Raw genomic sequence first — 55,352 nt, 5'->3', positions numbered from 1 at the left:
AAGCAGGCCGCGCAGCAGCGCTTCGGCACCCCCACCCGCCCCGACCCGGCGCCCGGCGAGGCCGGCACCCGCGAACGCGAGGTGCTCTCCCCCATCACCTCCCTGGAGGAGATGGCGGTCCTGGCCGACTACGGCCGCCGCGGCTGGCACGTCGTGGACTACGGCACCCTCTTCCACGTCGTCGAGGCCTCCGACACCCAGTGGGAGCACCACCGCCAGCCGTGGACCCCCGGCGCGCGCCGCCGCCTGGAGGCCGAGGGCTGGACGCTGGTCAAGACCATGACGTTCCCCTGGGGCTACTACAAGCGCCCGCTCGACCTGCCCGCGCAACGCTGACCGGTGCGGCAGGGTGCGGGGGTGAGCCTGTCCGTCTGCCGCACCCCCTCCGTCGCCGACTGGATCACCGGGAGCACCCGGCCCTGGCACCAGCTGGTCGCCCTGGGCCCGGCGGGTCTGCCCGCGTACGCCCGGCTGCGGTTCCTGCCCGACCCCACCCACCCCGGGCAGGGCGAGGGCGACGTGGAGTTCGACGAGGGCCCGGACGCGCCCAGCGAGAACGACCGGATGCGTTCCGCCGCAACGATTCTCGCTGCCCACACGAGCACCCCCGACGAGTGCTTCTTCGCCGTCTGGGACGGCTGGGGCCTCGTGCCCACCGACCCGGCGACCACGCGCATCGAGGTCCCGAACCGCGGGTACTCCCTCTTCCGGGGCGCGGTGCCCGACTTCGGCGACGGGCGGGAGTGGAGCCGGGTGTTCAACCCCCCGCCGTACCCGTGGCGCGCCGGGCCCGACCCGGCGTTCACGTGGCCGCGGGACCGCGCGTGGTGCCTGACGAAGGACGTCGACCCGCACTACGCCACCATCGGCGCCTCCCGGGCGGCGGTCCGGGAACTGCTGGACCACCCCGACCTGGACGTCGTGCCCCTGGAGCCCGGCGAGGAACCGCCCCACTACCTGTGACCCGGCCGCACCGGCCCGCGCACCGGCCCGGTCAGTCCCCCAGCTCGGTCCACGACGGCTCGGGGTCCCGCAGCGGCCGCGCCTGCGGCAGCCGGGTCCCGATGACCTGGTCGATGATCCGGTGCGCGATGGACTGCGGGTCCAGGCCCGCGTCGCGCAGGATCTCGGCGCGCGAGGCGTGGTCGAGGAACCGGTCGGGCAGGCCGAGCTCGGTCACGCCGGTGTCGACGTCGGCGGCGCGCAGGTCCTGCCGCAGCCGCGTGCCCACGCCGCCGACCCGCACCCCGTCCTCCAGGGTGACGACGAGCCGGTGCTCGCGGGACAGCTCCACCAGCGAGACCGGGACCGGGACCACCCAGCGGGGGTCGACGACCGTCGCGCCGATGCCCTGGGCCGCCAGCAGGGCGGCGACCTCCAGGGCCGTCGTCGCCAGCGCGCCGACGGCCACCAGCAGCACGTCCCGGCCGTCCTCGGGGGCCTGCGTCAGCACGTCCACGCCGTCGGGCAGCCGGTGCTCGGCGGGGACGTCGTCCCCGACGGACCCCTTCGGCCAGCGCAGCACGGTGGGGGCGTCGTCCACGGCGACCGCCTCGGCCAGCTCCTCGCGCAGCGTCGCGGCGTCGCGGGGCGCCGCGATGCGGATGCCGGGGACGACCTGGAGCAGCGCCAGGTCCCACATCCCGTGGTGGCTGGGCCCGTCCGGGCCCGTGACGCCCGCGCGGTCCAGGACGAACGTGACCCCGGCCCGGTGCAGCGCGACGTCCATCAGGACCTGGTCGAAGGCGCGGTTCAGGAACGTCGCGTAGAGGGCGACGACGGGGTGCAGCCCGCCGTAGGCCAGGCCCGCGGCGCTCGTCACGGCGTGCTGCTCGGCGATCCCCACGTCGAACACCCGGTCGGGGTGGCGCTCGGCGAAGCCGTGCAACCCGGTGGGCCGCAGCATGGCCGCCGTGATCGCCACCAGGCGGGGGTTGCGCTCGGCCAGCTCCACCAGCTCGTCGGAGAACACCGACGTCCACGACCGGCCCGAGCTGGCCTCCAGGGGTTCGCCGGTGGTGGGGTCGATCCGCCCCACGGCGTGGAACTGGTCGGCCTGGTCGCGCAGGGCCGGCTCGAAGCCGTGGCCCTTCTCGGTGATGACGTGGACCAGGACGGGCGTGCCGTAGTCGCGGGCCTGCCGCAGCGCCTGCTCCAGCGCCTCCTGGTCGTGCCCGTCGACGGGCCCGACGTACTTGATGTCGAGGTTGGAGTACAGCGCCTCGTTGTCGGTGAACCGGGCCAGGAACCCGCGCATCCCGCCGCGCAGACCCCGGTATACCGCCCGCCCGGGCCCGCCGAAGCGCGCCGCCACGGCCTGGCTGCCCTCGTGCAGCCTCCGGTACTCCCGGCGCGTGCGGACGGTGCTGAGGAACCGCGCCATGCCGCCGATGGTGGCGCCGTAGGAGCGGCCGTTGTCGTTGACGACGATGATCAGCCGCCGGTCGTTGTCGTGGGAGATGTTGTTCAGCGCCTCCCACGTCATGCCGCCCGTCAGGGCGCCGTCGCCGACCACGGCGACGACCGTGCGGTCGGACTGCCCGCTGAGCCGGAAGGCGCGGGAGATCCCGTCGGCCCACGACAGGGACGCCGAGGCGTGCGAGGACTCCACGATGTCGTGCTCGGACTCGGCGCGCTGCGGGTACCCGGCCAGGCCGCCGCGCTCACGCAACCGCGAGAAGTCCTGCCGGCCGGTGAGCAGCTTGTGCACGTAGGACTGGTGCCCGGTGTCGAAGATGAACGGGTCGCGCGGGGAGTCGAAGACGCGGTGCAGGGCCAGGGTCAGCTCCACCACCCCGAGGTTGGGCCCCAGGTGCCCGCCGGTCTTGGCGACCTCCGCGACGAGGAACCGCCGGATCTCAGCGGCCAGCTCCGTCAGCTGCGCCGGGGTGAGACCCTCGAGGTCGCGGGGGGACCGGATCTGTTCGAGCAGGGTCACGGGTGCTCCTCTCGTCTGCCCAGGCAGCTTAGGTCCCGGGCGGGCGACGGCAAGCCGCGCGGGGGCGCCGCGCCACCCACCGGTGGCAGGAAGTGGACGGGTCCTGACCCTCCCGCCCCTGTCCCCGGGCCGGGCACGCCCACGACCCTGGGACGCGTGACCCAGCCCGCTCCCCCGCCGCGCCGCGTCGGCATCGTCCTGTTCGACGACGTCGAGGTGCTCGACGCCTGCGGCCCCTTCGAGGTGCTCTCGGTGGCCGACCGCGTCGCCGCGCGCGCCGGGCGGCCCGCCCCCTTCGAGGTCGTCCTCCTCGCCACCGGCGACCGCCCGGGGGTCCCGGGGGTGCGGGCGCGCGGCGGCCTGCGGCTGGGCGCGGACCACCGCCTCGCCGACGCCCCCGCCTGCGACGTGGTCCTGGTGCCGGGCGGCGTGGTCGACGCCGCCGCGCGGGACGGGGAGCTGCTGACCTGGCTGGCCGGGGCCCGCGCCCACGCGGAGCTGGTGGCGTCGGTGTGCACGGGCGCGTTCGTCCTGGCCGCCGCCGGGCTCCTGGACGGGCGCCCGGTCACGACCCACTGGGAGGACGTGGCGGACCTGCGGGCCCGCTGGCCGCACCTGCGGGTCGTGGAGGGCGTGCGGTTCGTCGACCACGGGGACGTGGCGACCAGCGCCGGGATCAGCGCCGCGCTGGACCTGGCCCTGCACCTGGTGGAGCGGCTGGCCGGGCGCGACCTGGCGCTCGCCACGGCCCGGCAGATGGACTACGCGTGGCGGGACGAGCCGCACCCGGGTGGGCCCGTCGGTGGACGCGCCGCCGGGGAACCTCACCCCGTGGCCTGACGTGCCGCCCCGGGCCGGTCCGGGACAGTTCCCCCGTGCCGGCGGACGTGGGGATGTGGGGGGCGGTCCTGGGGGCCGCGGGGTGCGTGGGGTTCTCCCTGGGGAGGAGGCGCGCGGCCGCGCGGGTGGCGGCGGTGGTGACCGTGGCCGGGGTGGTGGTCGCGGCGTTCGACGGCGGGTTCCGCTGGCAGCTCCTCCCGCTGCTCGTCGCCGTCGCCGTGGCGCTCGCCGCGACGTCCGCCGGGTCCTCCCGTGCGCGGCGGCTCACGGCGGTGCTGGGCGTCGCGGCGGTGGTGGCGGGCGCGGGGGCGGTGTGGGCGTTCCCCCCGCTGCGGCTGCCCGCACCGTCGGGGCCGCACCCGGTGGGGACCACGGAGCTCTCCTGGCCGGGGCCGCCGGCGGAGTCGGGGCAGGCCGCGGGCTGCCCGTCGTCCGGGGTCGTCGCGCAGGTCTGGTACCCGGCGGCGACCGCCGGGGGTGAACCCGCCCCGTACCTGGGGCGGGACCGGGACGAGGCCCGGCAGGTGGCGGGGGCGCTGGCCGGCACGTTCGGGGTGCCGGGGTTCCTGCTGCACGAGGCCGAGGTCGGGCGGGGGCGCGCGGTCGCGGGGGTCCCGGCGGCGGCGGGCCGGTTCCCGGTGGTGCTGTTCTCCCCGGGCAACCTCGGGGTGCGGCGGCAGGGCTCCGCGTGGGCCACCGACCTCGCCGGCCACGGGCACGTCGTCGTCGCCCTCGACCACCCGTGCGACTCCGCGGTCGTGGTGGGCGCGGACGGCCGGGCGGTCCGGTCCACGGTCGGCGCCACCGGGGACGACGCCCGGGACGAGGCGAACGCCGACGCCCAGGTGACGGCGCGGGCGCGGCAACTCGTCTCGGCGCTGGACGAGCTCACCCGGCGCGACGCCGCGGACCCGGTCCTGGGCGGGCACCTGGACCTGGGGCGCGTCGCCGCGACGGGGCACTCCCTCGGTGGGGCGGCCGCGCTGCGGGCCGCGACGCTGGACGACCGGATCGACGCCGTCGTCGACGTCGACGGGTTCCCGCGCGGGGCCGCGGGGATCGACGTGCCGGTCCTCGTGCTGGTCGCCGGGCGCGGCACCGGGGACGCGGCGAACGACGCCGAGTACGCGCGGGCGGTGCGGGAGGTGACGGCCGCCTCCCCCGACGGGCGGGTCGTGGAGGTCCCCGGCGCCTCGCACCTGACGTTCACCGACGCGCCGCTGTTCCTGCCGCCGGTCCCGGGCCTGGTGGGCTCGCTGGGGCGCGAGGGGGCGGTCGCCGCGACGGCGGGCCCGACGCGGGAGTTCCTGGCGGACGTCCTCACCCCGTCGTGAACTCCCCCGCGTAGACCATCAGCAGTTCCCCGGAACCGTCGCCGGGACGGCCCGCGACCGGCACGAAACCCGCCCGGCGCCACGCGCGGACCGCGCGCAGGTCGTCGGCCGCCGGGTCCACCGTGAGGTCGCGCCAGCCGCGTCGGGTCAGTTCCGCCGCGAGCGCGCGGGCCACCGCCGGTCCCAGGCCCCGGCCCTGGGCGTGGGCGGCGAGGAACATGTCGAGCCCGCACCGGTCGCCGTCGTGCCACGCCTGGACGAGGCCGACCGGCCCGTCCGCGGTCTCGACGAGGTGGACGACGACGTCGGGCAGCCGCGCGCCGGTGTACTTGGCGCGCACGTCCTCGATCGGCACGGGCGCCCCGCCCCACCCGCGGTGCACCCGTTCGTCGTCCAGCCAGCCGGTGATGGTCGCCGCGTCGGCGGGCCCGGACAGGCGCAGGCGCACCCCGGGGCCGACCGCGAGTTCCGCGGGGTAGCTCCAGGCCGCGCGCCGACGGTGGCCCCGTGCGGGCGCGCCGGCACCCCCGGCGCTCACCCGCAGGTCGCGGCGAGCCCGGCGACGACGGCCCCGTTCGCGGGGGTCGTCACGGGGTCGGCGGCGGGGTCGACGGTGGTGCCGGTCCACACCAGGGACGCCTGCCGCTGCCCGTCCGGGGAGGACAGCGCGAGCGCGCGGTACCCGACGCCGTTGCCGCGCTGGCCGAACACGAGCGCGGGGGCCTGGCCCTCCGGCGGCGGGAACGTCCCGCACGGGTCGCCACCGGCGAGCAGGCCGAGGCCGTACCCCTCCACCCCGATCGCCTGCATCTGCGCGACGCCCCCGGGGGAGACGAGCTCCCCGGAGAACAGGGCGCGGAAGAAGGCGTCGAGGTCGGGGGCGGTGGACACGACGGCGGCACCGGCCCCCCACGCGGAGGGTTCCTGGGCGGTGGTGTCGAAACCCCCGGGCCCGGGACCGGTGTCGGGGAACTGGTAGCCGCGCAGGGCGTCGGCGGGCATCGAGGGGTCGTCGGGGTAGGTGGTGCCCGTCATCCCGGCGGGTTCGAACACGCGCTCGCGCAGGACGGTGCCGAGGTCGTCACCGGTGACGTGCTCGACGAGCATCCCGAGGACGTCGTAGTTCTCGTTGGAGTAGGAGAACCCCGCACCGGGTTCGCCGGTCCAGGGCAGGGCGAGGGCGGCCTCGACGCGTTCGGGCGGGGTCCAGGTCCGCTGCACCGACGCGACGAGCGCCTGCGCGGAGGACGTGTCCCACCCCACCGACGGCAGGCCGCTGGTGTGGGAGAGGAGCTGGCGCACGGTGATCCCGCGGTCGGCGGGCAGGACACCGGGCAGCACGGAGTCCACCGGGTCGTCGAGGCCGAACTCGCCGTCCTCGGCGAGCTGCACGACGACGGTCGCGACCATCGACTTCGTGACGCTCGCGACCCGGGTGGGGGCGTCGACGGCGGGGGCCCGGTCGGCGCCGGGGCCGCCCGCGGGGCCGAGGGCCCCCGCGGTCCCGGCCCAGGTGCGGTCGCCGTCGCGGACGTGCAGGACGGCGCCGACGGCCCCGGCGGCGACGACGGCGTCGAGCGCGGAGCGCACCGTCGCGGGCAGCGGTTCAGCGGCTCCAGCGGTGGCGGTGGCGGTGGCGGTGGTCGAGGGGGCGGCGGGGGGTTCGACGCTGGACGCGCTGGAGCACGCGGTCAGGGTCAGGGTGAGGGCGGCGCAGAGGGTCAGGACGCGACGGTCGGCCATGCCCCGATCCTTGATCAACGGCTGTCGGTCCGCACGCCCACCGGTGTCCCCGGGACCGGCCGCATCCGCCCGTCCAGCTGGTGGAACAGGACGAGCAGCAGCACCGACAGCAGGACGACGACGCCGGTGCCGCCCAGCGCCGGCCAGAACCCGAGCTCACCGGCGTCGAGGAACGGGTAGGGGTACCAGCCGGTGACGGCGCCGCGCACGAACGTGTACGCGATCCACGCCAGCGGCCAGACCAGGGCCCACGCCACGACGCGGCCACCGCCGCGCGGGCGCGGCCCGAACAGCAACCACCCGACGACGGCCATCACCGGGGAGACGTAGTGGAAACCGGCGTTGATCCACCAGGCGACCCCCGTGGGATTCAGGTGGGGGGCCAGGACGGCGCCGAACACCAGGCCGGTGACGGTGATGCCGAGCAGCGCGTCGAGCCGCAGGACCCGCCACAGGCGCCCGTCGCGGGCGGGGTCGACCGCGAGGGTGAGGGCAGTGAGCAGGACGAGCAGGTTGCTCTGGACGGTGAAGAAGCTGAGGAACCGCACGAACCGGGCACCCAGCGGCACGGCCCCGGCCTCCCCGGAGTTCGCGTCGGCGCCCCCGTCGAGCAGCAGCACCGTCTGCGCGACGAGGGAGGCCGCGACGACGACGGCGAGGACGGCGTGCCAGGCGCGGGAGGCGGCGGGAGAACTCACCCGGTCATCCTGCCGGGGCGCCCGGTGCGGGGGGAGGGCGTCCCTCAGAGGCCCCGGTCGGTCGTGCGGCGCACCGCCTCGCCCGTCACGGGGTCGACGCCGGTCCGGGTGGTGGTGGACCGGGTGCGGGGCCGGAACAGGGCGAACTCGAGCACGATGCCGAGCACACCGACCACCATGAGGATGACGCCGACGACCGACAGGTCGATGCCGGACAGCGAGACGGTGACGGCGAAGGTGAGGATCGCCCCCACCGCGATCAGGAAGATGCTGGTTCCCAGGCGCATCCCCCCAGACTGCTGGGGACGGGCCGGGTCCGCGCGCTGGAGCCCGCGGCGTCACCCCGTCCGCAGGACCGACCGGGTGAACCCGGTGCTCAGGACCACCGCGCGCACCGCCGGTGATCTAGCTTCGCGGCACCAGCGGCAGAGCCGCCGCACAGATCGCACCGGAGGAACCCACCATGCGCCGCCGCCAGCTCTCCGCCCTCACCGGCGCGACCCTCCTCGCCACCTGCGCCCTGGGCGCGACCGCGGCCCAGGCCGCCGAACCCACCCCCGGCGCTCGGACGGTGGTGCCGAAGGTCGGCACCCCCTTCCCGTACGTCGGCCTCGTCCGCGCCGCCGGGGCGGACCGCTACGAGACCGCCGCCGTCATCGCCCAGGGTTCCTTCGCCCCCTCGGCCGGTTCCACCGTCTTCATCACCAGCGGCGAGGCCCCCGCCGACGCCCTCACCGCCGGCCCCGCCGCCGCCTCCCTCGACGCTCCCCTGCTCCTCACCCGCGCCGACGCCCTGCCCGAGGCCACCGCCGACCAGCTGGCGCGCCTGACCCCCGGCACCGTCTACGTCGTGGGCGGCAGCGACCGCGTCTCCGCCACCACCCTCGCCGCGATCGCCGCCGCCGCACCCGGCGCCACCGTGCAGCGCATCGCCGGCACCGACCGCTACGACACCGCCGTGCAGATCGCGGACAGGTTCTTCCCCGGGGCCGACGGCGTCGTCCTCACCCGCGGCGACACCTTTCCCGACGCCCTGTCCGGCGGTGCCGCCGCCGCGGCGGCCGGCGTCCCGCTGATGATCACCGAGCCCGGGCGACTGCCCGCCCCGGTCAGCACCTGGCTCGCGGGCCGGACCTTCGAGGCCAGCGTCGTCGTCGGCAGCCCCGCCTCCGTCAGCGAACCCGTCGCCGCCGCCCTCGCCACCCGCACCACCGACCCCGCCGCCGCGACCCGCGTCGCCGGCGCCGACCGCTACGACACCGCCGCCGCCGTCGCCGCCGAGCTCTTCCCCGACGCCGTCACCGCCGTCATCGCCACCGGCGACGACTTCCCCGACGCCCTCGCCGGGGTTCCCGCCGCGGCCCTCAACGCGGCCCCGGTGCTGCTGCTGCCGCAGCAGTGCACGCCCGTCTCCGTGTACGACTACCTGGCGGGCAGCCAGGTCAGCAGCGAGATCATCCTCGGCGGCCCCACCTCCGTCACCCCCGAGGCCCTCACCACCAACTGCGCCTGACCGCGCACCGGCGGGGCGGGTGGGCGCACGAGCCACCCACCCCGCCCGGCGGTGCGGGGCGAGGACGTGGACCGGCCGCTGTCACCGCTCGTCCCCGGGGGTGGCCCGGTCCGCGTCGAGGAACGCCCGGTCCGCCGCCGGCACCCAGACCCCGGGGCCCGGACGAGGGGCCGGCGCGGTGAAACCCATCCCGGCCAGGACCGCCGAGACGGTGCCGGCGGGCAGGTCGGCGCGCCACAGCAGCGACCAGGGGAACACCGGGGTGGGGTCCACGACGGGGACGGTGCGCATGCGCGGGTCCGGCAGGCGCATGGCCTCGCCGATGAGCGAGGGCGCGCAGACGCCGGTCGTGACGTCCTCGGCCCACTGCTGGAAGCCGAAGGTGGAGCCCGTGGTGTCCAGGTCGATGCCGGCGACCGCGCACAGCTCGGAGGCGTAGCCGCGCCACTCCAGCGGCGCGGCGGCCATCGGGAACCACAGGCGCTGCCCGGCCAGCCGGCGCAGCGGGAGCTGATCGAACCGCGCCCACCGGTGGTCCTCGGGGACGAGGACCGCGAGGGGTTCCAGCAGCACCGGCCGGCGACGGACCCCCGCGGGCCACGGGGACGGGACCGCGCCGCAGCGGCCGAAGGCCAGGTCCGCGCCGCCCGAGCGCACCAGGTGCTCGGCCGTCGTCTCCACCGGTCGGTGCACGACGTCGAGGGGCAGGCCGTGCGCGCGGTCGGCCCGGCGCACCCAGGCCGTCGGGGCGAGGTCGGTGCCCATCACGTCCACGCGGAGCCGCCCGGCGCGGCCCCGGGCGGGGTCGAGGCGCTCCACCGCGGCGAGGACCTCGCGCGCGGCGGGGAGGGCGTCCTGCCCCGCCGCGGTCAGGCGGATCCGGCGCCGGTCGCCGCGGTCCACCAGCAGCACGCCCAGTTCGCCCTCCAGCCGCCGGATGCGCTTGGACAGCGCCTGCTGGGTCAGGCCCAGCCGGGTGGCCGCGCGGCCGAAGTGCGGGTCGTCGGCGAGGACGACCAGCGCGCGCAGGAGCCCGGTGTCGACGTCCACCCCCCGAACGAACCCCGACGACCACCGGTTGTCAACGGTGGCGGGAGTTGTTGGACCCCGCCCTGCCCGCGCCGGTCCACTCGGACGTGCGCCCGGCGAACCCCGTGGGAGCACCGCACCTCGACCGCTGTCCGCCGCGACGCCGCCCGGGAGGCCACCCGATGCACCCGACCCTGATCGCCCTCCACGCCGCCTCCGCCACCGTGGCCCTGGTCGCGGGCCTGGCCGCGTTCCGGCGCCCCGCCTGCCTCGGGGCGCACGCGGTGGGGACCGTGCTGATGAGCCTCACCCTGGCCGGGGCCCTGTGGGTGGGGCGGGGAGGCGGCACGCCCGTCCTGGACGTGGTGTTCCCGGCCCTGCTCGTCCTGGCCCTGGTCATGAGCTACCGCGGCGTCCGGGCCTGGCAGCAGCGCCCACCCGCCGGCGAGGGCGCGTCCGCCGGGTGCGTCGCCGCGGTCGGGTTCAACTGCATCAGCCTGGTCACCGGGCTGCTGGCCGTCGCCGCGGTGCGCACCGGCTGGGGCCCGGTCGCCGTCGTGGTCGCCGGCGTCCTGCCCACCCTCGTCGGCCGCGTCCCCCTCGGCCGCGCCGTGCGCGCCAGGCAGCGGCCGCCGCGGGTGGACGCCCGGACCGCGGTCCCGCCGCACCGCTGACGCCGCTGCCCCGGTCGCACCGCGGTCAGCTCGACACGACCTGCTCGCCGGCGCGGGCGGCGCGGCCGATGGAGACCTCGCCGGCGCCGCTGAACCCGGCCGACACCTGCACCGCCGTGGCGCACGGCGCCCCGCCGGCGGTGACGCACCCCGGCCGCGGGGCGACGGCCTCGATGGTCCCCCGCGCGGGGTCCGAGGCCGTCATCACCACCGTCCCCACCAGCTCCGGTGCCGCCGGGACCAGCGTCACCCGGATGTCCAGGCCCCGCTGGGCGAACGCCGCGCTCATCGCCTCCGCGGACGCCCCCGGGTCGGTGATCTCCGCGAGCAGCGCACCACCGCCCCCGTCGGCGCTGAACGTCACCCCGGCCGCGGCCACCGCGGGACCGGCCGGGGTCCCCGGCTCCCCCGGACCGAGCACGACCGCTGCGGCCACCGCTCCCGCCGCGGCCGCACCCACCGCCAGGCGCCGGACGACCGGCCGGCTCGGCAGCGGGGGCGACCACCGCCGGGCGGGGCCGGTCGCGGCGACCTCGGTCTGCAGCCACCGACGGGTCAGGGCCTCACGCCCGGGATCCACCGGTGGGGTGCGGAAGGGCAGCTGCTCCGTCGGTCGCGTGGTCATCGGGTCTCCTGCGCGGTGTGCGGGGTGCGCCGGTCGGCGGCGCCGGGGACGGGCCCGGGAGCGGGGGCCCCCCTGCCGGGTGGTGCGCTGCGGGTCAGGTGCCGCAGCCGGGCGCGGGCCCGGGACAGCCGGGAGCGGACGGTGCCGATTGGCACGCCCAGCGCGACGGAGGCGGCGGCGTAGTCCAGGCCCTGCCCCGCGCACACGGCCAGCACGTCCTGGTCGTTCGGTGACAGCCGGGCGAAGGCGTGGCGGGCCGCGGCCAGGTCACCGTCCAGGTCCAGGCGCTCGGCGACGAGGTCGGCGTGGTCGGGGCTGGTCAGCTCACGCGGCACGCGGGCCAGGGCGGCGCGGTGGCGGCGGGTGGTGCGCCAGCGGTGGCGGACCGTCCGGCCGGCCACGGCCAGGAACCACGGCAGCAGGCTGGTGCCGTGCAGCTCGACCTCCTCGCGGCGACGCCACGCCTCGAGGAAGACGATGGAGGTCAGGTCCTCGGCGTCGGTCAGGGAGCCGGTGCGCTGGTGGCAGTAGGAGCGCACGGCGTGGTGGTGGCGGGTGAAGAGCTCGCCGAAGCCGTCGACGTCACCGGCGGCGGCGCGTCGCCACAGCTCGTCGTCACCGGTGGCGGTGGTCGTGTCGTCCACGGGGGTCACACCCTCCCATGGCCGCACCGGCGACCTGGTTCCACCTCGTCCCCGGGCTGCGGCCGTCCCGCGCCGGGGCCCTACTCCTCGAAGCGGGCGCGGGCCGCCTCCACCTCGGGCAGGTGCTCGGTGGTCCAGCGCAGCAGCGCGTCGACCGGCTCGCGCAGCGTCTTGCCGAGGGCGGTGATGCGGTACTCCACCGCCACCGGTCGCGAGCTGACGACGGTGCGCTCCACGACACCGTTGCGTTCCAGCCGGCGCAGGGTCGCGGTGAGGGACTTCCCCGTCACCGCCGGGATCGCGCGCCGCAGTTCGCTGAACCGCGACGGCCGTTCGCACAGCTCCTCCAGGACCTGCAGGGACCACCGGTCCAGGACCTGCGCGAGCAGTTCCCGGTGCGGAGGGGCGATGTCGAGGGCCCCGGGGTGGAGGTGGGTGGTTTCCGGCACGACACCTAGTCTCGTTGAAGTTCCCTGCGAACACCAGGTAGCAAGGGGATACCGACCGGACGTGCCGGACCGGCCGTCCAGGACCCCGACACCCGCAGACCCAGGGAGCCCTCCGTGACCGTGCAGCTGTTCAGCCCCGACGGCCTCATGCAGCCCGTCCCGTACCACCACGTCGCCGTCGCCACCGGCACCCGCCACGTCCACGTCGCCGGCCAGATCGCGCGCGACGCGCAGGGACGGCCCGTGGCCCCCGGCGACCTCGCCGGGCAGGTCGCCCACGCCCTGAGGAACACCGGCGCCGCCCTGCGCGCCGCCGGCGCCGGCTTCGACGACGTCGTCCGCCTCACCTTCTACGTCACCGGCTGGAGCCCGGAGAAGATCGGGGAGTTCACGGCCGGCGTCGAGCAGGTCGCCGCGGAACTGGGCCTGCCCCGGCCGCTGCCGCCGGCCTCCCTGATCGGGGTGGACTTCCTGTTCGAGCCAGACGTCCTCGTCGAGGTCGAGGCGACCGCCGTCACCGACTGAGCCGCCCCGCCGGCCGGGCGGGAACCCCGTGGCGGACCGCGGCCCGGACTGCTGGGATCGTCGGGTGCTGATCCGGCCCGAGTCCCCCGCCGACCACGACGCGGTCCGCGCCGTCCACCGCAGCGCGTTCGGCGACGACGGCGACCACGTCGCCGCCCTCGCCGACGCGCTGCGCCCCGGACACCCGGCGTCCCTGGTCGCCGAGGTCGACGGGACCGTCGTCGGGCACGTCATGGTCGGCCGGAACCTGCTGGACGCCCCGCCCCGGCTGGTGGACGTGGGCGTCCTGTCGCCGCTGGGGGTGCTGCCCGGGTTCCAGCGCCGCGGCGCGGGGACGGCGCTGGTCGCCGCCGCGCAGGAGGCGGCGCGCGGACGCGGGTGGCCGGCGCTGTTCGTCGAGGGCGACCCCGCGTACTACTCCCGGCGGGGTTTCCGGCCCGGCGGTGAGCTGGGTTTCCGGCGGCCGTCGCTGCGGATCCCGCCCGCCGCGTTCGGGGTGGTGCTGCTCGACGGGTACGAGGAGTGGATGACCGGCACGCTCGTCCACGACCGGGTGTTCTGGGACCTCGACGCGGTGGGGTTGCGCTGAGCCGCGCGGGAAGACGCGGACCGCGGCCGGGGTTGCGACGGGCGTGACGACCCGAGAGCACCGCGAACCCGGCCCCGACCACCCGATCACGGTCACCCCGACGGACGGCGAGGTGGTCGTGCGCGTCGGTGACGTCGTCGTGGCCCGCACGTCGTCGGCGCTGACCCTGCGGGAGTCGACGTACCCGCCCGTCCAGTACGTCCCGCTCGCCGACGTCGGCGAGGGGTTCCTGCGGCCGACGGGCACGCGCACCTGGTGCCCGTACAAGGGCGAGGCGTCGTACTGGACGCTCACCGCCGGTGGCCGGGAGCTGCCCGACAGCGCGTGGGGTTACCCCGACGCCGCACCGGCCGTGGCGCCCATCGCCGGCCACGTCGCGTTCTACCCCGACCGGGTGGACGTGTCCGTCGGCTGAACCGGCCGGTTCAGCCCTCGTGCGCCTCGACGTCGTCGCTGCGCTCGCCGCCTCCGTCGGTGAGGTGGTGCGCGGCGACGACGAGCGGGAAGTGGCTGAACGCCTGCGGGAAGTTCCCCAGCTGCCTGCGGGACACCGGGTCGTACTCCTCGGCGAGCAGGCCGACGTCGTTGCGCAGCGACAGCAGCCGCTCGAACAGCTCGCGCGCCTGCGCGGTGCGGCCGATGCCGTGCAGGGCGTCGACCAGCCAGAACGAGCAGGCCAGGAACACGCCCTCCGAGCCGGGGAGACCGTCCGCCGATTCCTCGGTGCGGTAGCGCATCACGAGCCCGTCCTGGGTCAGGTCGCGCTGGATCGCCTCCACCGTGGCGACGACCCGCGGGTCGTCGAAGGGCAGGAAACCCACGCGCGGGATGAGCAGCAGGCTCGCGTCGAGGTTGTCCGACCCGTAGGACTGGGTGAACGTCCCGGTGGTGGGCGAGATGCCGTGGGCCAGGACGTCGGCGCGGATCTCGTCGCGCACCCGGCGCCAGCGCTGCACGGGGCCGGGCAGGCCGAACTCCTCGACGCTGCGGACCATGCGGTCGGCCGCGACCCAGGCCATCACCTTGGAGTGGGTGAAGTGCCGGCGGGGCCCGCGCATCTCCCACAACCCGTTGTCGGGTTCCTGCCAGCGGGCCTCCAGGTGGTGCATGAGCGCCTTCTGCAGGTTCCAGGAGTCGTCCTCGCGCTCCAGGCCGGCCTGGCGGGCCAGGAACAGGCTGTCGAGCACCTCCCCCCACACGTCGAGCTGGAGCTGGCCGGCGGCCTCGTTGCCGATGCGCACCGGGGAGGAACCCTCGTACCCCTTGAGCCAGGGCAGTTCCATCTCCGGCAGCCGCCGGGCGCCGTCGAGGCCGTACATGATCTGCAGGTCGCCGGGGTCGCCGGCCACGGTCCGCAGCAGCCAGTCGCGCCAGGCCCCGGCCTCCTCGACGTGGCCCGAGAGCAGCATCGCCTGCAGGGTGTAGGTCGCGTCGCGCAGCCAGCAGTAGCGGTAGTCCCAGTTGCGGGTCCCGCCGAGCTCCTCGGGCAGCGAGGTGGTGACCGCGGCCACTATCCCCCCCGTGGGGGCGTAGGTCATGGCCTTGAGGACGACGAGGGAGCGGGTGACCGCCTCCTCCCACCGGCCCTCGACGGTGTCCGTGCGGTTCCACTCGTCCCAGAACTCGACGGTGTCCTGCAGGGCGTGGAAGGCGTCGGGGCGGTGCGGCATCGCCTCGTGGCTCTTGCCCCAGGTCAGGACGAACGGCACCTTCTCGCCCTCGCGGACGACGAAGTCGGAGACGGAGGTGAGGTCGCGGCCCTGGATGTCCACGGTGCTCCAGAACCACACCGAGTCCGGTCCGGCGACCGCTTCGAGCTCGTCCCCGCGCCGGCGGACCCACGGCACGATCGACCCGTAGTCGAAGCGGAGGGCCAGCTCGGAGCTCATGCGGACCTCGCCCTCGAGGCCCTCGACGATGCGGATGACGTCGGGGTGGTTGCCGCGCGGCGGCATGAAGTCGGTGACCCGGACGGTGCCGTCGGGGGTGTCCCACTCGGTCTCCAGGACGAGCGAGCTGCCGCGGTAGCGGCGGCGGCTGCAGGACGCCCCGCCGCTGGGGCCGAGCCGCCAGTGCCCCGCGTCCGGCGTGTCCAGCAGGGCCGCGAAGCACGCCGGGGAGTCGAACCGGGGGAAGCAGAGCCAGTCGATCGACCCCGTGCGGTCGATCAGCGCAGCGGTGTGCAGATCACCGATGAGCGCGTAGTCCTCGATCCGAGCCATGCCCCCATCGTGCCCCGCTCCGGGCCCCGTTCGCGCCAGGGGGCCGCGGGGCGTGTCAGCGCAGGTGGCCGGCGCTGATCGAGCGGAGGTGACCGGTGCTGACGGAGCGCAGGTGGCCGGTGCTCACGGCGCGCAGGTGGCCGGTGCCGGCCGAGCGCAGGTGGCCGTCGGTCTTGGGGGTGGTGGCGGAGCCCTTGGTGGTGGTGACCTTCACCGCGACCTTGGTGGCGGGCGCGGCGGCCGCCGAGGCGGCCGGGGCGAGCGCGGCGCCGCCGAGGAGCATCGCGCCGGCGAGGACGACGGCGGCGAGCGAACGGGGCTTCGTCACGGTGGGACTCCTTCTCGATCGATCGTCGAGACGGAGCGTCACCGACACATCGAACATCGGCGGTCATTCCAGCACGCTTGAGCAGCAAATAGGTAGTCTAGAAACTACGCTGCGTAATCATCTAGAGATCCGCGAAGGCCTGGTCCGGGGCCGTCAGCCCCCGGGAGCGCGCCGCGCCGACGTCGCCCCCGGACAGCACCGCACCGACCCGCGGCCGGTGCGCAGGCCCCCCGACGGCTCCAGGACGACCTTCAGCACGTCGAACGCCCGCACCACCGCTGTCGGCAGCCCGCCGCCGCCGACAGCACGACGGCCTGCGCGGAGTTCCCCGGGGAGTGCGCCAGGAACTCCGCGGCAGTTCCCCGGCGGGCGACCGCGACACCACGTCGTGCGCGCCGCGGAACGTGAACGCCACGACCCGCTGGAGGTTCCCGGCGTCCGGGAGGTCGCGTCACCGGCCGCGTTCGCCGAACGCCACGCGCATCTCCAGTTCCCGCCGGGTCGGGTCGAGGCCGTAGGGGGTCCGGACGCCGGTGTCGACGAAACCCCGGCGGCGGTAGAACGCCTGCGCGCGGTGGTTGTCCTCGTGGACGTGCAGCGACAACCCGGTCGCGCCGGGACGGCTTGCGGCCCAACGCAGGACGTCCGTCAGCAACCGGTCCGCCAGACCCCCGCCGCGGTGCGCGGGGTCGACGAAGACGGACACCAGGAACAACCCCCGCACGGGGTCGGTGAACACCCCCATCGTCCCCACCCAGCGGTCCGTCGGCACCTCGACCGCGACGACGGTCCGGCTGCCCGGGGCGCGCATCCGCCGGCACCGCTCGCGCCACACCTCCTCGGTGTGGCCGCGGGCGGTCGCGAGGGTCTCGGCGAAGGCGTGCGGGGTGTCGGCGAGCATGCGCAGCCGCAGGTCGCGCCAGCGTTCCCAGTCGGCCTCGGTGGGCGTGCGCAGCACCACGGTCACGCCGTCACCCTACGTCTGGCGATCACCCGGACCCCGTGCGACGCTCCTCGGGACGGGGCTCGGCGTCGGCCCCGTCGGCGATGACGTTCCTCGACGATGAGGTGGTGGTGGGCCGTGAGGCGACGAGTGACCACGACGACGCACGGGGGTGCGGCGGCCCCGGCCGGCGCGGGGACCCCGGTCCTGGACGAGCTGGAACTGCGCGAGGCCGGGCGCCGCGTCGCACCGCTGGCCGGGACGCGGGCCGCCGACCTGGACCTGCGCCGGGTGCTGACCTGGTGGCGGGGTTTCGAGCACCAGCTGCGCACCCGGACCGTCGAGCTGCACGGGCTGGGGGCGGAGATGGAGCGGGGCGCGAGCGCGGTCGACGAGATCCTGCGCCAGCGCGAGCCGCACCGGGCCGGGGACGTCTTCGAGGCCGTCGCGGCGGGCTTCACCGCGGCCGCGGGGGTTCCGGCGCTGCTGGCGCCGTGGTTCACCGAGCTCGCCCGCACCTGCCGGGACGGGGTGGGCACGCACCAGCTGGCGGAGGCGGTGCGCGGGGGCCTGGTCGCGGTCCAGCGGGCCGGGGCGCCCTCGCCGGGGGCGGGGTCGCTCGTGGACGCGCTGGCCCCGGCGGCCGAGGCGCTGGAGGGCGCGGACGTGGCGGGGGTGCCCGCGGTCGCGGCGCTGCACGCGGCGTACCGGGCGGCGGCGAACGGGACCCGGCACACCGTCGTGGACGGCGTGGTGGACCCCGGCGCCCTGGTCGTCACGTGGTTCTTCGAGCGGGGGACGGTCGTCTGACCGGCCCGACGAGGTAGTTGCACTTTGAAGGACTTCGGCGTACCTTCGTGGTGAGCAGTTGAAGCTGCAAACATCTACGGAGGACACCATGGGCTGGTTCGGCGGCAGGACGAAGAACGAGGACACCACCACCATCACGCGCACCCCGGGCGCGCTGCCCGCGGTCCCCGGGTACCGGACCGGCACCTGGACGATCGACGCCAGCCACTCCGAGATCTCCTTCACCGTGCGCCACATGGCCGTCAGCAAGGTCCGCGGCCGCCTCGGCACCGTCTCGGGCCAGATCGTCACCAGCGACGAGCCCGGCGCCTCCTCCGTGACCGCCGAGGTCGACGTCACCACCATCACCACCTTCAACGAGCAGCGCGACGGCCACCTCAAGAGCGGTGACTTCTTCGAGGTCGAGACCCACCCGCACGCCTCGTTCCGCTCCACCTCCCTGCACCACGACGGCGACGACTTCGTCCTGACCGGCGACCTCACCCTCAAGGGCGTCACCCGGCCCGTCACCCTCACCGTCGAGGTCTCCGGGTTCGGCCCGGACGCCTACGGCGGCACCCGCGCCGGTTTCTCCGCCAAGGGCCAGATCAACCGCCGCGACTTCGGCGTCGAGTTCGACGCCCGCCTCGACAACGGCGGCCTCGTCGTGTCCGACAAGGTCGACCTGGAACTCGACATCGAGGCCGTCCTGGACGTCTGACCGCCCCACCCCCGGCGGTCACCGCGGGGGGTGGGGGGCGCCGGCCAGGGCGGCGACCGCGCGGAGCATGTCCGCCCGCGGCGCCGTCGCCATCAGCGCCAGGTCCTGCGCCGGCGACGTCGACCCGTCGAGGAACCCCAGCACCCGGTGGACCGGGTTGCGGCGGAACAGGTCCACGAAGAACCCCGCCCCCAGCCGCCCGTCCGCCATCCCCCGCAGCACCACCGCGTCCATCAGCAGGTGCCGGCGCCGGTGCGGGGCCGGCAGCGTCAGCGGGCCGGGCAGCTGCGCGACGAGGGCGTCGGCCTGCCGCTGCAGCGTGCTGAACGAGTACCCCGTCGAGGGCCGCACCGACCCCGCGCCCGCGCCCCACCGCAGGACCCCCGGCGACGGCGACGGCGGGAACCGCGCGTCCGTCATCGGGATCACCCCGGTCTCGCTCGCCACCACCTCGTGCGCCCCGATGCCCGCCCGCGAGGCGTACTCCCCCAGCCGGTCCCGGTACTGCGCCGCGGTCAGCAGGTCGGCGGAGAACTCCGTGTACTCCACCAGCGCCTCCGTCGCCGACGTCGGCAGCACGTAGCCGAACGCCACGCCCCCCGCCGGCTGCGGCGTCCGGAAGTCCATCAGGGTCGCCGTGCGGACGTCGAACGTCGGGACCGCCGTCCGGACCCGGTGCCCCAGGAAGTGCTGCCGCAGCAGCGTCCGCCCGGTCACCGGGACCGGCACCGGCCGCGTGTCGACCGCCGGGGCCGGCGGCACCCCCGTCAGGACCCGCTCGTGGACGGGCACCCCCGCCCGGTCCAGCCGCTCGCGCACCGCCCGGTCCAGGTCCACCGAGGACAGGCTCCGGTAGCGCCACGACCCCAGCTCCGCCGTCACCTCCGCACCGTCGGGGGCGACCACCCGGATCCGCGGCCAGCTCGCCGCGACCAGGTGCCCGAACGGGCCCGGCCCCCCCGGCCCCCACGTGCTCCAGGTGCGCTCGGGACTGCGCTCGCGGGCCCCCGCGGGCGCCTCGACGACCTCGAACGGGACCCCCGCCGCCACCAGCCGCCACGCCAGGCTCGCGCCCGCCGCGCCGAGGCCGACGATCGTCAGCCTGGCTCCCCCGTGATCCCTGCCCCTAGGGTCGGTCACGTCGTCACCGGCCACGGGAGGGGAACGGACGTGAAGCTCGTCAACGGTTTCAAGGACTTCGTCCTGCGCGGGAACGTCATCGACCTCGCGGTCGCGGTGGTCATCGGGGCCGCCTTCTCGGGGATCATCAACTCGGTCGTGGACGGGCTCATCAACCCGATCATCGCGGCCATCGGGGGCGCCCCCAACCTGGACGGCGCGTGGGTGCTGAAACTGCGCGAGGTCGACGGGAAGGTCGTCGGCATCCAGTTCGGCACGATCGTGGGCGCCGTCCTGAACTTCCTCATCATCGCCGCGGCCGTCTACTTCCTCATCGTCACGCCCGTGAACCGGCTGCTGGCCCTGCGCAGGAAGGGCGAGGTCGAGGCGCCCAAGGCGCCCGGCGAGGACGTCCTGCTGCTCACCGAGATCCGCGACCTGCTCGCGCGGCAGACCGGCGGCACCACCCGCACCCTCGACACCTGAGCCACACCCGGCTCCGAGGCGTTCCCGGGCGGGTTCACAGCGACGGCGCCGACCGTCGTGGGGCACCGTCCGCCGGGGACGGTGCCCACCGCGCCCGAGGAGCCCCCGTGAGCAACGCCGTCACCCCGCCCGTCCCCGCCCGCGCGACGTGGTGGCAGCGGCCGGTCGTCGCGATCGCGGCCGTCGTCGCCGTCACCGGCCTGACCGGCGGGGTCGCGTACGCGGCGACCCGCGGCGACACCGCCGGGTCCGGTCAGCAGGAGGCGCGGTTCCCCGGCGGCGGGCAGTTCCCCGGCGGCCAGGGCCCCGGCGGCCAGGGCCCCGGCGGTGGCCAGGGCCCCGCCCAGCAGGACCGGACCACGACCGGCGGGCCCGGTCAGACCTCCCGCGACTCCGCGCCCACCACCTGAGCCGGCTGCGCGGCCAGCCACCGGGCGAACTCCTCCGGCGGCAGCGGCCGCGCGTGCAGGTACCCCTGCGACTCGTCCACGTCCAGGCCGCCGAGCAGCGCGCGGGTCTCCTCGTCCTCCACGCCCTCGGCCACGACCCGCAGCCCCAGCCGGTGCGCCAGGGCCACCGTGGCCTCCACGACGTCGGCCGTGCGCGGCTCGGACAGCACCCGCGCCGTGAACGCTCGGTCCAGCTTCAGCTCCGTCGCGGGCAGGTCCGTCAGGTACGCCAGCGAGGAGTACCCCGTCCCGTAGTCGTCGATGCTCACCTGCACCCCGCGACGGGTCAGGCCGTGCGCGACGGCCAGCGCCAGGTCCGGGTCGGCCATGAGCGTGGTCTCGGTGACCTCCAGCACGAGGCGGCCCGCGGCCAGGCCGTGGCGGGCCAGCACGCCGTCGACCACGCCCAGCAGGTCGGGGTGGGCCAGGCTGCTGGCCGAGACGTTCACCGAGACCCGCAGCGGCACCCCCCGGTGCGACCACGCGGCGGCCCCGGCGGCCGCGCGGTCCAGCACGTGGCCCGTGAGGCGGTCCATCAGGCCCTGCTCCTCGACGAGGTCCAGGAACGTCAGCGGCGGCAGCAGGCCCCGGCCGGGGTGCTGCCAGCGGACGAGGGCCTCGACGCCCACGACGCGGCCCGACGCGACGTCGACCTGCGGCTGGTAGTGCAGGACGACCTCGCGGGCCGTGCGCTCCTCGTCGGCCAGCAGGCGGCGGACGTCGGCGGCCAGGCCGGCGCGGTCCCGCAGCCGGGCGTCGACGTCGTGGTCGTAGAGGCTGACGCCGCCACCGGCGGTCTTCGCCGTGTACATGGCCGTGTCGGCCTGCCGCAGCAGCCGGTCGGGGTCCAGGGCGCCGGCGGGCGTGGAGCGGACCCCGACGGACAGGCCGATCTGGACGTCGGCGACGACCGCGGCGTGCAGGGCGCGCCCGATCCGCACGGCCTGCTCCTCGTCGCGGTCCGGCAGCAGGACGGCGAACTCGTCCCCGCCGATGCGGGTCGTCACCGCGTCGGCGGGCAGCACCCGGCGGGCGGTGGCGACGACGCCGCGCAGCAGCTCGTCCCCGGCGTGGTGGCCCTGGCGGTCGTTGACCTCCTTGAAGCGGTCGACGTCCAGGAGCAGCATCGCGGCGTGGCGCCCCTGCCCGGCGAGGTCGTCCAGGACGCGCAGCAGGGCCCGCCGGTTGCCGACGCCGGTGAGCTCGTCGGTGAGGGCCAGGCGGCGGGACTCGGCCAGGTGGGCCAGTTCCCGGACGAGGCGGGCGGCGCGGACGCCGGTGGCCAGGACCGCGGTGCCCGCGTACAGGGTCGCGGCCCAGCCGCCGCGGTGGTCGTCGACGGTGAGGATCGCGATCGCGGCGACCAGGACGGCGATCGACCCGACGACGGGGACCTGGGTGGTGGTGGGGGCGGGCGCGGCGCGGCCGGGCAGGGTGGAGGTGAAGGCGATGACGAGGCAGGCCAGGGTCCACCCGGCCTGGGCCTGCAGGGCGTCGACGACGCTGTCCCGGATCGTCGCGCTGAGCACCACGAGCCCGCCGAGGCAGCCCACGACGATCCACAGGCGGCCGTCGCGGGCCAGCCCGCCGACGGCGGCGACGGTCAGGGCGGTGCCGAGGAGGGTGATCAGGGCCGCGACGATCAGCAGCCACAGGTGGACCCCGTGCGCGGGCCACGTGGCGGGCAGGAACCCCCACCGCTGCTGGGCGAGCAGGCCCGCAGCGCCCAGGACGAGGGCGGCGCTGACGCCGTTGAGCCAGTCGCCGGTGTCGGTGACGTAGGTGCGGTACCGGTTCCAGCGCACGAGCGCCCCGTACACCAGCGGGGCCGCGACCAGCACCGAGACCGCGACGACCACCCCCGGCCGCAGGCCGGTGAGCAGGTTCGCCAGCGGCCCGGCCGACAGGACCGCGACGGCGGCGGTCCACCAGCGCCAGGCGGGGCTCTCGTGCTCGAGGCGGTGGCGGCCGCTGCGCAGCAGGACGGCCAGCGCGGTGAGCTGCCCGCCGCAGAGCAGGACCTCGACGGTGCGCGCGGAGGCGCCGGGCAGGAGGGCCGCGGCGACCGCCAGCACCCCGAGGGCGACCGCGGCGCCGCGAGCGCGGGAGCGGCTCGGGTGGGCAGGCACTCCCGGGTCATCGGCCGCGGGGGCTGGGGACTGGCTGGGCCGAACGGGTCGGCGGACCGGCCGGGGGGCCGTCACCGCAGCTCCGGCACCCGCAGCGCCCGCAGCCGGTTCAGCGCGGCGGCGACCTCGTGGCGGCGGGGGACGGCCACGTCGGCGGGCGAGCCACCGGTCCAGCCGGCGACGGGGCCGGCGAGGTCGGCGTCGAGGAGGTCGAGGACCTCCGGCAGCGCGCGGCGGCCGTCGAGGTGACCGGCGGCGACGGCGTGGTCGAGGGCCAGGCCCGCGCCGGTGACCTGACCGGCGTCGGTGAACTGCCGGACGGCGCGGACGTCGACGTCGTGCTCGCCGAAGCGGAGGGTGTCGGTGCCGACGGCGGAGACCCGCCGCTTGCCCCTGGCGGTGGCGTCGACGCTGCCCGGGGCGGGGACGCGGGCGCGGACGGCGGGGAACGTGCCGGCCTCGGCGACCCGGCCGGTGGGGCGGGCCGCGACCTCGCGGGCGCGGGCGGTGACGTCGCTGCACCGGTAGGAGTCCAGGAGCAGCACCCGGTCGGCGACGTCGAGGTAGTCGCCGGAGGACCCCACGACCAGGACGGTGGAGACGCCGTGGTCGTCGGCCAGGGAGCGCACCAGGTCGACGAACGGGTTGAGCGGTTCGGACGCCTTGGCGACGAGCTCCTGCATGCGGGCGTCGCGGACCATGAGGTTCGTGGCGGCGGTGTCCTCGTCGACGAGCAGCAGCCGCGCCCCCGCCTCCAGCGCCTCCACGGTCGCGGCGGCCTGCGAGGTGGACCCGGAGGCGTCGGCGGTGGAGAAATCGCGGGGGTCCAGGCCGCCGGGCAGGCCGGTGACGAAGGCGCCGACGTCGACGCGGGTCACGGCCCGGCCGTCCTCGGCGCGCAGCGCGGCCGCGCTCGGGTCGGTGACGACCAGGTCCCGGCCGTCGCCGGGCACGTGGTCGTGGACCCCGGCCTCCAGCGCCCGCAGCAGCGTCGACTTCCCGTGGAACCCGCCGCCGACGACGACCGTGACGCCCGTCGGGACGCCCATCCCGGCGACGCGGCCGCGGTGCGGGAGGTCGACCTCGACGCGCAGCGAGGGCGGGGAGGCGAACGGCACCGCGCCGGGCATCGGGCGGTCGTCGACACCGCTGGCGCGCGGCAGGACGGAACCGTCGGCGACGAAGGCGACGAGCCCGAGGCGGGGCAGCTGCGCGCGCAGGTGGGCGGCGTCCTCGACGGCGTCGGCGAACGCGCGGGCCGCGTCGAGGTCGACGCCGAGGACGTGGTCGCGCACGAGGGCGGGCAGGTCGCGGGTGAGGTCGACGGCGGCGTCGTACCCGTCGATGCGGCGGCGCGGCCCGGGCAGGTGGTACCCCAGCCGCAGCACCGCCGAGCCGTCCTCGGCGACCTCGAAGCTGCTGCGCTGCAGCACTTCCTGCCCACCGGCGTCGATGCGGAACGGGCTGGGCGCGGCGGCGGCGGAGCGGGCGAGGAACCCGGCGAGGGCGCGGCGGCGCACGGGGCGGGTCAGGTCGAGGGCCGCGAACGGGGTCCGCGCGCAGGTGACGTCCCACCGCGACGGCGGGGCGTAGGGGTCGGCCTGGCCGTGCCGCATCGTGGCCGCGACGCCCTCGCCGCCCCCGCCGAGCGGCCAGGCGCGGCCCGTCAGGGAGCGGTAGCGGGCGTAGGGGGCCCCGTCGAGGCGTTGCAGCGTCTCGCGCAGTTCCGGCACCGGAGCAGGGTAAGCGCGGCCCGGGCGGAGGGGGCGCGGCCGTTCACCGCCCGGCCAGGACGTCCTCCAGCGTCCGCGCCGGACGCCCGGTGACGGTCCGGACGACGTCGGTCACGACGTCCAGCTCCCCGGCGGCGATGGCGGTGTACGTGCTGACCCACCCGTCGACCACCCACGCCGGCGCCCCGGACCCGGCGCGGGACGCGTACGCCTCCTCGACGGTCTCCTCCACGTAGCGGCACGGCCTGCCGTGGAACGTCGCCAGGCGGGCGGCGACCTCGGCCAGGGTCAGGCTCTCCGGCCCGGTCAGGTCGTAGCTGCGGCCCGCGTGGCTCTCGTCGAGCAGCGCCGCGAGCGCCACCTCGGCCACGTCGGCGCGCGCCACGGCGGCCAGCCGCCCGGTGCCGGCCGGTCCGCGCAGCGCGCCGTCGGTGACGAAGTCGGGCAGCACGTCGAGGTAGAAGGAGTCGCGCAGGAACGTCGTCTCGAAGCGCGCCGACGTCAGCAGCTCCTCGGTCGCGGCGTGGTCGCGGGCGAACGTGAACGTGGCCGTCGGGGACGCGCCGAGGAACGAGGTGTAGACGACGCGGCGCACGCCCGCGGCGGCGGCGGCCTCCACGACCGTGCGGTGCTGGGCGAGCCGGTCGGCGTGCTCGGCGGCGGACACCAGCAGCAGGACGTCGGCGCCGTCGAGGGCGTGCCGCAGGGCCTCGCCGTCGTCGTAGGCGGCGGGGCGCACGTCGGCCCCGTCGAGGTCGGGCGCGCGGCCCGGGTCGCGCACGACGAGGCGTTGCGGGACGCCGGCGGCGGCCAGCCCGCGGGCGACCCGCCCCCCGATGCGGCCGGTGGCGCCGGTGACGGCGATGAGACCCATGCCGCCACCCTGCACCGTCAGGGCGCGGTGAGCACCGCGAGGACGGCCGGTTCGTCGTCGGCCCACCGGCCGGTGAGGGTCTGGCCCGCCGGGGCCGCGCCCGCGCCGACGACGCGCAGGACGTGCAGCGTCCCGTGGCCGGTGCGGATCGTCGTCACCGCGCCCCCGGTGGAGACGGTGACGTCGGTGACCCGCGGGGAGTCGGCGTCGCGGCCGCTGCCGGACGCGGCCCCCTCCTTCGTGCCGGGCTCCAGGCGCCCGTCGACGGCGTTCAGCACGTCGGCCTCGGTCCCGCCGGTCGCGATGGTGCGGCGCAGCGTGTCCGCGTACACGGGGTCGGCGGTGGCGTCGTACACCCAGCGCCGGCCCAGCACCGAGTGGTCCATCTCGGTGAGGAGGTGCTCCCCGGCACCGGCCAGGGGGGCGCCGCGGTAGGTCAGCGGGACGTGCAGCACCCGGCCGCCGGTGCGCACCAGGATCGTCTCGACCCCCACCTCCCCGGCGGGGTCGTCGAACCGGAACCGGCCCGCGACGACGGCCTCGTCGCCGGGGGCGTACTCGCTCCACGGCTGCGACGGCAGCCACCCGGTGATCGCGTCGAGCTTGGACGGGGAGAGCTGGGCGTTGTGGATGACGGCCATGCCCGGAACCTACTGCGGCGGCCGGCCGTGGACGCGGCCGACGGGCAGCCGCACCGCGAGGCGCCGGTCGACGAGCTCGGCGACGGTCGGGTCGTCCTCGCGGGCGGCCACGGGCGACAGGTCGGCGTCCCCCTCGACGACGGCCCAGCTCCAGAGCAGCGGGTCACCGGTCATGGCGGGAAGGACCCGGGACGGGCCGGTTCCCTCCCCCGCCGTGCGGGAGGTTCGTGGAGGAGACGTGTAACAGGACCGGCGCCGGCGGCGTCCTCGGAGCAGTGCACGCTCGACGCGGGCCCCGACGGAGGAAGAGGTGAGGCGCGTGGACGACGACCCGCTCGTGGCGGCCCTGCGCCGGCGCGACCCGGCCGACCACCCGCTGGGCACGGAGCAGCTGCTCCGGGGCGCCCGGCGCCGGGCGGGCCGGATCCGGACGCGGCGGCGCGTCGGGATCGCGGTCCTCGCCCTCGCGCTCGTGGGGGTCCCGGTGGGGATCGGCGTCGGCGGGGGGCTGCCGGGGGGCGCCTCGCCGACGACGGTCGTGGCCGACCCCGCCCCCGCGGCCGTCCCCGTCGAGGCCGCGCAGATGCTGCCCGACAGCACCGTCGCCGTCGCCCTGCCGGGCGCCGTGCGCGGCGAGGACCGGGTGCAGGCCGCGAGCGCGGACGTCAACGGCGGGCTGTGCACCGACGTGCAGTTCACCGCGTCGCCGCTGCTGGGCGGGCGCACCCGGACGTGGGAGGTGGCCACGACCCGCGAGGCCGTGTCCCAGACGGTCCGCCGGTTCGACGGCCCCGGCGCCGTCGCGTACGTGCAGGCCGCCCGGGACCAGGCCGCGGCGTGCGCGGAGTCGGCCCCCGAGACCGGGGCGTGGACGCTCGTGGGGGACGGCAGCACCGGGCCGGACGACATCGTCACCGCGTGGGCGCTGGTGCAGGACTTCGACGCCGGCGGGTCCCTGTACCGGGTGCGGGGCGTCGTCGAACGCGACGGCGTGGTCGTCGACGTGTCCGCGGACCTGGTCCGCGCGAACCCCGACACGCTGTCCGCGGAGGTGGCCGACCTCGCGATCGGCGGGCTGGACGCGGTGCTCGGTGCGGACTGAGGCACGGCTGGGCTACGAGGAGTTCGTCGCGGCGCGCGGGCCCGCCCTGCAACGGCTGGCCCGCGGCCTGCTGCGCAACCCCGCCGACGCCGAGGACGTCGTGCAGGACGTCCTCGCGAAGGCGCTGCTGAAGTGGGGCCGCATCTCCGCCGCCGACGACCCCGTCGCGTACGTGAACCGGATGCTCGTCAACGAGAGCACCTCGTTCTGGCGGCGGGCGGTGCGCCGGGAGGACTCCACCGCCCCCGAGGACCTGCCCCCCACCGCGGCCGCCGACGCGAACCAGCGGTTCCTGGACCGCGACGCGCTGCTCGCGGCGGTGCGGACGCTGCCCGGCAAGCAGCGGTCCGTCGTCGCGCTGCGCTACCTCGACGAGATGGAGGACGAGCGCATCGCCGACGTCCTCGACATGTCCGTCGGGGCGGTGCGGGTCAACGCCAGCCGCGGGCTGGCGAAGCTGCGCGCGGCGATGCGGCTGCCGGTGGAGGTCTGAGGGCGGGGTCGACCGCCCGGCGGCCACGTCACCTCGCGAGGACGTCGGTGGTCACCGACGTCGCGCTCAGGCCGATCTGCGGTAAGTCGCTGGGCCGCCGTCGGTGGGCACTGACGTCGACTGCCGTCGTGCTCCCCGGTCAGTCCGGGTGCTGGCCGAGGACCCGGTGCAGCGCCCTGCGTCCCGCCGGACCCCACGCCGGCTTGCCACCAGGCAGTCCGCGCTCACCGTTCTGGCCCATCAGCAGCAGGAAGAGGCTCTTGAGCACAGCCAGTCCGCGGGCCCGTCGGATCATCGCTTCATCCGCCTGCCCGTACGCGGTGAAGAAACGGGCAGCCCCGCCAGCAGGCAACAGCACCCAGGCCGCCGCCAGGTCCACCGCCGGGTCGCCGGCGAACAGGTCACCGAAGTCGACGACCCCCGACAGCATCCCGTCGGCGACGACGACGTTCGCCGGGTGCAGATCGCCGTGCACCCACACCGGCGGCCCCTGCCACGCCGGTGCGGCCACGGCGTCGTCCCAGACGGCTCGAACACCGGCGAGGGCAGCACCGGCTGCGTCGGCGTCGAGGGAGGTGAGGAAGTGCTCGAAACCGTCGGCGCAGTCCCTGGGGTGCGCACCCCGGCCCGTGTCAACTGGCGCGTCTGCCGGGGCAGGGACGTGCAGGGCGCGCAGGAAGGCCGCCAGGACGTCGGCGGCGTGCTCGCCGCGGGTGATCGAGCCGCGGTCCAGCGGCACTCCGGGCACCCACGTCATGACCGTCCACAGCTTGGGGAACCGCTCACACGGCGCGCCGTCGCGTACCGGGACAGGGATGGGCAGCGGCAGGCGCGGAGCCAGCACCGGTAGCCAACGGCGCTCCTCGAGCTGGGAGGCGGGATCGGTGTCCATGCGCTGCACCCGCACGGCCAGCTGATCCCCCAGGCGCCACATCTGGTTGCCCCAGCCGCCCTGCACCTCGCGCAGGGGCAGCTCGGCCAGGTCCGGGTGCTGCTCGCTCAGCAGATCTCGGAGGAGGTCCGCGGCGATGCCCGTCTCGTCCTGGCTCCCGGTCATGCAGAGCAAGCTACGAAGTCCGCGCCGGTGGTGACCGCTGCGACACAGCCGTCTCACGCCGCCGCTGGACTCACCGCGCATGGCGCACTCGGCGCGGCGGTGACCTGACCCGAGACGCACGACGGCCGCCGGGCTCTTCGGCCCGGCGGCCGTGTGGTGGTCGATCCGGCAGTCGCCCCTCGGCGAGAGGCCGCTCGAAGCGGCTGGAGGTGAGGCCCGGGGACGTGCAGCGGAACGACCACCCCCTACGAGCAGGCGTCGGGCAGCAGCGTTCCCGGTGCCACCGTGTCCCCGCGCAGCCCGCCAGGCGCACGGTCGTCCCGCCCCGCGGGCGACGTCGCGGTCAGCCCGCTGACCAGGACGTCGTCGACCGCGTGGTCCCGTCGGTGACCGAGCGATCGCCTCGGCGCCGGCAGCGCCGGGACGGCGCTGGACGACCACGACGTCTCCCCCGGGCGTCCCCGCGGGACGGCGCGCCGGGGTCGACCCCTGCGCCGACCGGGGGCCGGGGCTGCAGTCGGCGCCCCCGGCTGCCGATGCGCTGACGTGGGAGTGAGCCGGGCAGGACGCGCGCGGGCGGCCGAGGCCGCCCCCGACGCGACCTCGGGCCGCGCCTCGCTGCGGGCCAGCGAGCTGTTCACCGTGCTGTGCGCCCCCGGCCTGCTGCTCCTGGCGCTGGGGGCCGTGTTCGTGGCGCCGCAGCTGCTGCACCCCGGCACGGCCGCCGTCGTCCTCCTCGGGGGCCTGCTGGCGCCCCCGGTCGCCGCCCTCGCCGTCCTGCGGCAGCGGCGCACCCGGCGCCCCCAGGGCTGGTGGTCGGTGTGGGCGACGTGCGTCCTGTCCGTCCTCACCCTCAGCATCAGCGACCCCGCGTTCCGGCAGACGGCGGTGATGTCGCTCGTCGTGGGTCCCCTCTACGCCGCCATGTTCACCAGCACCCGCGCGGTGCTGGGCCACCTGGCCCTGGCCCTCGCGGCCGGTTCCGCCATCGTCGCCGCGGTGCCGGGGGACGGGTTGGAGCGCGGGCTGCGGGTGGTGGCGGTGCAGATGGTGCTGGTGCTGAGCGTGGCCGGGCTGTTCGTCCTGCGCCGCCGCCTCGACGCCACGGTCGAGCAGCTGACCGCCGCGCGCGACCGGGCCGACCACCTCGCCGGGCACGACCCGCTGACGGGTCTGCTGAACCGGCGCGGGTTGCGGGCCGCGCTCACGGCGACCTCCGCCGACGGGACGGCGGCCGGGCTCGGCCCGACGGGCGCGGTGCTCCTCGACGTGGACCACTTCAAGAGCGTGAACGACACCCTCGGCCACGACGTCGGGGACGCGGTGCTGGCCCGGGTCGCGGCGGTCCTGACCGCGACCGTCCGCCCCACCGACCTCCTCGCCCGCATCGGCGGTGAGGAGTTCCTCCTGATCGCCACCACCTCCGACCTCGCGGAGGTGGCCGACCTCGGCGAGCGGCTGCGGGCGGCCGTCGCCGCGGACGGCGGGTACCCGCCGGTCACCGTCAGCGCCGGCGTGGCGTTCTGCCCCCCGGGCACGGCGGTGCCGTGCCTCGTGGAGGAGCTGCAGACCCGGGCTGACGAGCTGCTGTACCGGGCGAAGAGCACCGGCCGCAACCGCGTGTGCGTCCAGCCGCACCCGCTGAGGTCGTAGGTCCCGGACGCAGCACCGCGCCGCTGCGGGTCGTCACCCGGAGGACGACCCCGGAGACGACGAAGGCCCCGGTCAACCGACCGGGGCCTCCACCACACGTGCGCGAGGGGGGAGTTGAACCCCCACGCCCTTTCGGGCACACGGACCTGAACCGTGCGCGTCTGCCTATTCCGCCACTCGCGCGTGCTGAGAGCAACCGTACCAGCCCCGGAGGGGCCCTCACGCCACCTCCACGTCCGCGCACCCCGGCTCCACCGGCGGACGGGGGGTCCCCGGCTACGATTGCCGGGGCTGGGACGACCGGCGCGATCTTGGAGGGGGGCTCGACGTGGGAGTGCTCGACCGTTTCGAACGCGGCGTGGAGCGTGCCGTCAACGGGGTCTTCGCGCGCGCCTTCCGCAGCGAGGTGCAGCCCGTCGAGGTCGCCAGCGCGCTGCGCCGCGAGCTCGACGACCGCGCCGCGGTGCTCTCGCGGGGGCGCACGCTCGTGCCGAACAGCTTCATCGTGGAGCTCGGCCCCGCCGACCACGAGAAGATCGCGTCCTGGCAGGACACCCTCGCCGACGAGCTCGTCGCGGCCGTCACCCAGCACGCCGACAAGCAGCGGTACAGCTTCGTCGGCCCGGTGCGGGTGGCGTTCCACGAGTCCGACGACCTGGAGACGGGCGTGTTCCGGGTCCTGTCCTCCACCGTGCGGGGGCGCGTGGCGCCCGCCACGCCCCGCACGGACCAGGCCGGCCGGCCCCGGCTGGAGGTCGACGGCCGCGGGTACGTGCTCGCCGAGGCCGTCACGGTGCTCGGGCGCGGCTCGGACGCCGACGTCGTCCTGGACGACCCGGGCGTCTCGCGCCGGCACGCCGAGATCCGCGTGGCCCCCGGCGGCGCCCGCGTCTCCGACCTCAGCTCCACCAACGGCACGTTCGTCGACGGTGAGCGCGTCTCCTCCGTCGACCTCTACGACGGGGCCGTCATCACCGTGGGCCGCAGCAAGCTGGTGTTCCACGCGGCCCGGCGCGACGAGGGCTGGACGTGACGGGGCCGCGTCCGTGAGCGAACTGACCCTCACCGTCCTGCGGCTGGGCCTCCTCGTCGTCCTGTGGCTGTTCGTGCTGGCCATCGTGGGCGTCCTGCGCGCGGACCTGCTGGGCACCCGCGTCACGGCCCGCCGCACCGAGCGGGCCGCGGCCCGCACCCCGCGGGCCCCCGTGGAGGCCCCGCCGGAGCCGGCCCGCCGGCGCGCCACCCTCGTCGTGACGGAGGGGTCGCTGCGCGGCACGACCCTGGCGCTGGGGCAGGCCCCGGTCCTCATCGGCCGCGGCAGCGACTGCACCCTCGTCCTGGACGACGAGTACGCCTCCACCAAGCACGTCCGGATCACCCCGCAGCCCGGGGGCGACGGCTGGGTGGTGGAGGACCTGCAGTCCACCAACGGGTCCTTCCTCGGTCGTGACCGCCTCACCGCCCCCGCCCCCTTCGAGCCGGGGACGCCGCTGCGGATCGGCAAGACCGTGCTCGAGCTCCGGAGGTAGCCCGTGGCCATCGCGCTGAACTTCGCCGCGCGCTCGGACGTCGGGCTGGGCCGGACCACCAACCAGGACTCCGGCTACGCCGGGCCGCACCTGCTCGTCGTGGCCGACGGCATGGGCGGGCACGCCGGCGGTGACGTCGCCAGCTCCCTGGCGGTGGGCGAGATGTCCGTCCTGGACGGGGAGTCGCACGGCAGCGACGACGCCGCCCAGCACCTGCACGACGCGATCGAGGCCGCGAACGAGCAGCTGCGCCGCCGCGTGGAGACCGAACCGGACCTGAGCGGCATGGGCACGACCGTCACCGCGATCCTGCGGGCCGGGTCCCGGCTGGTGCTGGCCCACATCGGCGACTCCCGCGGCTACCTGCTGCGCGACGGGCGGCTGACGCAGCTCACGAAGGACCACAGCTACGTCCAGTCCCTCATCGACGAGGGCCGGATCAGCCCCGAGGAGGCCGAGCGGCACCCGCAGCGGTCGGTGATCATGCGGGTGCTGACGGGGCGCGGCGACGACGAGGCGGACGTGTCGGTCCGCGAGGCGCGGCCCGGCGACCGGTACCTGCTGTGCAGCGACGGGCTGTCCGGCGTCGTCAGCCACGACACCCTGGCCGAGACCCTCGCCGCGGGCGCCGACCCCGACACGACCTGCCAGCGGCTCGTCGAGCTCGCGCTGCGCGGCGGCGGCCCCGACAACATCACCTGCCTGGTCGCCGACGTGGTGGAGCTGGACGCCGGGCACGCCCCCTCGACGACGCCGCAGGTCGTGGGCGCGGCCGCGTTCCACCGCCCGCGCCGGTCCTCGGCCGCCGGGACGCCCGCGGCCCGGGCCGCCGCGCTGCGCGCCGCGCAGGACGAGTCCGGCGACGACGCGGAGGACGACCATGAGGGTGGCCGCCCGCCCCTGACCCCGCGCGAGCGCCGCCGCCGGCGGGTGCGCTGGATCGCCGGCCCGCTGCTGCTGGTGGTGCTCCTGGCCGCCGGCGGCTTCGGGGTGTGGCGCTGGAGCCAGCAGCAGTACTTCGTGGGCGACGACGACGGGACGGTCGCGATCTACCGGGGGCTGTCGCAGGACATCGGGCCGCTGCGCACGTCGCAGGTGCTGGAGAGCACCGGCATCGCGGTCGCGGACCTGTCGACGACGTGGGCGAACCGCGTCCGCGCACGGGTCACCTCCAGCAGCCTGGCCGACGCGCGCGAGCTCGTGGGCAACCTGGAGGAGAACGCGGCCGCCTGCCGGGCGGCCGTCGCGGCGAGCACGCCCACCGCCGCCCCGACGGCGGGCCCGACGACCGGCCCGGCCACCGGCTCCCCCACGAGCACCCCCACCACCACCGAGAGCGTCACGCCCCAGGACTGCGGAGGGGTCGGCTGATGGCCACCGTGCTGCCCGTGTACCCCACGACCCGGCGCAACGTCGAGCTGCTGCTCGTCGTCGCGGCCGTGGCCATCGCGGGCGGGGCGTGGGCCGTCGTCGGCCTCACCGTCGACGGCGCGCTGCCGCCGAACCTGTTCGCGTACGCCGGCGGCCTGGGGGGCCTGGCGATCGCGCTGCACCTGCTGCTGCGGTGGCGGGCCCGGCACGCCGACCCGCTGCTGCTGCCGGTGGCGACCCTGCTCAACGGCATCGGCCTGGTGATGATCCACCGGCTCGACACCGCCCTCGACACGTCCTCGGCGTCCCGGCAGTTCCTCTGGTCCGCGCTGGGGATCGTCGCGGCCGGGGTCGTCCTGGCGTTCGTGCGCGACCACCGCATCCTGCGCCGGTACACGTGGACGGCGGCCGTCGCCGGTCTGGTCCTGCTGCTGCTGCCGATGGTCCCGGGCCTGGGCCGCACCGTGAACGGGGCCCGCATCTGGATCGGCCTGGCCGGTTTCACCTTCCAGCCCGGGGAGCTGGCGAAGATCTGCCTGGCGGTGTTCTTCGCCGGGTACCTGGTCGTGCACCGCGACGCGCTGAGCCTGACCGGGCGCAAGGTGCTGTTCCTGCAGCTGCCCCGCGCCCGCGACCTCGGGCCGATCCTGCTGGCCTGGGTCGCCAGCATCGGGATCCTCGTCCTGCAGCGCGACCTCGGGACGTCGCTGCTGTTCTTCGGGCTGTTCGTCGCGGTGCTGTACGTCTCGACCGAGCGGGTCTCCTGGATCGTGCTGGGGCTGCTGATGTTCTCGGCCGCGGCGGTGTTCGCGGCGACGACGATGAGCCACGTCCAGGCCCGCGTCGACATCTGGCTGCACCCCTTCACGACGGAGAACCGCACCGGGTCCAGCTTCCAGCTCGTCCAGGGCCTGTACGGCATGGCCAACGGCGGGCTGACCGGCACCGGCCTCGGCGAGGGCCGCCCGCAGACGGTGCCGTACGCGAACTCCGACTTCATCTACGCCTCCCTGGGCGAGGAGCTCGGCCTGGCCGGGCTGTTCGCCGTGCTGGTCCTGTACGTCGTGCTGGTGGAGCGGGGGCTGCGGACGGCCATCGGCGTCCGCGACGGCTTCGGCAAGCTGCTCGCCGCCGGGCTCGCGTTCTCGGTGACGCTGCAGGTGTTCGTGGTCGTCGGCGGCGTGACGCGGGTCATCCCGCTGACGGGGCTGACGATGCCGTTCCTGGCCGCGGGCGGGTCGTCCCTGGTGTCGAACTGGATCGTCGTGGCGCTCCTGCTGCGCGTGTCGGACCTGGCGCGCCGTCCCGCCGCGGAGGTCCGCAACGGCCCCGGCGACGACACCGGCGTGACGCAGGCGGTGAGGACGGTATGAACCGCCCGCTGCGCCGGCTGTCCCTGGTGGTGGCGTTCCTGTTCTTCGCGCTGTTCGCCTCCACGACGTGGATCCAGTTCATCACCGCGGGGAAGCTGAACGCGATGCCGGGCAACTCCCGGCAGCTGTACGCCGAGTTCGGCCGCGAGCGCGGCGCGATCCTCGTCCAGGGCGGCGCGGCGATCGCGGCGAGCACCCCCGTCGACGACGCCTACCAGTACCAGCGCTCCTACCCCGCCGGGCAGCTGTACGCGCCCGTGACGGGGTTCTACTCCCTGCGGTACGGGACGTCGGGCATCGAGCGCGCCGAGAACGACGTGCTGTCCGGCTCGGCGGACGAGCTGTTCTACCGGAACCTGTCGAGCCTGCTGACCGGGGAGAAGCCCAAGGGCGCCGACGTGACGCTGACGCTGGAGCCGAAGGTGCAGCAGGCGGCGTGGGACGCGCTCGACGGCCGCAAGGGCGCCGTGGTCGCGCTCGACGCGCGGACCGGGGACGTGCTGGCGATGGTGTCCAGCCCCGGCTACGACCCGAACTCCCTGGCCAGCCACGACGGCGCCGCGCAGGAGCAGGCGTGGACGGCGCTGAACGCCGACGAGGACGACCCGCTGATCAACCGGGCCACCTCGACGCTGTACCCGCCGGGGTCGACGTTCAAGCTGGTGACGGCGGCCGCGGCGCTGGAGAGCGGCGACTACACCGCCGACACGCTGGTCGCCGGGCCGCAGGAGCTGGCGCTGCCGCAGACGAGCAACACCCTGAAGAACGACGAGGGCACGGCCTGCGGGCCGAACGACCAGGTGTCCCTCGCGGACGCGCTGAAGATCTCCTGCAACACCGCGTTCGGGGACCTGGGCCTGAAGCTCGGCGCGGACGCCCTCGGGGAGCAGGCCGCGAAGTTCGGCTTCGGGCAGTCGCTGACGATCCCGACCACGGTCGCGACGAGCAGCTTCCCCACCGGCGACGACGTCGCCGGGCCGCTGCTGGCGTACTCCGGCATCGGGCAGGGCAACGACCTCGCGACCCCGCTGCAGGTCGCGATGATCTCCGCGGCCATCGCCAACGACGGCGTCGTCATGAAGCCGAACCTGGTGGCCGAGGTCCGCGAGGCCGGTGACTCCGGCAGCGTCGTGGAGCGGTCGTCGCCGTCGGAGCTGGGGCGCGCGGTCAGCTCGGAGAACGCGCGGACGCTGCAGCAGATGATGGAGCTGGTCGTGGACAGCGGCACCGGGACCCGCGCGAAGATCGACGGGGTCCGGGTCGGCGGCAAGACCGGCACCGCGCAGCACGGCGCGGGCCTGCCCCCGTACGCCTGGTTCACGTCGTTCGCCGACGACGGGGACGAGCAGGTCGCGGTGGCCGTGGTGATCGAGGACGGCGGCTCGACCGAGAGCGCGTACGGCGGGCGGCTGTCCGCACCCGTCGCCAAGACGGTGATGGAGGCGGCCCTCGATGGGTGAGCGCAAGGACCAGGCACGCGGGGAACGGGGAGAGCAGTGACGGACACGACGACTGGCCACGGGCTGCCGGCGCCGCGCGTGCTCGGCGGCCGGTACGAGGTCGGGAGCCTGCTCGGGCGCGGCGGCATGGCCGAGGTGCACGTGGCCCGCGACACCCGGCTGGGACGGACCGTCGCGGTGAAGCTGCTGCGCTCGGACCTGGCGCGCGACCCCTCCTTCCAGGCCCGGTTCCGGCGCGAGGCGCAGGCCGCGGCGGGGCTGAACCACCCCTCGATCGTGGCGGTGTACGACACCGGCGCCGAGCAGCTCACCGAGCACGGCGGCGGCCGCGTCGAGCTGCCGTGGATCGTCATGGAGTACGTGGAGGGCCGGACGCTGCGCGACATGCTGCGCACCGACCACCCGCTGGCGATCACCGACGCGCTCGCCTACACCGAGGGCGTCCTGGGCGCGCTGGAGTACTCGCACCGGATGGGCATCGTCCACCGCGACATCAAGCCCGCGAACGTGATGATCACCCCGGCGGGCGAGGTGAAGGTCATGGACTTCGGCATCGCCCGGGCCGTGAGCGACTCCTCCGCGACGCTGACCCAGACGTCGGCGGTCATGGGCACCGCGCAGTACCTGTCCCCCGAGCAGGCCCGCGGGGAGCAGGTCGACTCCCGCAGCGACCTGTACTCCACCGGCTGCCTGCTGTACGAGATCCTCACCGGCCGCCCCCCGTTCACCGGTGACGCGCCCGTCGCGGTCGCCTACCAGCACGTCTCGGAGCAGCCGCGGCCGCCGTCTGCGCTGGCCCCGCAGATCCCGCCGGCCGTGGACCGCGTGGTGCTGATGGCGCTGTCGAAGGACCGCGAGAACCGGTACCAGAGCGCCGCCGACTTCGCCGACGACCTGCGCCGCGCCGTGGAGGGCCGCCCGCTGCGCGGGGCGAGCTTCCCGAACGACCCCGCCGCGCAGCAGGCGACGCAGCGGTTCGCCGCCACGGCCGCCGCGACGACCGTCACCCCGCCGGTGCCGGCGAGCCCGCCCACCGGGACGCTGCCGCGCGTCGGGGACGCCCCCGACCCGGAGGAGGAGCGCCGCCGGCGCTGGCCGTGGGTGCTGCTGGTCGTCCTGCTGGCCCTCGGCATCGGGGGCGTCGGGTACGCGCTGCTGAACCAGGGCGACGGCGGGGGGACCCCCGTCCAGACGTCGACGACCCCCGCGACCGTGCCGGTGCCCGACGTCGTGGGCAAGGACGGGGACAGCGCGCGCGCCGACCTGGAGGAGGCCGGCCTGGTGGCGAACGTCACCGAGGAGGCCAGCGACGACGTCGACCCGGGCGACGTGGTCCGCACCGACCCCGGGGTCGGGCAGCCGGTCGCCGTCGGCGGCACCGTGAACGTCGTCGTGTCCTCGGGCCCGAACGCGGTGCAGGTGCCGGACGTGAAGGGCCAGACCCAGGAGGAGGCCCGGGCCGCGCTCGTGGCCGCGGGCCTGCAGGCCGGGAACGTGACGACCGTCGACGACGCGTCGGTGGGCAAGGGCGAGGTCGTCTCGACCGACCCCGCGATCGGCAGCTCCCAGCCGAAGGGGACGTCGATCGGGCTGAACGTCGCCAGCGGGCAGGTCACGGTGCCGGACGTCGTCACCAAGACCGAGGACGAGGCGAAGGCGGAACTGCGCGCCCTCGGGTTCCAGAGCATCAACACCGAGACCACCGACGTCAGCGACGCCACCCCGGGCACCGTCGTGGACCAGGACCTGCAGGCGCAGACCCGCGTCCCCGTCGGCACCGAGATCACCCTCACGGTCGCGGCCGAACCGGAACCGACGCAGACGCCGACGCAGACGGCCACGGCGACGGACTCCCCGACGTCGACCCCGACGGACTCGCCCACGGACGGCGCGGCGGCCGGGAGCGCCGCGGCCACCGGGAACCCCGCGGCCGCCGGGAACGCCGCGCGCGCCGGGGACCAGAAGGCCGAGAAGAAGAACGAGAAGGACGACGAGGAGAAGGAGGGGGAGGAGGGGTGACGCGCATCCTGCACCTGTCCGACACGCACCTGATGGCGGCCGGCGGCCTGCACGGCGGGTTCGTCGACACCACCGCCGCCCTCGGGCACGTCCTGGAGTCGCTGCACCGCATCGGGCCCCTCGACGCCGTGGTGGTCTCCGGTGACGTCTCCGAGGACGGGACCGTCGCCTCCTACGAGACGGCCCGCGCGCTGGTCGGGGAGTTCGCGCGCGCCCACGGGGCGGTGCCCGTCTTCGCGATGGGCAACCACGACACCCCCGCGGAGTTCACCGAGGTCCTGGGCCCGGTCCGGTCGGTGCACGACGTCGACGGGTTCCGGCTGGTCGTGCTGGACTCCTCGGTGCCCGGCCGCGGGTACGGCCTCCTGGGCGCCGAGCAGCTGGACTGGCTGCGGTCGGTGCTCGCCACCGCGGCCCCGAAGGGGTCCGCGGTCGTCGTGCACCACTCCCCCGTGCCGGCGCCGACGGTCCTGCACGACGGGCTGAAGCTGCAGGACCCCGCGGACCTGCTCGCCGCCCTCGACGGCACCGACGTGCGGGTCGTGCTGTCGGGGCACTACCACCACGCCGCCGCGCAGACCTACCCGTCCGGCCTGACGGCGCTGGTGGCCCCCGCGGTGGCGAACCGCAGCGACCCGTTCGCCGCCCCCGGCCGCGAGCGCATCCTGCGCGGGCACGGGGCGCTGCTCGTCGAGGTCGACGACGTGGTGCGGTCCCGGGTGCTGTCGATCCCGTCGCCGGGCGACGGCGAGGAGCTGTTCGAGCTCGACGAGGAGACGGTCGCGCGGATCGTCGCCGAGTCCGGCGTCCCGGGCTGAGGCCCACCGCGGGGGACGGGGTCACCGTCCCCCGCGGGACGCGACGGGCTCAGACGCGGAAGACGGTGACCAGCTCCTTCAGCTGCTGCGCCGTGCCGGCGACGTCGTGGGCGGCCCGGGCGGTGTCGCCGGCGCTGGTCGTGGCGTCCGCGGCGGTCGACGCCATGCCCGACACGCTGGCGGCGATCTCCTGCGAGCCGGTCGACACCTCGGTGACGTTGCGGACCATCTCCGCCGTCGTCGCCGACTGCTCCTCCACCGCCGCGGCGATCGTGGCCTGCAGGCCGTCGATCCGGGCGATGACCTCACCGATGTCGGCGATGGCGGCGGCGGCGGCCACCGCGTCGGCCTGCGTCGCGCCCACCCGGCCGGTGATGTCCTCCGTGGCGCGGGCGGTCTGCTGCGCCAGCTCCTTCACCTCGCCGGCGACGACGGCGAAGCCCTTGCCCATCTCCCCCGCGCGGGCGGCCTCGATGGTCGCGTTCAGGGCCAGCAGGTTCGTCTGCTCGGCGATGGAGGTGATGAGCTTCACCACGTCACCGATCTCCCGCGACGACGCCGACAACCGGTCCAGCGTCGCCGACGCCTCCTGCGCGGAGGCCACCGCCGCGGCGGCCACCGAGGACGCCTCCGCGGTGGAGGTCGCGATCTCGCGGATCGCGGCGCTCATCTCGTCCCCGGCCGCCGCGACGGTGCCGATGTTCGCCGAGATCTCCTCGGTGGCCGCCGAGACGACCTGCGACTGGTCCGCGGACCGCTCGGCCCCGGCGGAGAGCTGGGACGACACGTGGGTCAGCCCGTCGGCGGAGGCCGCCAGCTGCCCCGCGCTGGCGGTGATCTGGGCCAGCGTCGCGCGGAAGCGGTCGGTGGAGTGGTCCAGCGCCTGCGCCATGGCCCCGATCTCGTCGCGGCTGGACAGGCCCACGGTCGCCCGGAGGTCGCCGTCGGCGACCCGGGCGAGGACGTCGGTGACCCGACCCAGCGGGGCGACGATGCTGCGGCGGACCACCAGCGCGGCCGCCACGGCCACCACGAGGCTCACCACCAGCAGGCCCAGCACGAGCGTCTGACCCCGCTGCACCGTGGCGGCGAAGTCCTGCCCCGCGGCCAGCGCGGCGCTCGCCCGCTCCGTCTCCTCCGCGAGCAGCGCCTCGAACTCCTTGCGGGCGTCGCGGTTGGGCCCGAACGACGCCGCCACGGCCGCGTCCCGGTCGGTGGCGGCGAGGGCGTACTCCGCGCTCAGGGCCTCGAACCAGGCGTGGACGTCGGCCTGGACGGCGTCGACGGTCGCGCGCTCGGCGTCGGTCCGCGCCGCGGCGCGGGCGTCGGCCATCGCGGCGGTGAAGCTCTCCTCGCGACCCAGGCTCTCGTCGACGAACTCCCGGTCGCCGGTGATGAAGAACCCGCGCTCGTCGGTGGCGGCGGACTTGGCGGCCAGCGCCGCCTGCTGCAGCCCGGTGATGTAGGGGACGGCGCGCCCGACCTCGTCCTGGCGCTGGGTCTGCAGGTTCTCCACCACCGACCAGCTGACCAGCCCGACGAGCAGCGCCGCGAGGGCCACCAGGACCGTCGCGCCCAGCACGCGGGTCCCGACCCGGCGGTTGGCGAGCCAGCCCCCCGCGCCGCGCCCCCGGGCGTCCGCCCGGCCTGCTCCGCGGTCCTGCCGCTGCTGCCCCGTGTCCACTTCGCCGCCTCCTGCGCGCCGACCGGTTCAGCGCTCCACCAGTTCTTCGGCAGCGACACCTGTCGGAGGAGCCCGGCGGCGGGGACTTCACCCGACGTTCACCTCGGGGCGCCCGGGCGAGCCGGCTACCGGGCGCCGAGCACCTCCGCGGCCCCCCGGGCCCGGTGGGTGCGACGGGCCGTGACCACCCAGGCGCCGGCCACCGCCGCGAGACCGGTCAGCGCCACCGCGGACGACCCGGCGGCACCGGCGGCGGAGGTGGAGAGCGCCACCCCGCACAGGGCCCAGGCGCTGGCCGCTGCGGCGGCCGACCGCGCGGCGAGGGTGCGCGCGACGACGGTGACGAGCAGCACGGCCGTGACCACCGCGCCGGCCAGCAGACCGGTCAGCGTCGGGCCGGAGGGGCGGTCCAGGACCGTGGCGGTGTTGATCCAGACCGCGGCGGCGGACCACCCGGCGTAGACGCCGAGGACCGCCTCCGGCAGCGCGCCGCCGCTCGCGGTGGTGGCAACCCCGGCCGGCGGCGCGCGGTGCAGCGCCACACCGAGGCAGACCAGCACGACGGCGAAGACCGGGACGGTGGCCACCGGTGCGGTCGCCGCGGCCCACAGCCACGCGACGAACCCGACCTGGGCCAGGCTCAGCGGCAGGTGCAGCCGGCGGTAGCCGGCCGTGCCGGCCCGGTGCCGCGGGAACCCGCGCACCGCGACCGCCAGGCACCCCAGCAGCACCACCGCCCACACCGCGAAGAAGGGGCCGGGCGGGACGACGACGGGGTCCTCGGCGTCGCCCTGGTCGAAGCCCGCGAGGGCGGGGCCGGCGAGCTGGGCCAGTGCGGTCACCAGGAGCACCCAGCGCCCGGCCCGGGGGTCCAGCCGGCCGGGGCGCCGCGGCCGGCGCCGGTCGAGGGGCCTCACGGGGTCCGCCGCAGCGCCGCGGTGATCGTCGCGGCCAGGTGACGCTGCGCCGCGCCGGAGGTCAGCCGGCCCAGGCGCACGCTGTCGGCGGCGCCGACCAGCAACCACGTCAGCATCGTCAGCACCCACTCCGGGTCGACCTCCACCCGGAAGTCCCCGCTCTCCTGACCGCGCCGCACCAGCCGGCGCAGGGTCTCCTCGGTCGCCGCGGTGCGGGCGAGCAGGTCGGCCTCGACGTGCTCCTGCAGCGGCTGCAACCCGAGCAGGCCCACCACCGCGGCCAGGCGCCCCAGCGCCTCGACCACCCGTTCCAGCGCCTGCGCGGGGGTCCCCTCCCCGGGCGAGGCCTCCTCCACCGCGCGCACGAAGGCCTCCGCCGCGGCCCGGCACAGCTCGGCCACCAGCGCGGCCCGGGACGGGAACCGGCGGAACAGGGTCGCCCGGCTGACCCCGGCGGCCGCGGCCAGCTCCTGCATCGACGCCGCCGGGGCGAGCGCCAGGTGCCGGGCGGCGGCGACGGCGACGGGATCGCCGAAGACCTCGACCGCGACATCGGGTGCGGGGTTCCGGTGCGAGGAGGTGACCACACCCACACCCTACTCATCTGAGACTTTTCCGTCTCACACCGGTTACTTTCATCTCATGCTGACTGCCGGTCTCCTCGCGGCGATCGCCGGGCTCGCCGCCCTGGACTCCCTCAACCCCGCCACCCTCGCCGGCGTCACGCTGATCCTGCTGGCGCCGCTGCGCCGGCCCGGGAGCACCGCCCTGGCCTACGTCGCGGGCGCCTACCTCGTCGTCGTCGCCGCCGGCGCGGGCCTGTTCCTCGGCGGCGCGGCGCTGGGCGACACCGTCGCCGGGGCCGCCGGCTGGGTCCGTCGCGGCGCGCTCCTGCTCGCCGCGCTCGTCCTGGCGGTCAGCGCCGTCCGCCGCCTGCGGACCCGCACCCGCGCCGCGGTCGTCCTGCCCCCGTGGTTCGGGCCCTGGACGGCCGCCCCCCTCGGGGTGCTGGTCACCGGGGCGGACCTGCCCAACGCCTTCCCCTACCTCGTCGCGGTCGAACGCCTCACCGCCGCCGACGTCCCCGCCGGCACCGGCCTGCTCGTGCTCGCCGGCTACGGCCTCGTCTACTGCCTGCCCTGCCTGCTGCTGCTCGTCGCCGGGCTCACCTGGCGCCACCGCACGACCGGACCCCTGCGACGGGCGTACGACCGCCTGGGCGGGGAGCGCGTCCAGCCCCGTTCCGTCCCCGCGGCCCTCGGCCTGCTGCTGCTGGCCGCCGCGGTGGTGGCCCTGGCCGTCATGCTGTGACGCGCCGGGACCGGGGAGCGACCCCCGGCCCCCCCGACGACTCGACCGAGACCTGACCGAGACCTGGAGGACGGCACCCGTGGCGCGACGACGAACCGACGGCGGCTGGGAGGTCCCGGCCTCCGCCTGGGCCACCGACGAGCAGGACCGCTCCCGGGGACGGGTGCGGGTGCTCAACGGGTCCCTCGAAGGCGGCATGGAGGACTGGACCCTGCCCCTGGAGCAGTGGGAACTGGTCCGCGACGTCATCCTCGACGTCGTCGACGACGCCGACCCGGACCGCGGGGCGCTGCTGAAGACCGTCGTCGCCACGGCCCAGGACCGCCTCGGCGGCCACCCCGCCTTCCCCGGCGGCCGCCTCACGAACTTCACCCGCTACGTGAAGGTCGACCTCGAGGCTCGGCGCCTGCTCGAGGTCGTCCCGGGCAGCTCACCCCAGCGGGTCCGACGCCCGACGGGACGTGGCCGCTGAGGGCACCGCGGTCCCCGCACCTCACGGCCGGGCAGCCGCTCCCGCCGCGCTGACGGCGCGCCGGGGCAGGACGGCGGCGGCGGCCACGAGGAGCGCGGCGCAGACCAGGAAGGCGGCGACGGGTCCGGTGCTGCCGGCGAGGGCGCCGGTGGCGGCCGAGCCCACCGCCTGACCGGCGGTCAGGGAGACGAACAGGGTGGCGGTGGTGGCGCCGGCGGTGTGCGGGCGCAGCTCACCGGCCCAGGCGATGAGGACCCCGCTGAGCGCGGTGTAGGCGCCGCCGAAGAGGGCGGCGGCCGCCCCGGCGACCGCGACGTGCGCGGCGGCCAGCGCGAGCACCGCGGTCCCGGCCGCGGACAGGAGCACGGTCAGGGCCCACGCCCGGCGCAGCCCGAGGACGCGCACGACGTCGCCGCTGAGGGCGCCGAGGACCGCGGCGACCCCGAGCAGCACCCACAGCGTCGCGGTGGTCCGCTCCGGCAGCCCGCCGGTGCCGGCGAGCAGGTCGCGCCCGAAGGTCCACACGGCCGCGCTGCCCGCGCCGGCCAGCGCGGCGGCGAGGACCGGGGGCAGCAGCGCCGTCCACGGGTCGCGGGGGGCGCCGGTGCGGACGCCGGGACGGTCGCCGGGGGCCGGGCGCGGCCAGCGGGTGCGCCGGTCGACCCGGGCGGCCACGAGGAGGACCGCCACGGCGGCCAGGACCCACACCGGGCGCCACGCCGAGGGGGCCAGCAGGGTCGCGACCCCGACGGCGGCGACCCCGAGGCCCGTGCCGGCGTTCACCGCGGCCTGGGCGCGGGGCGCCGAGCGCTCCGGCACGGTGGCGGCGACGGCGACGACGAGGGCCGGTGAGGCGGCCCCGGCCGCGCTGCCGGCGACCAGCACCCCCAGGGCCAGCACCGCCGCGGACCCGGAGACCGCGACCACCAGGGCACCGGTCGCGCCCAGCGCGGCCGCCAGCCGCAGGACCACCCGGCCGCCGCGGCGCACGACGAGGCCGCGGGCGGCGAGCGCGGTGGCGCAGTAGGCGAGGAAGCTGCCGGAGGCGATGAGGCCCGCCGTCGAGGCGGACAGGGAGAACTCGGCCGTCAGCCGGGGCAGCTGCAGGCCGTACCCGAAGCGCACCACCCCGTAGGTCAGGGCGATGAACCCGGCTCCGGCGACGACCACCCCGCGCCCTGACTGTAACGATCGCTTCACCATAGTGGTCGTTACAGTAGCCGCGTGGACAGCCGAGGCGCGAGAGCACCCGCCAGGACGCGCCTGCTGGACGCCGCCGAGGAGCTCTTCTACGAGCACGGGATCGCCGCCACCGGCGTCGACGCCGTCCTGCGCCGCGCGCAGGTCGCCCCCGCGACCCTCTACGCCCACTTCCCCGGCAAGGACCACCTCGTGGCCGCCTACCTCCAGCGCCGCCACGAACGGTGGCGGCTCACCTGGGACGCGGCCCTCGAACGCGCCGGCGCCGACCCCCGCGCCCGGCTCCTGTCGGTCTTCGACGCCCTCGAGGACCTGCAGCGCGTCCAGGACGCCGGCCGGGGCTGCGCCTTCCTCGCCGCCGCGGTCGAGGTCGTGGACCCGCAGCACCCCGCGCACCCCTGGCTGCTCGCCGACACCGGGCTCCTCACCGGGCGCCTGCGGTCCCTGGCCGCCGACGCCGGCGCCCACGACCCCGGCGCGCTGGCCGCCGAACTGCTCCTGCTCTACGACGGCGACCTCGCCGCCCGCACCCGCCGCTCCCTCCCCGCCCCCGGCGTCGCGGCGCCACCGGTGCGCGACCTCGCCGCCGCGGCCGTCGACCGGCACCTCACCGCACCCGGTCCCTGAGCGCGGCATCTCTGCGACCGGCACCCTGGTGCTCGTGCTGATCGAGGTGGTGACCGACGTCGCCGCCGAGCCCTCCACGGTCTTCGACCTGGAGCTGGACGTCGACGTCCACACCGCCTCCCTGGCCGGCAGCGGCGAGCGCGCCACCACCAGCAGCGGCCGCCGTCGCCTGGGGCTCGGTGACGAGGTGACCTTCCACGCCCGCCACCTCGGCCTGCCCTGGCGGATGACCAGCCGCGTCACCGCCCACGACCGACCGCACCGCTTCGTCGACGAGCAGACCCGCGGCCCCTTCGCCGCCCTGCACCACGAGCACCTGTTCGAGGCCCGCCGCGTCCCGACGGGGCCCGGCGGTGCGGTGGTCACCCGGATGACCGACCGCCTGAGCGTCGTCGCCCCCGCCGGCCCGCTGGGGGCGGTCGTCACGCGGCTGGTGCTGGGGCCGTACCTGCGACGGCTGCTGGAGCGGCGCGCGGCGCACGTGAAGCAGGTCGCCGAGACCACCGGCGAGCGGGGCTGAGCGGCGCCGTCGACGGGCCGCCTCAGTCCTCCACCAGGGTCGACAGCGGGCCCTCCGGCAGCAGGATCCACCCCTCCCGCCGGGCGCGCTCGACGTCCTCCTCCGGCGGTGGGGCGCAGCGCCCGAGCGCGGCGGCGCGCGCGGTCAGGGCCGCGACGACGGCGTCCAGCGCGTCGTCGGAGGCCTCGCACAGCCGGACGTGCCCGCCGAGGTCCAGCCACGGCACCTGCTCGCGCAGCGCGGCGACCAGCGCCTGCCGCGCCGCGCGGTGACCCTCGCCCTTGTACTGCCGGTGCGCCAGGCCCCACCGCCGCAGGGAGGCCGCCGGGTACACCTCGGCGACGACCCCGGCCCCCGAGCGGTCCACGGGCGCCCCGGCGGCGGCGAGGGCTCCGAGGACGAGCGCCGCCCGGATCGCGGTGAGCCCGATGCGGTCGGTGGCGACGCTCAGGGGCGAGTACCCGGCGCGGCGCACGACCCGGTCGGTCTCCCGGTACGCCAGGCGGCGGCGCAGCTCGTCGCCGCTCTCGGCGGTGGGCAGCTCGACGCGGCCGGCGGCGTGCGCGGTGGTGAAGGCGATGAAGTCGTCCGGCCACCCCAGCGGGCAGTCGATGCCGACCTTGTCGGCCGTCGTGGCCGCCTCGACGACGTCGCGGTCGGTGACGCCCAGCTGCAGGTGCGCGAGCCGGGCCGCGCCGGGCCGCCACTCGACGACGGCCAGGCCCGTCCTGGCCGGCTGGGTCGCGAGGTCGACACCCGCAGTGATCACCGCGTCAGGCTAGGACCGCCCCGGCGCGCCCGCGGGGCCGGCACCGGCCGACCGGGAGGTCGCCGCCGGGGCGCCGCGGTCCGCACAGGCGCCCGGTGGCGCGTCCGGTCCCCCGCGCTGTGGACGGCAGGCGGGGCCGGCCGGTGCGGCCGCGGACGCTGGGCGCATGTCGATCCCGCACCGCACGTCGCTGCCGCCCGTCCGCACCCCCGAGCAGCTCGCCGACCGGTGGCGGCTGCTGGCCGCCGACGAGGAGGTGGTGCCCCGCACGGACCTGTGGGTGCAGCTCTTCGACGCCGACGGCCACCAGCAGGCGTCGCTGGTGATCGTCGAGGACGTGCCGGAGCGTCCCGCGGGCCCGTTCGCCGCGAACCTCGCCGGGGTCCTGGCCGAGCTCCTCGCCGAGCAGACCTCCGGGGTGGGGTCGGTGGCGTTCGCGCTGTCACCGCCGGGGCCGCGCCCGGTGGGGGCCTCGGACCTGGAGTGGGCGCAGGCCCTGGTGGGGGCGTGCGCGGCCGGGGGCGTCGGCGTCCTCGGCGTCCACGTCGTGGCGGGCCCCCGGGTCGAGCGGGTGCTGTGAGATCAGCCGACGGGGGCCGGCGGCGCGGTCTGCGGCCGGGGCTGCTGGCGCGGGTTGGGCCGGCGCACGGCCTCCTGCAGGGTGATCCCGCTGATCGCCTCGCACAGCTCCGGCAGGGACTCCAGGACGTCCTCGGCGATCTCCAGGGGCACGGCCTGCGGGGACAGGATCGTCACGGTGACCTTGCCGCGGCTGCTCGGGCCCTGGGACACGAAGCAGCCCGGGACGCGTTCGGAGATCCCGGAGATGAACCCGTTGAGGTCCCGGACGCCGATGGGCCTCGTCGTCTCGATGGCCAGGACTGTCTTCATGTCGCTCCTCCGCACGTCGGGGGCCGGTCGGTGGCCTCCGAGACCCGCACTCGCTTCTCGTCCCCCCGACCTTCGGCAGCGATCACGCGCGGCAACACCTCGCGCGGTGCAGATGTCCCTGAACGGCCTACCGGTGATCCCGGGGGGTGGTCCGGACGGGCCCGCGGGGCCCGGCAGGATCGGCGGGTGGACACCATCACCCCCGCCGACATCGCCGCCGCCGCCGACCGCACCGCCGGGCGGGTGCGGCGCACCCCCGTGCTCCGGGTCGGCCCGGACCTGTGGCTGAAGCTGGAGTTCCTCCAGCACACCGGGACCTTCAAGGCGCGCGGGGCCTTCAACCGGCAACTGGTGGCCCGCGAGCGCGGTGAGCTCGACGCGACCCGGGGCGTGGTCGCGGCCTCGGGCGGCAACGCGGGCCTGGCGCACGCGTTCGCGGCGGCGGAGCTGGGGGTGCCGGCGACGGTGTTCGTCCCGGAGTCCGCGCCCGCGGTGAAGGTCCGCAAGCTGCGGGGCCTGGGCGCCGACGTGCGGCAGGTGGGGTCGGAGTACGTCCGCGCCTACGAGGCGGCGGTGGCGTTCGCGCAGGATCGGGGGGCGGTGTTCTGCCACGCCTACGACCAGCCGGAGGTGGCGGCCGGGGCGGGCACGCTGGCGGTGGAGCTGCTGGAGGACGTGCCGGACGTCGACACGGTGCTGGTCGCCGTCGGCGGGGGCGGGCTGTTCGCGGGGGTGGCGGCGGCGCTGGAGGGGTCGGCGCGGGTGGTGGCCGTCGAACCGGTGGGGGCTCCCACGCTGCACGACGCCCTCGCCGCGGGGGAACCGGTGGACGTGGCGGTGTCCGGGGTGGCGGCCGACTCCCTGGGGGCGCGGCGCATCGGGTCGATCGGGTTCGACGTGGCCCGCCGCACCCGCCCGGTGAGCCTGCTCGTGGGCGACGAGCAGATCGCGGCGGCGCGGCGGGACCTGTGGTCGCGGTTCCGGGTCGTCGCCGAGCACGGGGCGGCGGCCGCGTGGGCGGGTCTGGAGGCGTACCGGCCCGCTGCGGGGGAACGGGTCGCGGTGGTGGTGTGCGGGGCGAACACGGACCCGTCGGACCTGCACTGAGCGGAGGCACCACCCGGCGTCACACGGGGCGGCGCATCGCGACGCGCGGCCAGGCGTCCAGCCCGAGGTCGCGCTCGTGGCGGCGCACGGCGCGCAGCCCGGGCCCGGCCTCGTCGTCCGGGACGACGGTGAACCCGAGCCGGGCGTAGTACGGCGCGTTCCACGGCACCTCGGCGAACGTGGTGAGCGTCACCGCGTCCAGGCCGTGGTCGGCGGCCCAGCCGGTGGCGGTGCCGAGGAGCCGCCGGCCCAGGCCGCGGCGTGCGTGGGCGGGGTGGACCGACACCTGCTCGACGTGGGCGGCGCCGTCGACGACGTCGAGCAGCAGGTAGGCGACCGGCACGTCGTCCGCGTCGCCGGTGACGACCCACGCCCGGCCGGCGGCGCAGTAGGCGCGCAGGGTCGCCAGCGTCGGCGGGTCGTCGTCGGCGATCGCCGCCATCCCGACGTCGCGGAAGGCGACGCCCGCGGCGCGCTCGACGTCCTGCAGGCGCGGCAGGTCGCGGTCCTCGGCGGGTCGGATCACCGGCCCACCGTGGCACGCGCGGGTTCCAGCAGGGGCCTCAGCGGGGGTCGGACTCGCAGCCCACGCCGTCGTCGTCGCGGTCCAGGGCGGTCCGGTACCCGGGTTCCCCGCGGCGGATCGGACGGCCGATGGTGTTCCACACGTCGGTGCAGTTCGCGTAGTACGCACCGCTCGGCGGCGGCGGCGGCGGGGGCGCGGGGGTGGCAGCGATCGGCTGGTTCACCCGCGCCCCGGTCGCCGCGGACCACTCGACGTACCCGCCCTGGAAGTCGACCCGCCGCCCGCCGGGGATCGCGTGCTCGTCGCTCGTGGGGTACCCCAGGGACCCGCGTTCCCAGCCGGTGGAGCCGTAGGCGTCGAGGAACGCCCCGCACAGCGCGTGCGCGCCGGTGGTCGGCGACCAGTACGCGGTGCCGCCCTGGAACCGCTGGTACACACCGGACGCGGTGCTGGGCTGTTCCTGCGTGGCGGGGTAGCCGAGGCAGCCGCCCTCCCAGCCGAGGCGGCCGTACAGGTCGAGGAAGGCGCCGGAGACGGTGTGCGCGCCGGTGGCCGGCGACCAGTAGGCGGTGCCGCCCTGGAACCGCTGGAGCACCCCGCCGCGCAGGGGGACCTCCTGGGAGGTGGGGTAGCCGAGGAACCCGCGTTCGTACCCGAGGGAGCCGTACCGGCCGTGGAAGGCGCCGGAGACGGAGTGGGCGCCGGTCGGCGGGGACCAGTAGAGGGTTCCGCCCTGGTAGTTCTGGTAGACGCCGCCGGCGGCGCTGGGGTCCTCCCCCGAGACGGGGTAGCCGAGGAACCCGTTCTCCCAGCCGGTGCGGGACCACAGGTCCTGGAACGAGCCCGACACGTCCCAGGCGCCGGTGGCGGGGCTGGCGTAGACGGCGCCGCGCTGGAAGGTGGCGAAGCTGCCGGTGCGGGTGGGCTGCTCGCAGGCGGTGACCGCGCCGAGCCTGCCGGTGGCGCCGCCGAGCTGGTCGTACCGGGCCTGCACGGGGCGCTGCAGGCAGTCGGCGGCCGACGCGGCCCCCGCCGTCGCGACCGAACCCCCGGCCAGCAGGGCCAGCACCGCCACGACCGCACGTCCGCGCACGAGCAACCTCCTCACCGAGAACGCCGTGCCGACGCACAGCCACCGCTCGGGAGCGTAGGGCGACGGTGGGTTCCCGCGGGGCGGAACGCTCAGGTTCCCCGGACGAGCCGGTCGACGGTGTCCAGACCACCGGCGGTCCCGATCTCGGCCCGCAACCGCCCGGCCGCGCGGGCGAAGCCGGGTTCGGTGAGGACCCGTCCCACCGCGTCGGACAGCCGCTGCGGGCGGGGCCGGTCGGTGCGCAGGTCGATCCCCGCGCCGGACCAGGCGACCCGCGCGCCGACCTCGGCCTTGTCCTCGGTCCGTCCCGAGACCACCAGCGGGATCCCGTGCGCCAGCGCGAGGTTCACCGTGCCGTAGCCGCCGTTGGTCACGAGGACGTCGACGCGCGGCAGGAACCGCCCGTAGTCGAGGAAGGTGCTGACCCGGGCGTTGGCGGGGACGGGCCCGACGTCCTCGACGGGCCGGCCGCCGGTGCTGACGACGACGAGGACGGGACGGTCGGCCAGCGCCCGCAGGGTCGGCACGACCAGCCGGTGCAGGTCGGTGTTCGCGACGGTGCCCTGGGTGACGTGCACGACGGGCCGGCCGGCGTCGAGGTCGGCCCACCACGGCGGTTCGGGCAGCCCCGGCGGCGGCACCGGCAGGGGCCCGGCGAAGTGGATCGGCACCCGCAGCCCGGGGCGGGGGTACTCCAGACCCGGTGGGCACAGCTGCACCACGGCGTCGGTGCGCAGCGGCAGGTCGAACAGGGACACCTCCGGCGGGGTCCCGGTGAGCCGCTGGAACTCCCGGGCGAGGGTCCGTTCGGGGCGGGCGAACAGCAGCCGGTCGACCACGGCCGACAGGGCGGCGTTGCGGGCCCGGGCGAGGGGTCCCCGCGCGGGGGCCAGCCCCAGCCCGTAGGGGGCGGTCCCGCCGCCGCGCACGGGCAGCGGGCTGATGCCGAGCAGGACGACGCGGGGGCGGTGCGCCGACGCCAGCAGCGGGTAGGTCCCCATGAACAGCAGCTCGGTGACGACGACGTCGGCGGGTTCGGCCGCCAGGGCCCGCCGCACGGCCGCGAACTGCGGGGCGGTGCGCCGCACGAAGACCTGCTCCAGCGCGACCCCCACCCCGCGGGGGCCGCCGGGGATCGGGCGTTCGAGCTGGTCGGGCAGGACGAACGCGTCGTCGGGCAGTTCCACGAACCGCACCCCGGCCCGTTCGACCTGCTCGCGGAACCCGCCGCCGGTGAGCACCCGGACGCGGTGCCCCCGCTCGGCCAGTCCGACGGCGACGGCGAGGACGGGGCCGAGGTGACCGGGCACGGGCAGGCTGGTGAGCAGCACGGACGCCACGCACCGAGGCTCCCCGCACCGGCGGGGGCGGTCAAGACCGGGTCCGGGGTCCGGTCCGCCGGCGGGTCAGGGGGTGCGGTCGGTGAGGGCGCGCAGGGCGACGCCGACGGCGTCGAGGTGGGCGCGCATGGCGTCGGCCGCGGCGTCGTAGTCGCGGGTGGCGATGGCCTCGACGATCGCGGCGTGCTCCTCGTCGGAGCGGTCGCGCCGGTCGGGCAGCAGGTTCAGGGCCTGCGACTGCGCGGTGGAGGCCTCCCGGACCGCGGCGAGCACGGACTCCAGGACGCGGTTGCGGGAGGCCTGCGCGATGAGCCCGTGCAGGCGCCCGTCGAGCCCGGCCCACTCCTGCGGGTCCGGTTCCCCGACCATGGCCTCGATCAGCGCGCGCAGCTCGGCCAGCTCGGAGGCGGTGTGGCGGACGGCGGCCCAGCCGGCGGCGGGCACCTCCACGAGGGGGCGGGCCTCCAGCAGCTCGGACGCGGCGAAGCTGCCGAAGACGGGGTCCTGCTCGACCCGGTCGCGGACCACGAAGGACCCCAGGCCGGTGCGGGGCTCGGTGAGGCCGAGGGCGTGGCAGGAGCGCAGGGCCTCGCGCACGACGGAGCGGGAGACGCCGTGGCGCTCGGCGAGCGCCGCCTCGGACGGCAGCCGGGTGCCGACGGGCAGTTCGCCGTCGAGGATCGCGTCGCGCAGGTCGGCGAACACGGCTTCGGCCGCGCCCACCCTCGCGACGGCGGGGGGACGGTCGGCCCAGGCGCTCACGGGCCGATCGTCTCACCGTCCCGTCGGGCCCGGGGTACTTGACGGGGCCGCGGCGGCTCCCCCATCCTGCCGGAACCTGTCAGACAGCCGGACAGGTTCAGCGAAAGGGACCCGACGCCGTGACCCGCTCCGCCCCTGCCCCGATCGACCCCCCGACGACCCGTCCCGAGCACGACCTGCTCGGGACCCGGGACGTCCCCGCCGACGCGTACTGGGGCATCCACACCCTGCGCGCGGTCGAGAACTTCCCCGTCACCGGCCGCGTGATCGGCCAGGACCCGCACCTCGTGCGCGCCCTGGCCGACGTGAAGCGGGCCGCCACCGTCGCCAACGCCGAGCTCGGCGTCCTGGACGCCGAGCGCGCCGACGCGATCGTGCGGGCCTGCCGCGAGATCGCCGACGGCGCCCTGCACGAGCAGTTCGTCGTCGACGTCGTCCAGGGCGGCGCCGGGACCTCGACGAACATGAACGCCAACGAGGTCATCGCCAACCGCGCCCTGGAGCTCCTCGGCCGGCAGCGCGGGGACTACGCGTTCCTGCACCCGAACACCCACGTGAACGCCTCGCAGTCCACCAACGACGTCTACCCGACGGCCGTGAACATCGCGACGCGCCGCTGGATCGACGCGCTCGTCGTCGAGCTGGAACGGCTGCGCGACGCGTTCGCCGCGAAGGCCGCCGAGTTCCGCGACGTCGTGAAGATGGGCCGCACCCAGCTGCAGGACGCCGTGCCCATGACGCTGGGCCAGGAGTTCGCGACGTACGCCGTGATGCTCACCGAGGACATCGCCCGGCTGCGGGAGTCCGCGGACCTGCTGCTGGAGGTGAACCTCGGCGCGACCGCCGTGGGGACCGGCCTGAACGCCCCCCTCGGGTACGCCGACCGCGCGGTGGCCGAACTGGCCGCCCTCACCGGGTACGACCTCGTGAGCTCCCCCGACCTGGTCGAGGCCACCCAGGACGTCGGCCAGTTCGTGCACCTGTCCGGGGTGCTCAAGCGGGTCGCGGTGAAGCTGTCGAAGGTCTGCAACGACCTGCGGCTGCTGTCCTCCGGTCCCCGGGCCGGGCTCGGGGAGATCACGCTGCCCGCGGTGCAGGCCGGGTCCTCGATCATGCCGGGGAAGGTGAACCCCGTCATCCCCGAGGTCGTCAACCAGGTGGCGTTCCAGATCGTCGGCAACGACGTGACGATCTCGATGGCGGCCGAGGCCGGGCAGCTGCAGCTCAACGCCTTCGAGCCGGTCATCGCCCAGCGCCTGTCCGAGGGCACCCGCAACCTCACCCGCGCCGTCGCGGTCCTCACCGACCGGTGCGTCGTGGGCATCACCACCGACGCGGCGCTGCTGCGCGCCCGCGTCGAGAACTCCATCGGCCTGGCGACCGCGCTGAACCCGCGCCTGGGGTACGAGGCCGCCACCCGCATCGCCACCGAGGCCGCGCTCACCGGGGCGTCCGTGAAGGACCTCGTGCTGGCGTCCGGTCTGCTCGCCGCCGACGAGCTCGACGAACTGCTCCGTCCCGAGAACCTCACCTCGCGAACCTCCCAGGAGTCCCCCCGATGACGACCCAGGTTCCCCCGAACCCCGCCGGCACCACGACCGCACCGCCGGAATCGCTGTACCGCAAGGAATTGCGGCCCCGGCAGATCCAGATGATCGCCATCGGCGGCGCCATCGGCACCGGCCTGTTCATGGGCGCCGGCGGGCGGCTGGCCGGGGCCGGTCCCGCCCTCGTCGGCGTCTACGCCGTCTGCGGCTTCTTCGGTTTCCTCATCCTGCGCGCGCTCGGCGAGCTCGTCGTGCACCGCCCCACGTCGGGGTCGTTCGTCTCCTACGCCCGGGAGTTCTTCGGCGAGCGCACCGCGTTCGTCGCGGGCTGGCTGTACTGGCTGAACTGGGCCACCACGGCCGTCGTCGACGTCACCGCCGTCGCCCTCTACATGAACTTCTTCGGCCGCTACTGGGCGCCGATCGCCGCCGTCGACCAGTGGGTGTGGGCGCTGGCCGCGATCGTCGTGGTCCTCGCGCTGAACCTGCTGTCGGTGAAGGTGTTCGGTGAGCTGGAGTTCTGGTTCGCGCTGCTCAAGGTGCTGACCCTGGCCGCGTTCCTCGTAGTCGGCACGTGCTTCGTGGTGCTCGGTGAGCCGGTCGACGGCCAGCGCCCCGGGTTCGGGCTCATCGAGGCCAACGGCGGCTGGCTGCCCAACGGCCTGCTCCCGGCCGTCGTCGTCGTCCAGGGCGTCGTGTTCGCCTACGCCTCCATCGAGCTCGTCGGCACCACCGCCGGTGAGGTCGACGAACCGCAGAAGGTCATCCCCCGCGCCATCAACACCGTCATCGTCCGCATCGTCGTGTTCTACGTCGGGTCGGTGCTGCTGCTGGCGATGCTGCTGCCGTTCGACGCCTACGAGAAGGGCGTCAGCCCGTTCGTGACGTTCTTCTCCCACGTGGGGGTCGAGGGCGTCGACGCGTTCGTGAACCTCGTCGTCCTCACCGCCGCGCTGTCCTCGCTGAACGCGGGCCTGTACTCCACCGGCCGCATCCTGCACTCCATGGCGCACACCGGCTCGGCCCCCGCCTTCGCCGGCCGGGTGAACCGCAACGGCGTCCCCTACGGCGGGATCGCCCTCACCGTCGCCGTCGCGCTGCTCGGGGTCGTCCTCAACGCGTTCGTCCCGGCCGACGCGTTCGAGATCGTCCTGAACATCGCCGCCATCGGCATCGTCAGCGCCTGGGGCGTCATCGTCCTGTGCCAGCTGCGGCTGTGGTCGTGGGCGAAGGCCGGGCGGATCCCGCGGCCGGCGTTCCGGATGCCGTTCGCGCCGTGGAGCGGGTACGCGACCCTGGTGTTCCTCGCCGCCGTCCTCGTCCTCATGGCGTTCGACGCGCCCGTGGGGACCTGGACCATCGCCTCCCTCGTCGTCGTCGCGCCGCTGCTGGCCCTCGGGTGGCGCGCCGCGAAGCCGCGTGTGGAAGCGTTGGCCGCCCGGAACCACCCGCAGGACTGAGGAGAACCGTGACGACCCCGTTGATCGTGGTGGTGACCACCGGCGGCACGATCGCCAGCACCGTGGACGCCGACGGGGTCAGCAGCCCGACCCTCGGCGGGGGGGGGGGGGGGGGGGGGGCGGGGGGGGGGGGGCGGGGGGGGGGGGGGGGGGGGGGGGGGGGGGGGGGGGGGGGGGGGGGGGGGGGGGGGGGGGGGGGGGGGGGGGGGGGGGGGG

At 76.2% G+C, this 55,352-nt stretch carries 60 protein-coding genes and 1 tRNA gene (1 of these 61 running past the window's edge); 31 read left to right on the top strand and 30 right to left on the bottom strand.

Annotation, left to right across the window (positions count from 1 at the left end):
• Positions 1–336 carry the 3' portion of a hypothetical protein gene (locus ACRYM6_RS09395; protein ID WP_432542600.1) on the top strand. 261 nt of this gene lie to the left of the window's left edge, so 336 of the gene's 597 nt are visible here — the last part of the coding sequence; its start codon lies off the left edge, out of view; its stop codon occupies positions 334–336.
• Positions 337–357: 21 nt separating this feature from the next.
• A complete protein-coding gene (locus ACRYM6_RS09390) occupies positions 358–963 on the top strand; it encodes a hypothetical protein (RefSeq protein ID WP_432542599.1) in 606 nt (201 codons plus the stop codon).
• A gap of 31 nt (positions 964–994) precedes the next feature.
• Here the strand turns inward: ACRYM6_RS09390 and dxs are convergent, their stop codons facing one another.
• Complete coding sequence (gene dxs, locus ACRYM6_RS09385; protein WP_432542598.1) at positions 995–2,938, bottom strand: 1-deoxy-D-xylulose-5-phosphate synthase; 1,944 nt, start codon at positions 2,936–2,938, stop codon at positions 995–997.
• A gap of 156 nt (positions 2,939–3,094) precedes the next feature.
• On the opposite strand from dxs, the gene ACRYM6_RS09380 reads away from it, so the two are divergent.
• A complete protein-coding gene (locus ACRYM6_RS09380) occupies positions 3,095–3,778 on the top strand; it encodes a DJ-1/PfpI family protein (RefSeq protein WP_432542597.1) in 684 nt (227 codons plus the stop codon).
• A gap of 35 nt (positions 3,779–3,813) precedes the next feature.
• A complete protein-coding gene (locus tag ACRYM6_RS09375) occupies positions 3,814–5,112 on the top strand; it encodes an alpha/beta hydrolase family protein (protein ID WP_432542596.1) in 1,299 nt (432 codons plus the stop codon).
• Here the strand turns inward: ACRYM6_RS09375 and ACRYM6_RS09370 are convergent.
• The 4 genes from ACRYM6_RS09370 to ACRYM6_RS09355 form a co-directional block, all read right to left on the bottom strand.
• Complete coding sequence (locus ACRYM6_RS09370; RefSeq protein ID WP_432542595.1) at positions 5,099–5,560, bottom strand: GNAT family N-acetyltransferase; 462 nt, start codon at positions 5,558–5,560, stop codon at positions 5,099–5,101. The two genes, ACRYM6_RS09375 and ACRYM6_RS09370, sit on opposite strands and share 14 nt — an antisense overlap.
• 86 nt (positions 5,561–5,646) lie before the next feature.
• Complete coding sequence (locus ACRYM6_RS09365; RefSeq protein ID WP_432542594.1) at positions 5,647–6,855, bottom strand: serine hydrolase domain-containing protein; 1,209 nt, start codon at positions 6,853–6,855, stop codon at positions 5,647–5,649.
• A 14-nt stretch (positions 6,856–6,869) separates the two neighbouring features.
• Positions 6,870–7,553, bottom strand: a complete 684-nt coding sequence (locus ACRYM6_RS09360) for a Pr6Pr family membrane protein (RefSeq protein WP_432542593.1) — start codon at positions 7,551–7,553, stop codon at positions 6,870–6,872.
• Between the two features lie 44 nt (positions 7,554–7,597).
• Positions 7,598–7,840 (bottom strand): DUF6458 family protein, encoded by a 243-nt coding sequence (locus ACRYM6_RS09355; protein ID WP_432542592.1) that lies wholly within the window; start codon positions 7,838–7,840, stop codon positions 7,598–7,600.
• 176 nt (positions 7,841–8,016) lie between these two features.
• On the opposite strand from ACRYM6_RS09355, the gene ACRYM6_RS09350 reads away from it, so the two are divergent.
• The gene (locus tag ACRYM6_RS09350) at positions 8,017–9,066 is read left to right on the top strand and encodes a cell wall-binding repeat-containing protein (RefSeq protein WP_432542591.1); all 1,050 of its coding nucleotides are present in this window, start codon (positions 8,017–8,019) and stop codon (positions 9,064–9,066) included.
• A gap of 81 nt (positions 9,067–9,147) precedes the next feature.
• Here the strand turns inward: ACRYM6_RS09350 and ACRYM6_RS09345 are convergent, their stop codons facing one another.
• Entirely contained in the window at positions 9,148–10,116 is a 969-nt protein-coding gene (locus ACRYM6_RS09345; RefSeq protein ID WP_432542590.1) for a LysR family transcriptional regulator, read from the bottom strand.
• Positions 10,117–10,277: 161 nt separating this feature from the next.
• Between ACRYM6_RS09345 and ACRYM6_RS09340 the strand changes: the two genes are divergently transcribed.
• Positions 10,278–10,769, top strand: a complete 492-nt coding sequence (locus ACRYM6_RS09340; protein ID WP_432542589.1) for a hypothetical protein — start codon at positions 10,278–10,280, stop codon at positions 10,767–10,769.
• A 25-nt stretch (positions 10,770–10,794) separates the two neighbouring features.
• Here the strand turns inward: ACRYM6_RS09340 and ACRYM6_RS09335 are convergent, their stop codons facing one another.
• From ACRYM6_RS09335 to ACRYM6_RS09325, 3 genes are all read right to left on the bottom strand, one after another.
• Entirely contained in the window at positions 10,795–11,394 is a 600-nt protein-coding gene (locus tag ACRYM6_RS09335; protein ID WP_432542588.1) for a hypothetical protein, read from the bottom strand.
• Positions 11,391–12,038 carry an RNA polymerase sigma factor gene (locus ACRYM6_RS09330; RefSeq protein WP_432542587.1) on the bottom strand — a complete coding sequence of 216 codons (648 nt, stop codon included), beginning with the start codon at positions 12,036–12,038 and terminating at the stop codon, positions 11,391–11,393. Before ACRYM6_RS09330 ends, ACRYM6_RS09335 begins: the two co-directional genes overlap by 4 nt.
• Positions 12,039–12,118: 80 nt before the next feature.
• Complete coding sequence (locus ACRYM6_RS09325) at positions 12,119–12,487, bottom strand: winged helix-turn-helix transcriptional regulator (RefSeq protein WP_432542586.1); 369 nt, start codon at positions 12,485–12,487, stop codon at positions 12,119–12,121.
• Positions 12,488–12,601: 114 nt separating this feature from the next.
• On the opposite strand from ACRYM6_RS09325, the gene ACRYM6_RS09320 reads away from it, so the two are divergent.
• From ACRYM6_RS09320 to ACRYM6_RS09310, 3 genes are all read left to right on the top strand, one after another.
• On the top strand, positions 12,602–13,012 hold the full coding sequence (locus ACRYM6_RS09320) for a RidA family protein (RefSeq protein WP_432542585.1): 411 nt from the start codon (positions 12,602–12,604) through the stop codon (positions 13,010–13,012).
• Positions 13,013–13,076: 64 nt separating this feature from the next.
• On the top strand, positions 13,077–13,601 hold the full coding sequence (locus ACRYM6_RS09315; protein ID WP_432542584.1) for a GNAT family N-acetyltransferase: 525 nt from the start codon (positions 13,077–13,079) through the stop codon (positions 13,599–13,601).
• A gap of 43 nt (positions 13,602–13,644) precedes the next feature.
• A complete protein-coding gene (locus ACRYM6_RS09310; RefSeq protein WP_432542583.1) occupies positions 13,645–14,016 on the top strand; it encodes a DUF427 domain-containing protein in 372 nt (123 codons plus the stop codon).
• Positions 14,017–14,026: 10 nt separating this feature from the next.
• On the opposite strand, the gene ACRYM6_RS09305 is transcribed toward ACRYM6_RS09310, so the two are convergent.
• From ACRYM6_RS09305 to ACRYM6_RS09295, 3 genes are all read right to left on the bottom strand, one after another.
• Positions 14,027–15,823 (bottom strand): glycoside hydrolase family 15 protein, encoded by a 1,797-nt coding sequence (locus ACRYM6_RS09305; RefSeq protein WP_432542582.1) that lies wholly within the window; start codon positions 15,821–15,823, stop codon positions 14,027–14,029.
• Between the two features lie 55 nt (positions 15,824–15,878).
• Positions 15,879–16,151 (bottom strand): hypothetical protein, encoded by a 273-nt coding sequence (locus ACRYM6_RS09300; protein ID WP_432542581.1) that lies wholly within the window; start codon positions 16,149–16,151, stop codon positions 15,879–15,881.
• A 451-nt stretch (positions 16,152–16,602) separates the two neighbouring features.
• A complete protein-coding gene (locus tag ACRYM6_RS09295) occupies positions 16,603–17,118 on the bottom strand; it encodes a GNAT family N-acetyltransferase (protein ID WP_432542580.1) in 516 nt (171 codons plus the stop codon).
• A 114-nt stretch (positions 17,119–17,232) separates the two neighbouring features.
• Here ACRYM6_RS09295 and ACRYM6_RS09290 point away from each other — a divergent pair, with 114 nt between their 5' ends.
• Both ACRYM6_RS09290 and ACRYM6_RS09285 read left to right on the top strand, forming a co-directional pair.
• Complete coding sequence (locus ACRYM6_RS09290) at positions 17,233–17,904, top strand: DAK2 domain-containing protein (protein ID WP_432542579.1); 672 nt, start codon at positions 17,233–17,235, stop codon at positions 17,902–17,904.
• Between the two features lie 88 nt (positions 17,905–17,992).
• The gene (locus ACRYM6_RS09285; RefSeq protein WP_432542674.1) at positions 17,993–18,604 is read left to right on the top strand and encodes a YceI family protein; all 612 of its coding nucleotides are present in this window, start codon (positions 17,993–17,995) and stop codon (positions 18,602–18,604) included.
• Positions 18,605–18,622: 18 nt separating this feature from the next.
• Here the strand turns inward: ACRYM6_RS09285 and ACRYM6_RS09280 are convergent, their stop codons facing one another.
• Positions 18,623–19,744, bottom strand: coding sequence for a lycopene cyclase family protein (locus tag ACRYM6_RS09280; RefSeq protein ID WP_432542578.1), 1,122 nt, complete (start codon positions 19,742–19,744; stop codon positions 18,623–18,625).
• Positions 19,745–19,774: 30 nt separating this feature from the next.
• Here ACRYM6_RS09280 and mscL point away from each other — a divergent pair, with 30 nt between their 5' ends.
• Positions 19,775–20,209, top strand: coding sequence for a large conductance mechanosensitive channel protein MscL (gene mscL, locus ACRYM6_RS09275; RefSeq protein ID WP_432542577.1), 435 nt, complete (start codon positions 19,775–19,777; stop codon positions 20,207–20,209).
• 107 nt (positions 20,210–20,316) lie between these two features.
• Positions 20,317–20,619: a hypothetical protein gene (locus ACRYM6_RS09270; RefSeq protein ID WP_432542576.1), complete on the top strand. Its 303-nt coding sequence runs from the start codon at positions 20,317–20,319 to the stop codon at positions 20,617–20,619.
• Here the strand turns inward: ACRYM6_RS09270 and ACRYM6_RS09265 are convergent.
• From ACRYM6_RS09265 to ACRYM6_RS09245, 5 genes are all read right to left on the bottom strand, one after another.
• Positions 20,586–22,787 carry a putative bifunctional diguanylate cyclase/phosphodiesterase gene (locus ACRYM6_RS09265; protein WP_432542575.1) on the bottom strand — a complete coding sequence of 734 codons (2,202 nt, stop codon included), beginning with the start codon at positions 22,785–22,787 and terminating at the stop codon, positions 20,586–20,588. The two genes, ACRYM6_RS09270 and ACRYM6_RS09265, sit on opposite strands and share 34 nt — an antisense overlap.
• A 71-nt stretch (positions 22,788–22,858) precedes the next feature.
• The gene (locus ACRYM6_RS09260; protein WP_432542574.1) at positions 22,859–24,520 is read right to left on the bottom strand and encodes a P-loop domain-containing protein; all 1,662 of its coding nucleotides are present in this window, start codon (positions 24,518–24,520) and stop codon (positions 22,859–22,861) included.
• 43 nt (positions 24,521–24,563) lie between these two features.
• Positions 24,564–25,394, bottom strand: coding sequence for an SDR family oxidoreductase (locus tag ACRYM6_RS09255; protein ID WP_432542573.1), 831 nt, complete (start codon positions 25,392–25,394; stop codon positions 24,564–24,566).
• Positions 25,395–25,411: 17 nt separating this feature from the next.
• The gene (locus tag ACRYM6_RS09250) at positions 25,412–26,035 is read right to left on the bottom strand and encodes a CG0192-related protein (protein ID WP_432542572.1); all 624 of its coding nucleotides are present in this window, start codon (positions 26,033–26,035) and stop codon (positions 25,412–25,414) included.
• A gap of 9 nt (positions 26,036–26,044) precedes the next feature.
• Positions 26,045–26,209: a hypothetical protein gene (locus ACRYM6_RS09245; protein ID WP_432542571.1), complete on the bottom strand. Its 165-nt coding sequence runs from the start codon at positions 26,207–26,209 to the stop codon at positions 26,045–26,047.
• 145 nt (positions 26,210–26,354) lie between these two features.
• Between ACRYM6_RS09245 and ACRYM6_RS09240 the strand changes: the two genes are divergently transcribed.
• Both ACRYM6_RS09240 and ACRYM6_RS09235 read left to right on the top strand, forming a co-directional pair.
• Complete coding sequence (locus ACRYM6_RS09240; RefSeq protein ID WP_432542570.1) at positions 26,355–27,137, top strand: sensor domain-containing protein; 783 nt, start codon at positions 26,355–26,357, stop codon at positions 27,135–27,137.
• Positions 27,127–27,630, top strand: coding sequence for a SigE family RNA polymerase sigma factor (locus tag ACRYM6_RS09235; protein WP_432542569.1), 504 nt, complete (start codon positions 27,127–27,129; stop codon positions 27,628–27,630). Before ACRYM6_RS09240 ends, ACRYM6_RS09235 begins: the two co-directional genes overlap by 11 nt.
• Before the next feature lie 139 nt (positions 27,631–27,769).
• Here the strand turns inward: ACRYM6_RS09235 and ACRYM6_RS09230 are convergent, their stop codons facing one another.
• Positions 27,770–28,687: an aminoglycoside phosphotransferase family protein gene (locus tag ACRYM6_RS09230; RefSeq protein ID WP_432542568.1), complete on the bottom strand. Its 918-nt coding sequence runs from the start codon at positions 28,685–28,687 to the stop codon at positions 27,770–27,772.
• A 552-nt stretch (positions 28,688–29,239) separates the two neighbouring features.
• Here ACRYM6_RS09230 and ACRYM6_RS09225 point away from each other — a divergent pair.
• Complete coding sequence (locus tag ACRYM6_RS09225) at positions 29,240–30,340, top strand: GGDEF domain-containing protein (RefSeq protein WP_432542567.1); 1,101 nt, start codon at positions 29,240–29,242, stop codon at positions 30,338–30,340.
• Between the two features lie 99 nt (positions 30,341–30,439).
• Here ACRYM6_RS09225 and ACRYM6_RS09220 read toward each other — a convergent pair.
• Positions 30,440–30,523 (bottom strand) — tRNA-Leu (locus ACRYM6_RS09220).
• 145 nt (positions 30,524–30,668) lie between these two features.
• Between ACRYM6_RS09220 and ACRYM6_RS09215 the strand changes: the two genes are divergently transcribed.
• Genes ACRYM6_RS09215 through ACRYM6_RS09185 form a run of 7 tightly spaced genes read left to right on the top strand, consistent with a single transcriptional unit; the run spans position 30,669 to position 38,910 of the window.
• Positions 30,669–31,373: an FhaA domain-containing protein gene (locus tag ACRYM6_RS09215; protein WP_432542566.1), complete on the top strand. Its 705-nt coding sequence runs from the start codon at positions 30,669–30,671 to the stop codon at positions 31,371–31,373.
• A gap of 13 nt (positions 31,374–31,386) precedes the next feature.
• Positions 31,387–31,869, top strand: a complete 483-nt coding sequence (locus tag ACRYM6_RS09210; protein WP_432542565.1) for an FHA domain-containing protein FhaB/FipA — start codon at positions 31,387–31,389, stop codon at positions 31,867–31,869.
• A gap of 3 nt (positions 31,870–31,872) precedes the next feature.
• Positions 31,873–33,240 carry a Stp1/IreP family PP2C-type Ser/Thr phosphatase gene (locus ACRYM6_RS09205; protein WP_432542564.1) on the top strand — a complete coding sequence of 456 codons (1,368 nt, stop codon included), beginning with the start codon at positions 31,873–31,875 and terminating at the stop codon, positions 33,238–33,240.
• Entirely contained in the window at positions 33,240–34,613 is a 1,374-nt protein-coding gene (locus tag ACRYM6_RS09200; protein ID WP_432542563.1) for an FtsW/RodA/SpoVE family cell cycle protein, read from the top strand. Before ACRYM6_RS09205 ends, ACRYM6_RS09200 begins: the two co-directional genes overlap by 1 nt.
• Positions 34,610–36,073, top strand: a complete 1,464-nt coding sequence (locus ACRYM6_RS09195) for a peptidoglycan D,D-transpeptidase FtsI family protein (protein ID WP_432542562.1) — start codon at positions 34,610–34,612, stop codon at positions 36,071–36,073. The genes ACRYM6_RS09200 and ACRYM6_RS09195 overlap by 4 nt, the downstream gene beginning before the upstream one ends.
• Positions 36,074–36,109: 36 nt before the next feature.
• Positions 36,110–38,092 carry a Stk1 family PASTA domain-containing Ser/Thr kinase gene (gene pknB, locus ACRYM6_RS09190; RefSeq protein WP_432542561.1) on the top strand — a complete coding sequence of 661 codons (1,983 nt, stop codon included), beginning with the start codon at positions 36,110–36,112 and terminating at the stop codon, positions 38,090–38,092.
• Entirely contained in the window at positions 38,089–38,910 is an 822-nt protein-coding gene (locus tag ACRYM6_RS09185) for a metallophosphoesterase (protein WP_432542560.1), read from the top strand. Before pknB ends, ACRYM6_RS09185 begins: the two co-directional genes overlap by 4 nt.
• A gap of 49 nt (positions 38,911–38,959) precedes the next feature.
• Here the strand turns inward: ACRYM6_RS09185 and ACRYM6_RS09180 are convergent, their stop codons facing one another.
• From ACRYM6_RS09180 to ACRYM6_RS09170, 3 genes are all read right to left on the bottom strand, one after another.
• The gene (locus tag ACRYM6_RS09180) at positions 38,960–40,594 is read right to left on the bottom strand and encodes a methyl-accepting chemotaxis protein (protein ID WP_432542559.1); all 1,635 of its coding nucleotides are present in this window, start codon (positions 40,592–40,594) and stop codon (positions 38,960–38,962) included.
• Between the two features lie 125 nt (positions 40,595–40,719).
• Positions 40,720–41,511, bottom strand: coding sequence for a hypothetical protein (locus ACRYM6_RS09175; RefSeq protein WP_432542558.1), 792 nt, complete (start codon positions 41,509–41,511; stop codon positions 40,720–40,722).
• Entirely contained in the window at positions 41,508–42,098 is a 591-nt protein-coding gene (locus ACRYM6_RS09170) for a TetR/AcrR family transcriptional regulator (RefSeq protein WP_432542557.1), read from the bottom strand. Before ACRYM6_RS09170 ends, ACRYM6_RS09175 begins: the two co-directional genes overlap by 4 nt.
• A 55-nt stretch (positions 42,099–42,153) precedes the next feature.
• Here ACRYM6_RS09170 and ACRYM6_RS09165 point away from each other — a divergent pair, with 55 nt between their 5' ends.
• On the top strand, positions 42,154–42,822 hold the full coding sequence (locus ACRYM6_RS09165) for a GAP family protein (RefSeq protein WP_432542556.1): 669 nt from the start codon (positions 42,154–42,156) through the stop codon (positions 42,820–42,822).
• A 79-nt stretch (positions 42,823–42,901) separates the two neighbouring features.
• Positions 42,902–43,294, top strand: a complete 393-nt coding sequence (locus ACRYM6_RS09160) for a DUF6958 family protein (RefSeq protein WP_432542555.1) — start codon at positions 42,902–42,904, stop codon at positions 43,292–43,294.
• A gap of 21 nt (positions 43,295–43,315) precedes the next feature.
• Here the strand turns inward: ACRYM6_RS09160 and ACRYM6_RS09155 are convergent, their stop codons facing one another.
• Positions 43,316–44,464 carry a YbfB/YjiJ family MFS transporter gene (locus ACRYM6_RS09155; RefSeq protein WP_432542554.1) on the bottom strand — a complete coding sequence of 383 codons (1,149 nt, stop codon included), beginning with the start codon at positions 44,462–44,464 and terminating at the stop codon, positions 43,316–43,318.
• 54 nt (positions 44,465–44,518) lie between these two features.
• Between ACRYM6_RS09155 and ACRYM6_RS09150 the strand changes: the two genes are divergently transcribed.
• Positions 44,519–45,121: a TetR/AcrR family transcriptional regulator gene (locus tag ACRYM6_RS09150; protein ID WP_432542553.1), complete on the top strand. Its 603-nt coding sequence runs from the start codon at positions 44,519–44,521 to the stop codon at positions 45,119–45,121.
• A gap of 34 nt (positions 45,122–45,155) precedes the next feature.
• Positions 45,156–45,641, top strand: coding sequence for an SRPBCC family protein (locus tag ACRYM6_RS09145; RefSeq protein ID WP_432542552.1), 486 nt, complete (start codon positions 45,156–45,158; stop codon positions 45,639–45,641).
• A gap of 22 nt (positions 45,642–45,663) precedes the next feature.
• Here ACRYM6_RS09145 and ACRYM6_RS09140 read toward each other — a convergent pair whose 3' ends face one another.
• On the bottom strand, positions 45,664–46,410 hold the full coding sequence (locus tag ACRYM6_RS09140; protein ID WP_432542551.1) for a DUF429 domain-containing protein: 747 nt from the start codon (positions 46,408–46,410) through the stop codon (positions 45,664–45,666).
• 166 nt (positions 46,411–46,576) lie between these two features.
• Between ACRYM6_RS09140 and ACRYM6_RS09135 the strand changes: the two genes are divergently transcribed.
• Positions 46,577–46,990 (top strand): hypothetical protein, encoded by a 414-nt coding sequence (locus ACRYM6_RS09135; RefSeq protein ID WP_432542550.1) that lies wholly within the window; start codon positions 46,577–46,579, stop codon positions 46,988–46,990.
• Positions 46,991–46,992: 2 nt separating this feature from the next.
• On the opposite strand, the gene ACRYM6_RS09130 is transcribed toward ACRYM6_RS09135, so the two are convergent.
• A complete protein-coding gene (locus ACRYM6_RS09130; protein ID WP_432542549.1) occupies positions 46,993–47,301 on the bottom strand; it encodes a hypothetical protein in 309 nt (102 codons plus the stop codon).
• A gap of 186 nt (positions 47,302–47,487) precedes the next feature.
• Between ACRYM6_RS09130 and ACRYM6_RS09125 the strand changes: the two genes are divergently transcribed.
• Positions 47,488–48,408, top strand: a complete 921-nt coding sequence (locus ACRYM6_RS09125; protein WP_432542548.1) for a threonine/serine dehydratase — start codon at positions 47,488–47,490, stop codon at positions 48,406–48,408.
• A 19-nt stretch (positions 48,409–48,427) separates the two neighbouring features.
• Here the strand turns inward: ACRYM6_RS09125 and ACRYM6_RS09120 are convergent, their stop codons facing one another.
• The 4 genes from ACRYM6_RS09120 to ACRYM6_RS09105 all read right to left on the bottom strand — a co-directional run bounded on the left by ACRYM6_RS09120 (position 48,428) and on the right by ACRYM6_RS09105 (position 52,129).
• Entirely contained in the window at positions 48,428–48,934 is a 507-nt protein-coding gene (locus ACRYM6_RS09120; RefSeq protein ID WP_432542547.1) for a GNAT family N-acetyltransferase, read from the bottom strand.
• 37 nt (positions 48,935–48,971) lie between these two features.
• Complete coding sequence (locus ACRYM6_RS09115) at positions 48,972–50,027, bottom strand: excalibur calcium-binding domain-containing protein (RefSeq protein WP_432542546.1); 1,056 nt, start codon at positions 50,025–50,027, stop codon at positions 48,972–48,974.
• 89 nt (positions 50,028–50,116) lie between these two features.
• Positions 50,117–51,367, bottom strand: coding sequence for a glycosyltransferase (locus ACRYM6_RS09110; protein ID WP_432542545.1), 1,251 nt, complete (start codon positions 51,365–51,367; stop codon positions 50,117–50,119).
• Between the two features lie 66 nt (positions 51,368–51,433).
• The gene (locus ACRYM6_RS09105; protein WP_432542544.1) at positions 51,434–52,129 is read right to left on the bottom strand and encodes a FadR/GntR family transcriptional regulator; all 696 of its coding nucleotides are present in this window, start codon (positions 52,127–52,129) and stop codon (positions 51,434–51,436) included.
• 119 nt (positions 52,130–52,248) lie between these two features.
• On the opposite strand from ACRYM6_RS09105, the gene ACRYM6_RS09100 reads away from it, so the two are divergent.
• The gene (locus ACRYM6_RS09100) at positions 52,249–53,691 is read left to right on the top strand and encodes an aspartate ammonia-lyase (protein WP_432542543.1); all 1,443 of its coding nucleotides are present in this window, start codon (positions 52,249–52,251) and stop codon (positions 53,689–53,691) included.
• Positions 53,688–55,136: an amino acid permease gene (locus tag ACRYM6_RS09095; RefSeq protein WP_432542542.1), complete on the top strand. Its 1,449-nt coding sequence runs from the start codon at positions 53,688–53,690 to the stop codon at positions 55,134–55,136. The genes ACRYM6_RS09100 and ACRYM6_RS09095 overlap by 4 nt, the downstream gene beginning before the upstream one ends.
• Positions 55,137–55,352 lie beyond the last annotated feature (216 nt).

This window comes from Kineococcus rugosus (genome assembly GCF_050871975.1).
Taxonomy (GTDB): Bacteria; Actinomycetota; Actinomycetes; order Actinomycetales; family Kineococcaceae; genus Kineococcus.
The sequence above is the reverse complement of the archived record's forward strand: the minus strand, read 5'-3'. Positions and strand labels throughout refer to the sequence as shown.

Coding starts and splice junctions, on each gene's coding strand:
- ACRYM6_RS09365 (WP_432542594.1), bottom strand. CDS start 6,855: ATGGCCGACCGTCGCGTCCTGACCCTCTGCGCCGCCCTCACCCTGACC.
- ACRYM6_RS09355 (WP_432542592.1), bottom strand. CDS start 7,840: ATGCGCCTGGGAACCAGCATCTTCCTGATCGCGGTGGGGGCGATCCTC.
- ACRYM6_RS09350 (WP_432542591.1), top strand. CDS start 8,017: ATGCGCCGCCGCCAGCTCTCCGCCCTCACCGGCGCGACCCTCCTCGCC.
- ACRYM6_RS09340 (WP_432542589.1), top strand. CDS start 10,278: ATGCACCCGACCCTGATCGCCCTCCACGCCGCCTCCGCCACCGTGGCC.
- ACRYM6_RS09335 (WP_432542588.1), bottom strand. CDS start 11,394: ATGACCACGCGACCGACGGAGCAGCTGCCCTTCCGCACCCCACCGGTG.
- ACRYM6_RS09305 (WP_432542582.1), bottom strand. CDS start 15,823: ATGGCTCGGATCGAGGACTACGCGCTCATCGGTGATCTGCACACCGCT.
- ACRYM6_RS09285 (WP_432542674.1), top strand. CDS start 17,993: ATGGGCTGGTTCGGCGGCAGGACGAAGAACGAGGACACCACCACCATC.
- ACRYM6_RS09255 (WP_432542573.1), bottom strand. CDS start 25,394: ATGGGTCTCATCGCCGTCACCGGCGCCACCGGCCGCATCGGGGGGCGG.
- ACRYM6_RS09250 (WP_432542572.1), bottom strand. CDS start 26,035: ATGGCCGTCATCCACAACGCCCAGCTCTCCCCGTCCAAGCTCGACGCG.
- ACRYM6_RS09245 (WP_432542571.1), bottom strand. CDS start 26,209: ATGACCGGTGACCCGCTGCTCTGGAGCTGGGCCGTCGTCGAGGGGGAC.
- ACRYM6_RS09230 (WP_432542568.1), bottom strand. CDS start 28,687: ATGACCGGGAGCCAGGACGAGACGGGCATCGCCGCGGACCTCCTCCGA.
- ACRYM6_RS09200 (WP_432542563.1), top strand. CDS start 33,240: ATGGCCACCGTGCTGCCCGTGTACCCCACGACCCGGCGCAACGTCGAG.
- ACRYM6_RS09195 (WP_432542562.1), top strand. CDS start 34,610: ATGAACCGCCCGCTGCGCCGGCTGTCCCTGGTGGTGGCGTTCCTGTTC.
- ACRYM6_RS09165 (WP_432542556.1), top strand. CDS start 42,154: ATGCTGACTGCCGGTCTCCTCGCGGCGATCGCCGGGCTCGCCGCCCTG.
- ACRYM6_RS09135 (WP_432542550.1), top strand. CDS start 46,577: ATGTCGATCCCGCACCGCACGTCGCTGCCGCCCGTCCGCACCCCCGAG.
- ACRYM6_RS09130 (WP_432542549.1), bottom strand. CDS start 47,301: ATGAAGACAGTCCTGGCCATCGAGACGACGAGGCCCATCGGCGTCCGG.
- ACRYM6_RS09095 (WP_432542542.1), top strand. CDS start 53,688: ATGACGACCCAGGTTCCCCCGAACCCCGCCGGCACCACGACCGCACCG.